Raw genomic sequence first — 57671 nt, forward strand, 5'->3', positions numbered from 1 at the left:
TATGCCGAAATCATCACAATAGGGATGTTATTTCCCACTTCCCTGCGGATACGGCGGGTCACCTCGACACCGTCCATATCCGGCATTTTCCAGTCAATGAGGCAAAGGTCTATATCCCGGCCCTCCCTGTGTGTCTCTTTTACCTGTTTTATAGCCCCGGCACCGGACTGGTACCATTTGGCATCGATCTTTATTTTTTTCAAAAGAACCGCTGTCTGCTCACAAACCTGCTGTTCATCGTCCACAATTATCGCCCGCAGCCCCTGCTGTGCAAAATCAGGCTCTGTCAGACTGCTCTCTTTTCCCTTTTTAAACGGCAGGTCAACAATGCATGTAGTTCCCACGCCAGGTTCGCTCTCTATCTGGATCTGGCCGTCCATCAGGGTGACCAGATTACTGGTAATGGACATCCCCAGCCCTGTCCCCCCATAACGTTTCGCAATAGAGGCATCTGCCTGTTCAAACGGCCGGAATATTTTTGCGACGGCCTCCTTCGTCATACCGATTCCGGTGTCAGAAAGAATAAAACGAAGAATATCTGTCGTGTTCCCATTTCTATGGCGTGAGACATCCAGCCGGATTGCGCCTCCCGGTGAAGTAAATTTCACTGCGTTGGAGCTGAGATTCAAAAGGATCTGGTTAAGCCGCAGTGAATCGCCGATAAAAATAGTATCTTCCCCGAATCCTTCCATTGTTTCCTCAAACTCTATCCCCTTTTCTTTTGCCTGCGCGTATACTGTGGACACAAAACCATTGACCACCTCAAAAATATCAAAAGGTTCCTTCTGCAGCACCATCTTGCTGCTCTCAATCTTTGACATATCGAGTACGTCATTAATCAGCATAAGTAAATGTTTAGAGGAAATATTAATTTTAGAGAGACAATCCTCTACTCTGGCGGGATCTTTGACTGAAGCTGCCGCAATGGTGGTCATACCTATGATTGCATTTAAAGGGGTACGTATTTCATGGCTCATCCGCGACAGAAATTCACTCTTTGCCATGTTGGCACGCTCCGCCGCCAGCATAGCGTCCTGCAGGGCCTGACGGGACCGTACCTCATCTGTCCGGTCAGAGAACACCGTAATTAACTGAGGAGTATTTAAATCTTCGACCCGGTAGACCCGGATCAGCATCCAGCATTTTTTCTGGTCTGGTTTCGTATACTCCACCAGTCTTTCAAACGGGGAGTTAAATTGGGGATCTCTGATTCCCTCCTGAATCGCCAGAGTGTCTTCTTCTGACAGCCCCTTGTAAAGGCTTTCTACATTCGGCATATATATCCCAAGAATCCGCTCCAGATTAAGCCCCCGGTAATTGATAACGCCTGTGTTGGCATCCCTGATAATGAATGCATCATCAATGCTCAGCGATAAATTATCAAAGAGCCTGTTCCGGTAAACCAGTTCTTTCCGCTGGCGGTGCAGAACATATTGGGAAACCAGCAGTACGATAATCATCAGCCCCATCAGCACGATAGACCCGGTCAGATTGGTGATCCGCAGTTTCTCTGAAGTCACTCCATACCCCACCTTTTTTGCCTGGGCAATCCCAATAATGTCTTCTGTATGGCGAAGTGCCTGATCATAGAGAGGCTGCAGATGTTCCTGGGCATAGTTTTCTATATTTTCCTCCGTAAGCTCCTGCTGTTCACAAAAGGCCAGATAAAGCATCTGTTCTGTCCGCAAAAGCGCCAGTGTATTCTTAAGCTCTAATACATCTTCTGAATCGCCCAGATATAATTCCTCAATCCGGGAAACAGGTTCTTCCAATAAAGCTGAAAGTTCCTCTAGCTTGCTGTCAGCAATCGCCACATCCTCACTGTTGTGATGGCGCTCCAGCCGCCCTGTCCGAAGGCTCATTTCTGATACATAAAGCTTTACATCACCGGCGGAAATCACCACTTCAAAGGGATGGTTCGATATAATCTCTGTCTGCGCTGCCAGTTTGGCGGAGTTATTAATAGTCATGGCCAGAAAGCAAAGCATCAGCAGAATCAAAATTCCTGTACTGATCACACTTATCCGCTGGCTCCGCCCTACAGAGTTCTTTTTATCCCCCATAATTTTTTGCATCTGTCTTAACTCCTTGCCTTTCCGGCTGCATACTATTCCTTTCCAAATATCTGCCGCCCGTTCATTTTTTTACCTTTAAGTCCATATCATCCGAATGGGTACCTGCATAGGCATTCTGCACCGCAGAATCTGCAGATTCCATAAGCAGTTCAAATTCTTTCACGGGAAGCGGTTTAGAAAAAAAGTATCCCTGCATACAGTCACAGCCGATCTCCCGCAGGCGCTCCAACTGCTCCGCTGTCTCGACACCCTCTGCCACCACATCGAGTGACATCAGGTCGGCAAGGTTTATAATGAAACGCATAATCTCCTGATTGACCGGAGTTACCGGATCATTCTGGATAAATTTCATATCCAGCTTTAAAACATCGACCGGCATCTTATGGAGCATATGCAAAGATGAATATCCGCTTCCAAAATCATCCATCTCCACGACGAACCCCAATTCCCGCAGATTGCTGACAGTCTCGATAATCTGCCGTGGGTTTTCAGTATAGGCACTCTCGGTGATTTCCAAATGAAGCCTTGCAGCCGGCAGGGCGTATTTTCGCAGAAGCCCCGTTAAAATGTCTGCCAGATCTACATTATAGATATCCGCCCGGGACACGTTTACAGAAACAGGCAGGGGAGGCATCCCCCTATTCTCCCAGTCACGCATAACAGCACATACTTTTTCCCAGACATACTGGTCCAGCCTTGTAATAAATCCGTTACGCTCAAACAGCGGTATAAACACAGCCGGGGACTGCTGCCCCCACTGCGGATGGTTCCAGCGGACCAGAGCTTCGGCTCCATCCATCCGGCTGTACCTGATATTGTATTTCGGCTGAAGATAAATCTCAAACTGCCCCAGATTCAGGGCCGACTCCATGCTATCAACGATTTCCTGCTCCTTTAACAGTTTTCTGCGAAGGACATCATCGTAATATGCAAAATACTTCTTGTACTGTCCCTTGATACTCCGGGCAGCCAGCAGTGCACGGTCACACATATGTTCTACGGGGACCTCCCTGTTCTCCACCCGGTAAATCCCCCATTTCATCACTATATTCTGTGTCTGGGACATGGCATTGAGCCGGGCGCAGGCATCCTGAAACATACTGACTGTATACTGCCACTTATGCTCTATGATGCATGCAAACTGATCTGCATGGAAATGGCTGCAAATCCCCTTTCCACGGGTCATCTCAGTATACATCTGTGCAGCCATGCAAAGAATGCGGTCCCCTGCAGGAATACCAAATACATCATTGACAAGCTTAAAATTAACAATATCCGAGCAGATGATATCATACTCTTTATCCGGGTTCTGACGCAGGAGTTCCTCCACCTTCTGACAGAAAAAGCCTTTACTGTACAGTCCTGTCAGCCGGTCATACTGATACTCATTCACCAGCGCAGCTGTTTCCCGCAGATGAATAATATTTGCAACCCGGTGCAGGATAATCTGCGGCCTATAGGGCTTGGGCACAAAATCGGCGGCACCACAGGACAAAGCCGTTACCTCTTCAGATTCCCTGTCATTTTGTGTCGTAACAATTACCGGGATTGACGAGAATTCCGGTGTGTCCTTGACGGCAGTAAGGAACTCATATCCGTCCATAACAGGCATAATAAGATCCAGCAGGATGAGAGAAAAACTTCCCGCATACTGCTGTAAACATTCAAGTGCTACCTTCCCGTTTTCCGCCTCCACAAGGTCATAGTCAGGCTTCAGTATCTCACACAGGAGACCACGATTGAGTGCGTTATCTTCTACAACAAGAATTTGTTTTTTTACCATTACTGTCACAGAATTCACCTCTTTACACAGAATGCATCTGATCTGGTCCTGTCTTTATTGTTCACATACATATGTCATTGTTCATATACATATATGATTGAGTATAGCAAATACAAAAGGAAATAGCAACTCTCTATGTAAGCTTAATCATATGTAAACTTAAAGAGATTATAGAAACACAGCATAAAAAATGTTATACTAAATTCACTATCTATTGAATGGCCATTGAAAACGGAGGAATAAGTTTGGAAAACAGTGTAGAATTACGCAGGGTGGTTTACAGCGTCCTGCTTACCCAGATACAATTCGGTATTTATCATTACCGGGAGAAGCTTCCTAATATAGAAGAAACAAGTACGCGCCTCTGTGTATCGATTGATACGGCGCGTGCGGCATACCTCAAACTTAAGGAAGAAGGGTATATAACCCTGTCGAAAAATATCGGTGCCACGGTTAAGGTCAACTATGATGCTAACGAAACTGAGCATTTTATCCAGACCTTTTTTTCCGCACGGGAAAAAGCCATGACCGACCTGAAAAACTCCATACTGCCTTTATTAGGTAATGCCCAGTGGACAGGCTTAAAGAATGCATCCCCTGAGACACTGCTGGCAATGGAGCAGCTTTTTCATCATGAAAATCCCGTAGTACCTTATGCGATGTTGAAGCACCTCAATCAAAAATACCGTTCCCTTGGAAACAGCCTGCTCATGCGTCTTGTCTGGCAGATTTTCATGTTTCTGTATGATCCCTTTTTTGGTATAGAAGAAAATCTCCAGTATTTTGATCAGTCGAACGGTTATCTGCCGGAGGTCCTGTCGCTTTGCCGTAATAAAGACTGGTACTCACTGCGTATTGAGGTTAATCAATCTATAGAAAGATTGTCATCTGCCCTTTCACGGTTTTACGAGAACAGGATTACTATGTCCCCACCGGAAACGGAGGTTGCTTTTACATGGAGCTCCTATAAAAAAAGCCAGCAGCTTTGTTATTCCATTGCCATGGAACTGCTCATATCAATCAGCCGGGGAGTCTATCCGGCCGGAAGTCTGCTCCCATCGCAGAAGGAACTTGCAAGGCAAAAGGGTGTTTCATTAAGTACCATGCGCAGGGCACTAGAACTCCTTGGCAGCGTCGGGGCGATAAAATCCACCAAATATGTGGGAACACAGGTCCTTTCCTTTGATCAGGCAACAGAAAACAGTGATTTTACTAAGCCGGTCCTCCAGAGACGTCTAATCGATATGGCTGAAAGCATTCAAATGTTCGCATTGTCCTGTCAAAACGTCTCCCTGCTCACGCTCTCGTCTTCCGGCTCCGATTTAGCAGAAGTACTGTGCCGGCAGTTAAGAGAACACAGACAGTTTCAGCGCGGTGAAACCTTATCCTATTTTATATTAGACTTAATCGGAAAATCGGCACCCTGTCAGGCTATCCGCACCGTTTATTCCGAGCTGCTCCGTCAATTCTTTTGGGCCTATGCACTACGCGGAATGGAAAAGGACCAGAATATTATCAATACCATGTACGCCCCTTATTTTGATTCATTAATCGGGTCGTTAGAAAACCTGGATTATTCTCAATTTTCTGCCAGTCTGGAGGCACTTATTGTTTTTGAACTTCGCAAAACTTTAAGTACTATGTCCCGGCTTGGTATACCGGGAGTTGAAAATATTCTGGTCCCGGATACAAACGTTAACTGAGAAAAAAGACCCTGTGGTTCATTTTTACCGCAAGGTCTTTTTTCATATAATCTATTTTGAGTCATTCTCTTTTCCCTGTATTCGTTTATATTCTGTAATATCGATACAACTGATCAGATACGCGCTGCTGCCGCCCCATTTCATGGTGGAATACTGAACTTTAGTCCAGACGTTATACTGTGGGTTGTAGACTTCCACTGCACCGGTCAGGGGACAGGCTTCACATGGAATACTCCTGCCGAAAAAGGCCTGATGGCAGGTCATGCCTGTTTTGGCATACGGGTCAAGCCGGAGTGTCTTTTGATTCAGATATAGCAGTTCATAGTTGTCCTGCCTGATGGCATAAATATAGGCATTCTGCATATCAAGTATCGTGTTGAGCTGGACCAAAATCTGTTCATTACGGTCTGACTCACGCTTTTTCAGTAAAAATGTAGTCAGAATCTGGGCAATCAGCGAGAGTGTGCCTACTTCCTCCTTATTCCACATCCGCAGTCCCGTGCATTCATCGAACCCAATGAAGCCACGGAATTCTTTCCCGTCATACAGCGCACACTGTAGTGTCGAGCAGATACCCTGACTCTCAAAAAGCCGGGTTTGTTCAGGCGTGAGGGATCGGATATCCCGACAATAAAAAACAGATTGATCCTGAAACAGTTCCTTATACCCCTTCACATTTTCATAGGGATAGTGCTGTAAGAACTCCTTCTGGGGCTTAATTCCTTCATTGCACCATTCGTATGTATTGTCGACATACTCTCCGTCATCGCTGTTTTCGAACACATAGGCCCTGCTCACATCGAACCGTCTGCCTACAATTTCCAGAATCGCATCCACGGCTATATCGATATCATTTGTATCATACAGGATCTGGAATACATAATTAACCAGATCCCCACGTTTACCCCTTGGAGCTTCATCTGAATCAATGGCTGCGCCCAAAGATGAGTATCCGATCCTGTCCACAGCCTCCATACTCTTGGCATCAAACCGGGCATACCGGTTTTTCCCCAGGCTTTTTGCCTGATAAAGTGCCAGATCCGCACAGTGGTAAAGGGTCTGATAATCAGTACCATCTAAAGGATAAATTGACAGTCCTATACTGCAGGTCACCATAATGGGCTGTTTTTCTCCCTGAAAAAGCTGTTGGAACATCTCTAACAGCTTCCTTGCCTTTTCCTCAGCAACCTGAGCGGAAGGAAGGTCTTTCAGGAACATCGCGAACTCGTCCCCGCCGATCCTGCCTATCACATCTGTCTTTCGCGTCAGCTTCTTCATCCCCGCCGCCAGTTCTGTCAGTACGGCATCTCCAAAAAGATGTCCCTGTCCATCGTTCACTGATTTGAAATTATCCACATCAATGATAAACATAGCACCAACCGACTTGGGATTTCCTGCCAGATACCGCTTTGTCTTCTGCTCTGTTTCAGCATGATTATAAAGTCCGGTAAGGGCGTCCAGCTCCGCGCGTCTGCGCAGGTCTTCCACCATCCTTTTTTCTTCATCAATGTCAGAAATGGTCCCTACTGCACGGATGGGGACATTTTCTGTGCTGAACTGGGTAGTAGCCCTTATCCGGCACCAGATGTACCTGTCTTCCAATGCCCGGATGCGGACGTCAATAGATGAGTTGGGTGCACCCTTTCTGACTGTTTCCATAAACGCGGCCATAGGATCAATATCATCGGGATAAAAGTTATGCAGAATTTCTTCCTTCTGCAGACTTCCATCATAGCGCGGGGCATATCCAAACTTTTCCAGCCAATTGGGAGAAATAGATATGGAATCTGAGGTAAAATCCCATTCGAAAATAATATCGGAGGATTGGCTCATAATAATTTCCAGATGTTCCAATGACAGGCGCAGCTTCTCCTGTGCATCCCGTACTTCAGTAAGATCCAGAAAAATACAGAAAAAACGTTCTTCCTGTTCGTCCCCAAAAAGCTGGGCACTATTGGCTGTCCACTTGTAGGTACCGTCCTTGCACAAGACACGATAGCTTAAGGAAAGTTTATTTCCTTTGTTCATTTGCCGGTCGACCTCTATAAGAAAATTCTGCCGGTCTGACGGATGAACCAGGCTGAGGAACTGATTTTGAAACTTTTCATCCAGTTCTTCCCTGCTAAATCCGAACATATTAAGAAAACCATCATTGACCTCAATAATGGTATAAGCGCTGTTATTCCTGCATTGCATGACTCCGCCGGGAATAAGATTTAAGAGGGCCTCACATTCAGGGCTGAGCCCTTTCAGCAGTCTTCTCATGTTTGCCTCCTCACGATCCCAAATCCGCCTGCCGCTCTCATTACGGTTACCGGATTACTATCCGCTATGATAAAATAGCTTTTTCCAAAAACTCTCTAATTGTTCATATACATATTTATTTGCTATTTAGTATATCAAAAGGCTCAATAAATATCAATAGGGCATGAAGAATCCCCTCTGGAATTGATGCTTTCACAGCATTTAAATTTCCAGAGGGGATAATCATCCTCAATCTTTGTGCATCACTGAAAAAAAGCATTTCATCTTCCGTTTTCTCGGCAAGGACAACATCCTTTGGGCTGCATGTCCTGGGATACATCGGTCCAGATAGCAGCAGACTCTGCTTTCTTCAATGATCCTATAAATATGCCTTCCTGTTTTTCATACCGGAACATAATTATAAAACTTCCCCGTTAGACTCAATTACCCTTTTGTACCAGTAAAAACTGTCCTTTTTATAACGATTCCCTGTACCCATCCCGTCGTCATTTAAATCGACATAGATAAAACCATATCTTTTACTCATCTCTCCCGTAGACTGGGAAACCAAATCAATACATCCCCATGTTGTATAGCCTAGTACATCCACCCCATCGTCGACTGCCAGATGAAGCTGTCTGATATGTTCCCGCAGATAACTGATCCTGTAATCATCATGAACCTGAAGGTCTTCTGTCAAAACATCTTTCGCTCCAAGACCATTTTCCACAACAAACAGCGGCTTTCCATATCTGGTATAAAATTCATTGGCTACAATACGTAATCCAACCGGGTCAATAGACCATCCCCACTCACTTGTCTTCAGATAAGGATTCTCGAACATTTTTGTCCCGCTGTTGTCTGAAAGATCTACCTTGTCCAGTTCTACAGGCATTCTGCTCATGTAGTAGCTAAAGGGAATATAGTCCCCGGTTCCTTCTTTTAAAACCTGAAAATCTTCCGGTCTCATATCGAGCTGCAAATTTAATTTTTCAATTCTGTTTAACCAGAAATACGGATACTCGCCTTTCAGCAATACATCCAGATACGCATAGGTATACTCCTGATTAGAACACAGGGTCCTGAACACATCATCTGGGCTGCAGGTGGGCTGGTAGGCAATTGCCGCTTCCATCATGGCACTGATACAGGAATCCGGAATGATTTCATGACACAGTTTCACGCATTTTGCATTTGCGACAAACTGATTGTGTGCAACCTGATACTGCAATTGTTTGATGTTATCATTCTCATGCAGAATAACACCGCCATTTTGATACAGAAATCCTTTCATGAAAATAAAATTGATTTCATTAAAAGTAATCCAGTACTTCACCTTCTTCTGGTATCTGGTAAACATCGTCTCTGCATACCGCACAAAGATATCAATTAAATCTCTGTTTCTCCATCCACCATACTTTTTCAGCAGAGCCACCGGCATCTCGCAATGCGATAATGTGACCAGCGGTTCGATTCCATATTTCCGGCATTCATCAAATACACTGTCATAATGACGGAGTGCCTTCTCATTCGGCAGCTCGTCATCTCCGTTTGGGAAGATTCTGCTCCAGGGAATGGAAAGCCTGAAACATTTGAATCCCATTTCTGCAAATAACTGAATATCTTCTTTATAAGTATGGTAAAAATCAATTGCTGTATGGCACGGATAATAGTAATCCTGATTTAATTCCAGTTTCATCTCATCTTTGCCATACGTTTCTCTGCACAGAAGGTCCGCGGTACTCAGCCCTTTTCCGTCTTCCTGAAAGGCACCTTCACACTGGTTGGCAGAAACCGCGCCGCCCCATAAAAATTGTTCCGGGAAATTTTTCATAATCCTGACTCCTTTTCATTTTTGTTCTTTTAATTAATGCTGAAAATAATATCCCCGCTCCTTACATTGCCTTTTGCCGCCAGTGTAATGCTGTGATAAGACTCTTCATTCGTTATAATGACGGGGGTTACGAGGTCATACCCCTTACTTTCCAAAGCTTCTTTATCGAATTCAATTAATTTGTCCCCCATGTGGACATGATCACCGACATCTACAAATTTCCTGAAACCGTTCCCCTCATTCATCACAGTATTCAGTCCAACATGAATCAGAATATCCGATCCATTCTGTGCCCTGATTCCTACTGCGTGCTTTGACGGAAGCAGCACAGAAACCTCACCGTCACAGGGCGCCGTCACTACATTATTCTGAGGGAGCACCGCACAGCCCTGCCCCACAATTCCCTTTGAAAATATTTCATCCTCTACCTTTTCCAGTTCCATCACTTCCCCTTCTAATGGAGAGCATATATCTAATTCCTGTACCGCTTTTGAACCTGCCTCCATTATGGGAACAATATTCTCTGCCATCGGAACAGCCTCATGACTGGCTCTGTAATCTTCCATCTCGGATTCCGGAATAGCCCAGAAATAGGTTAAGACAGTTGCAATTGCGAAAGCGGCAATAACAGCAATCAAAATCCCATGTAATGGGGTGTAGGACATAAAGGCCAGTGAAAATACATTGTGCAGCACATATGCCTTCTCTGCTGATCCGAATAATCCGGCAATGAATCCGCCGATACCGCCTGCAATCATGATCGTTGGAATCAGACGCTTATGCTTCAAAACAATACCGTACAGTGTAGGTTCCCCCACACCTGCCAGAAGCTGTGAAGACAGGCAGGAAGCCGCAACAGCCTTCATCTTGGAATGTTTCTCCGCTTTTAGGTATGCACCGAATGCAATCCCTGCGCATCCATAATTCGAGGCAATACCACCGGTTCCTTCATATGGGTCAAGTCCTGTCCGGGATAAAGCGTCGAAACAGATAGGCGCCAGCCCCCAATGAATTCCGAAAATAACAAGAATCTGATAAAACATACCCAGAATCCCTCCGGCAATAGCTGTATTTAAGCTAAACAGATATGAAACAACACCCGCAATCCCCTCCGATATAATTGTCCCAAAAGGTCCAAAAACTATAGTACCCAACGGCACGAGTATAATAAATTCCAGAAATGGCACCATAAAGAAGGCGATTCCGTCAGGCACATGCTTTCTTAAAAATTTATCAAGTCCGGCATATATCAAAATGATAATAAATATCGGAAGCAGTGAGGAGCCATAATCAATTGCTTTTAACGGAATGCCAAAAAAAGTGCTGCCCGGTACATCAATCAGGCTCTGGAAGTTTGGTTCAAGCAAAGCTGCACCAATTACCGCACCCACATATGGATTTACGTTCAACTGCTGAGAAAGTGTAAAACCAACTAAAATAGGCAGGAAATAAAAAACAGCATTTGCCGCCGCTGTTAAGACAAGGCAGGTAGAACCAGTCTCGGCAAGGACCCCGAAGTTAACCAGTGCCGAAAGAATGGCCCTGATCAGGGCACTGCCGCAGACAGCCGGCAGTAATGGCGTAATAGAACCAGAAATACAGCGAATCACAAAGTCGGCTGCCCCGCCCTTTTTTATTTTTTTATTTGCTTCCTTACTCTTTTTTATATCTATCTGGTCATTAATTGCCTCAAAATACTTTGAAACCAGCGGGCCAATTACAATCTGGTACTGCCCGCCTTTATTCACTACAGATAAGACGAATCCCAACTTTTCAATCTCTTCTGTGTCTGCCTTACCGTCGTCTGCTAATTGAAAACGTAATCTTGTGGCACAATGTACTAAAGAGAGAATATTTTTTTCACCGCCAAGAAGTCCGATCAGCTTCCTGCTTTCTTCAATAATACTCATAATATTTTCCTTTCTGATTTTACATCGTTTCAGTCCTTTATTGATGCTGAGACTCTATTGAGATGTAATGTCAAATACAAAAGTTCACTTTTATCAATTTCCCATTTATAGGCTTTAACAAGAAACTTCTCTATTTTTTTTGCACAGGCATAATCAAAAGGACATTTCTCCGCAACAATTTCCAGTAATTCAGAATTGCTTTTCATATCAATTCCTTTTAACTGTCTCCTCACAAAATAACGGACATGGATCACAAAACGTGAAAATTCAAAAGAATTTTGGTCCACTTTAAATCCATAATGATATCTCGTTATATCTAAAATGTTCTGGATGATTCCTGTATAGAGGATTGTTTCTGTCATATCATTCAAGCTGTTGGATTCATTTGCCTGCGAATTGATGAAATGTAAAGCTATGAAAGGTGCCTCTTCATTAGGCATCTTAATCTTGCAGTAATCAGCTATATATTGGACCGCTTTTAATGAAAATTCATACTCCTTCGGGTATATGACCCGTATATCCCATTCCAACGGTGTACTGAAAAACGTATTGTTTCTTCCACGCGAAATTGCAAAATCCAAATGGTCCGCAAGCGCCAATAAAATAGAATCATTACATTTATAGCCTAATTCTTTCTCCCCTGCCTCAATAATCTTGCTGGCCAGTACAATATTATCCGGCTGGATGTTTTGAATCACCTTTTCCAGATTAGAATATTTTGTGTCTTCGTCCTTGACAACATAAATATTCTGGATTTTACTTTGGTCTACTTCATCGCCTTCCCGTTTCTTGAATCCAATCCCATTACCTATGGCGACTTGTTCAATACCATTTTCATCCTCTGTTAATATTGCATTATTTCCTAACGGCTTTTTAATCTTCATCAAGATTTCCTCCTACGCTAAATGGACATGCAGATTTCTTTATAACAAAAAAATGGCACAACATTACACCATAGTGCAAGGTTGTACCTAATTTAATAGTAATACGCTTGATATATTCATATTATATTTTCGTTTCATTGTTTTGTCAACAATAAACGAAACATTCATTCTTTTTCAGGAAAAACCACCAAAATCAAACAAGATGCATTTACATTTTTCTTCGTAAATTTGTTAAAATTCCCTAATCACCTGACAATCACTGTCATTTAAATATTCCTGAAGCTGTTCCTTCCAGTACCGGCTGTCCTCCTCAGTAATCTTCCTTAACACTTTACAAGGATTTCCTGCCGCAACAACTCCGTCAGGAATGTCTTTCGTAACTACACTCCCAGAACCAATAACAACATTATTTCCAATTGTAACCCCAGGATTGATGACCGTATTCCCGCCGATCCATACATCATCTCCAATCGTAACAGGTTTCGCACATTCCAGATCCATGCTGCGTACCTCAGCATCAATCGGATGTGTCGCCGTATAGATACTAACATGCGGTGCCAGAAAGACACGGCTGCCTATTGTTACATAATTCTCATCTAAGATAGTAAGTCCTGTATTTGCATAAAAATGATTCCCGATGCTTATTCTATCTCCGTGGTCACAATAAAAAGGCGGTGTGAGTATCACGTCCTCCCCCACGGAACGAAATAAACTTTTAAGCCGCTCCAATGCAGAAGTATCTTTCCAGAACTCCGAATCATTAAATTCTTTTACTGCTTTTCTGATCTTTGGCCACTGGCTTTTCACTTTACATGGGTTATAAATTTTTCCTGCAAGCATTCTCTCTTTTTCATTCATTTTTACTACCCTCTTTTTTCTAAGTTAACTCAATATTATGTGCCCTTCTATGTTTCCTTTATTTCCTCATTTTCCTATATTTTTATATTATAAATGTAAACAAAAGCCACATCTGCGGCAGCATGACACCTCATTATAGGTTACTGTTCACACCCTGCGGGCGTGCACAGCAACGGCATCTGCCCATTAAAAGTCGCCTGCGGCGAGGGGCAGATGCCCCGAAACCATCACTTTATCGGCCCCGATGCCGTGCAGCTAGGTGCACGGCACGGTGTGAACAGTAACCATTATAATTACCTTTCACCCCCACGCCATCCATAGCGTTGTAAAAGTCCTAAAATAACATATAGTAAAAATGCTGAAAATGAAAAAAATTTATCCACCGTGTTTTTTCTATCCCGTGAAACAGCTCGGGCCAGATGTGGATATTATTCTGCTTCCCAACTGTTTTCCTTATTTATATTGAGCATTCCCGCAGACTCTAAGTCATAAGTTTATGAATCACTTTCCGTCTTCGACTGCCTGTCTCAACTCTTCTATTATCTGCAATGTTTCCTCTGGAATCGGTTCTTGTTTTTTCTTCAGGGATGCTGTCTTGTTCTGCATCATAAAGTCTCCTGCCCAAAGCCCGGCTGCATCCAGCATGATACCGTCTTCTTCTGTTTCCAGATTATATACCACCCCATTATAATCTTCCGGATAGATAAACCGGACTTCTGTACAGCCGCCATCTGCCAATGGCAGTATGTCTCCACATTTTAATTCCTGCACGTGTACCGGGCCGTCTTTCCACGTTTCTACAGGATGTCCTTTTGTAAGCCGGAGTTTCTTTCCATCCTCCGTCTCCAACACGAAAAGCTTTTTCTCTTCCCCCTTTACGAGCCTGGTGACACGATGCGGCATTTCATCTTTTCCGGCCACCTCATCTCCCACCGAGATACACTCAACAGGCTTTCTGGTCCCATCAGCCATCTTTATCAGCGTCCCCGCTGCGAAGCAGCCCCAGAGCATATAAATCTGCGGGATATAAACCTCACTTGAATCTACAGAAATATAATACTGGTCTCCGGATTCCGGCAGTGAACTCACGCTCTGAATAGACCCCGTCACATCGGTCTCATAAGTATATGAGCTTTCCTCCGAAATCTTCACTGTAACTTCGCATTTATAAATAAACGGGCAAATCAGCTTCACTGTTGCATAGTGTTCTTCATTATCATAATGTTTAAAGTCAATCGATGTCTTCCAGTCGTCTTTCGTATACTTTGCTTTTCCTTCTCTGGAATCACCGGGCCCAAAATCAAAATAAACGCGGTGTTCTTCTCCCTTGACTGTACTATTTTTAAAGAAACCGGCAATTTCTTTCCTGGAATAATTATACTCCGCTACTCCATAATTATTGTACAGCAGCTTTATATTTGGTATCTCTACACCTTCATCCATTTCATATGCAATCGGCCTGCAGGCCTCGCTAAAATCAATGTAACCTTTCATCGGAAGGTATACTCTCACCTTATTATCTTCGCCGACACTCGCATTTTCATAGCTGATATCGCCTCCGCCACGGGCATAGGTCACCTTGATGATATCATTTCCCCTGCCCTTCGGGAGCTCTACATTCAGTCCATGTATCATATCTTCTTCCCCAAGGACCATATAGGTGAGTGTCTTTGACTGTTTTACTTTATGATATCCGCTTCTGTAGATTTCAGTGACCTCAGACGAGGCCTCGATTTCCTGTGTCTGCCACGTCGAGATATCTTTGATTGCCTTCTTCATTTCTTTTTCCGGGAAACTTGCCAGTGCCTCGTCTGTCACAAGCTTGTCAAAGTGATAGAGTGAAATTCCCTGTGTCACATTCTTTAACTCTCCTGTAAACCGTACTGCCACGACCTCATCGGTCAATCTCTGAAATCCTGCCTTGCAGGAGATCGCCCTGACCGGCCCCCCGGAAGCGGTAAGACTGTTCCCTGCAGGAACGGGCCGGATTGTCATCGGAAGTACGTAGACATTTTCCACGTCCTCCTGTTCTTTTCCCATCGTATTCTGCTGCTTTTTGCGGTCTTCTTCTGCGGCTGCTCTGACAGAATGATAAAGCCTCGGATATTTCTCTTTCATCCGCTCTTCTCCGCCATACTTCTGCATGACATGCTGGTAGTCCTCCTTCTGAGACAGATCAAGAACACGGAACCCCCTCTTCTTTTGTTTTCCTGATGTCCTTTCTCTGCACACTGTCTCCTGACAGTCTGCCGGTATGTCGTCTTTGAACACCTCTATCGTGCCTCTTCCTCCGGGGACTCCGTCTTTCCCCGGCTGGCCGTCCTGTCCGTTTTCTCCTGATTTGCCCGGCAGTCCAGACTCCGCCATCTTCTGATCTGCTCCGATTCCGCCTCTTCCGCCTGCGCCTCCGGCACCTCCATATCCCTTCTTCCCTTCACTTCCTCCCTTTCCCGCTTTTCCGCACTCTGCCAGTGCCTGAATGGTACTTCCATTATCTGTATGATAATAGACCTTAACGGCCCCGGCATCTCCGCCATTGCCTCCGGTTCCTCCATTTCCCCCGTCTTTCCCAGGATATCCGCTTCCGCCGTTTCCACCTCTTCCCCCTATGAATCCGTCGCCTCCGGCTCCGCCATTCCTGCCTGCTTCACCGTCTTCCCCCGACTTTCCCCGGCCGCCGTCACCGCCGGTTCCTCCGATATTGAGTATCTTCACGTTATTCACCAGATTTCCAATATGCAGTGTTACCTCCGGGGCATCACCCCCGTCCCCTCCATCGGATCCTCCAAATCCTCTCTCACCTTCCGGTCCGGTAATAATAATATCACTGCACCACTTATTCTCTTCTTTCCCTGTTCTGGCTGTACGCTCCAGCCGCTCTATCGTGAACTCACATGGCCTGCGAATTTCGATATATCCCCCGTCCTTTAACACAATCGTGCCGTACTCCGTAAGACTCTTCTCCTGTTCCACAATCAGGGGCGCGCCCTGTGATATTACAAGATTCTTTTTATTCATATGATTCCTTTCTGCCCATAGGCCGATTCATGGTTCCCCCATATAACATGAAGGTCCTCCTGCTGTGCATTTCTTGTTTCCTTTAAAGACTAATTTTCCAAATCTGGCTTTCTCCCTCCGTCGGGGAGGTAATCAGATAACAACTGCCGTTTACAATCCCCACATACGGGACATCCCCGCCCAAATCTGCCGGCAATTTCTCCCATCTGTCTGAGCCAACCGCACAGATTCCTGATTTGTTGATGAAATAGAGGTCGTTTTCCCATTGGTCAAGAAAGAACCAGTCACCTACATCCTGCCTGCAGCTCCATATTTCCTGCCAATCCTTTCCATGCCGGGAACAGTATATTTCGACTGTACCATTCTTCCCGCGTACTGCAAGATAAAAGTTTTCCCTGAAGCTTAAAAGCTGTATTGCATCTGTCCACTCTTCTGCCTTAATATAAACAGAACTCCACAAACCATTTTCCTGTCTCTTGGTTGTCAGTATCCGGGAATTTCCCAACAGATTACTATGCAGATAAACATCCCCTGCCGCAGCCGCGCTGCCCCACGTCTGGTTTGGCGGCTGCGTCTCCTTCTCTATACTCCATTTTCCGTCCGAAAGCTGGTTTACTAATACGTCACATGGACTACCTGTCTCTGAGCCTCCTTCCTGCCTTCCCCCCAGAAGGAACAGCTTCCCGTCTGCCAGCATGGCAGTATGCCCCATTAACGGATTGGAAAGAGGGTAATTTTCTGTCTTTTTTTCCTGCCAGGAAAGCCCGTCACTGCTTGTATAGATCTTCATGTCCCCGTAGAGGACCAGTTTCTTTTCCCACTCAAGAAGGCGTCTGTTCAGCTTCTGCTCCTCCTTAACCGGGAACCGGCCGCTTCCCGCCAGCTCCCACCGGGTATACAAAGTAGTCAGGGAACTGCTTACAGCGCTTACATTCTTCCCGTCATACCCGATGGCTGTCAGTCTGTACTGTGTCTCTCTGTCCGGATGAACCACAAGCGATCCTTCGACAGGAAGCGGGCCGTTCCCCCCTGGTTCCACGTAGACCTGATACGCTGATACAGCCTTCCAGGATAACGTGAGTTCCTGCCCTTTAAAGACAAGTTCTCTGTCCGGGGTGAACGTTTCAATCTTAGGCGGAGACAGCAGCATTTCGCACTCCCGGTACTCTGGTTTTCCCTTGTAATTTACAGCTGTCAGCGTAAAGACCTGAGGATTTTTCACAGTGACTACTTCTGTCTGCACAGGTTTCACCTCTCCGATTCCGGTAATATAGCAGTTTCTGGCCCCCTCAATCTCCCAGCTGAGTGTCGCCTGCTGCATCAGTTCTGCCCGTTTCGGCGACAACTCATATTTCAATACTGTAACCGGATATTCTTTATATAATCCCATCGCCGTGACGCCAGTTTTCACATCCTGAAAGTCACTGACCTCTATACGCAGTGTTACACCGCCCCTCTGCAAATCTGTATGAAGTTTATAAAAACGGAATACTGCCGAGTAGTTTTCTGTAAAATCTACATCTCTCGGCCACAATGTACACTGGAATACACCGGCTTCCACCGATATATTCGTCTCAATCCTCCAATCACCGTCACCCGCTGACTGCATCACCCGGATATCCTGAGCCTGCCGTAGTGTGCACAGATCCTCTTCCCCGCTTCCGACCGGAATTGACAGGATAATATGCGGCAGTACTGCATTCTCCTGCACGTGACTGCCAAAAGATTTCTCGTGCTTAATTACACTAAATTCAAACTCGTTTTCCTGGACATTTCCATTCCTGTCTATAAAAATAATATTAGATGGGGTTATTTCAAACCGTAACACATTCTGCATCTCTGCCATTACCGTTTCTCCTTTTTTAATGCCAGATATCCGTCCAGAAGTACATTCGCTTCTGCGAAATAAATATCCGGAGGCTGTGAGATCTCTTCCTGCATCCGAAAGCTCTTATCCGGTGTTTTATTTATCCAGAAAAATTCGCTTCCCTGCTCTTTAAGTACTGGGATTGTAATATCTTCTTCCGGTGTCAGCACCGGATTTATCTCAAATGCCATTTGTACCTTTTCCAGCGCCTGTGCCAGATATTCCGGGGGTATCGCTTCCTGCCGCGCCGGGAGAAGACCCGTCCGCAGTGTCACCGGAGACGCAGCCTCCATAAGCAGTGTCAGGAATGCTTCACGGTTCTCTCCCCCGTCCAGAAGTAAGGGGGTTTTGTAATCTATATATCCTGTTTCTGCTGTCTGCAAAATGGTACCGGCTGCCGGATAACATACCGAATAATCCATCCCCCCCTCGTTTCCTTCCTTATAATATACGAGTGCGCCGTCAAGCACTCTGGCTGTATCTCCCAGACGCACTTCTACTTTTGTTTTCTCGAATCCCGTCGTATCATCCAGCCCAAACTTCCTGTATTCCTGTGAGACAGCCGGAAGACCGCAGAGTTCAAATTCAATTTTCGCCTTTGCCAGTACAAGGGGCCTTCCCCAGAGCACAGACAAGTCCTGATGATAGCTGTCATCCTGAGAAAATATGCGTTCCAATCGCTGGTCAATCAGCCCAAGCAGTTCTTCTAATGCACTATGCTGCCCGGACAATGGCTCCAAAAGTTCCTGAATGAAACATTTCAATTCCCTGCTTAGGAATATTTCTTCGGAAAACCTCTGTATTCCGGTCCAGGGAGCGCTGTTCCATGAAGCAGTCGTACCCTTGCCACGGTATAACAGCTTCAGTGTTCCTTTCCACGAACCATCCATGTCATAAACCATAAGCCCCCGGTTTAACAGATTGGGGATTAATATGCCACATACCGGCCAGGATTCTCTGTCGATGCAGGACTCCATTTCAGGGACCTGTGCACTCATCCATCTGAAATTTAGTCGTCCCGGCTGAACAAATCTCGGACGCAGGACACCAAATCCCGCGGCTTTATTCTCTTCCTCAGGTCTGCACTGTTCCGATACGAGCAGTTGGTCTGCATAGGAGGCAAGTGTCTGCGTCTGTCCAAAGGTATTCACACAGCTCATATCCACCAGACGCAGAAAACCACCTTGTACAGGGAAAAATTCACTGAGTGCCTCCACCTCCTGCTCTGCTTCACTGCCCACGTACTGCTCTACCATCCGCGCATATGGATCCTCCTTCATGCCATCTTTCCTCGGGATCACATAGGTCTGTTTTCTAGACAGCATCTGGTCATGGAAACCGCCAAGTCCCTGGGACAGGACATTAAGCTTCCGGACATACCCCATTGTCCGCTCCAGATACTCTCTCATCTCCGGATCGTCCTGATAGCGTTCGGCATATTTTTTCAACATGCCATAGAGATGATACGGCGGATTTTGCGTCATCACAAGCCTTCCGTTGTACCTGCTGCCTCCCGCCGGCAGTTCTTTTTTATAGCAATAATCAATCTCACCTAACTCCCAGTCTTTGATCGTATCATCCGTCCCACTGCCTGATTTTGTCGGGAAATAGTCTGCCTCCCATTCCAGGAAGAGGCTGGTCCACTGCTGGTGCCACGACGTATTCGCTATCGGGCTGGGCATCTGCCCCTCGGGCTTCAGTTGTTCTGTCCCAGATGCCGGTTCAACGGACGCGCGGATATGCTCTGACAGACAGGCCGTTTCACACAGTGCATCTGAAAATCCCTCAAAGTCCCCTGCATATTCCTGATTCCAAGAAAGGCATGACAGGATTTCCTCTTTTCCGAGTGATACCGTAACTGCCCCCTTCTTTCCATTCAGCCTCTGTATCGTCTGCCCCCTGCACGGCAGCCTTCCATCTTCCCGGTAACGGCCATCCTCACCGAACAGATACCCTCTGCCCGCCCCCTCTCCTGCCAGCAGAATCACCGTTTCATTTGGTCCGCAGAATCGTGTATCCTCCTCCTTTTCCAGCTGGAAGAAACCATCCTCCGCCCGTATGTGCTGTTCTGTCTCCTGTTTCCGGGTCATTACCTGTCTCCTCAGTTCCTCCGCCTCCTGCATCTTTTGGTCAAGTTTCGACTTCAGTAATCCCATTCGTTCCTCAATGTCTGCCAGTCCGGGGCCATCCCATTTCTGGTTTTCCCTGCACTGCTGGTACAGGCTGAATGCATCCTGAAGCCGCTCCTTATAGGAAGTCATTTCACGGTACAAAGCGTCCAGACTATTCTGTGCCGTATTCAGCCGGTTCAGGACACCCATCGTTCCTTCTGGCACGGCCGGTTCCTTATCTTCTTCTGCCTTCTTGTCAGAACGCCGGATATACCAGTGCCATCCTCCATCTCTGCAGAAGAATTCATTCTTATGGATACCGTCCTGACACTTTATAATACCGTCCAGATCCTCCATCTCTCCTAAAAGATCATACTGCAGAGCTGTCAGGAATCGTTCCATTGACTCCCGGCTCCTGCCCTGATTGGGCACAATGCGTTGGGACAGAAGGGTTGAAAAAGCTTCGACGGACGTGGTTCCCATCACCGGCACAACTGCATCTGACAGTTTTCCGGACGGATATTCGGCCTTTGGCCCTTCCCATCCAATCCCGTCAATCATACCGTGACAGAGAATCTGTTTCCTTATGGATACTTCCTCAGGTACAGACCAGCCAAGCACACGAAGTCTTTCCCCAAAGTCCTCTTCTGTCACCCCATACAGCGGGTCCAATGTTTTGTCACTGTACCAGCCAAGCACCGAATAGGTAAGTTCACCTTTGTCAATATCCGACAGATCGTCATAAAATCCAAACACACTTCTGCAGTGGGGATAATAGGCTGCAAACGAGGGCTCCCCCCAGCCAAGGGCGGTGAGAGGCGTAATGGCACTGCCCCCCGCTGAAGGTGCCTGTGCCACAGGATAACAGCGTCCCAGATAACCATAATGTCTCCCTTCTCCTCCCGGCATTGGAAACGTAACCGATTCACTCATCCCTGCTTCCTTTACTGCTGAGATATAGTCACTCTCCACAATCCACGAGACACACCGGGTCTGCTCCCCTGCCACAAGCCTCGTCACCAGCCACCGGTTCGGAACAGCGGGGTAAGAAAGTTTTTCTCCCTCCTGTGTGCCTTTCGTCAATGCATCCGGCAGGATAAAATGCAGATGCACCCCTTTCTTAAGCGGACGCCGCCTTCCAAACGGAGGCGTCTCCAGACTGCTGCCGATGCAGGAAGACTCCAGCACGGAAAAGTCCGGCGTGATATCTGCAATATATTTTTCCGGTGTATTATCTTCATTGGTTACAAATGCCTCCACTGCAACCGGTACCCATAAATTCTCCAAATAATGCTCCTCTCCGCATTCATTTCCTGCTGCAAAGTTCCTGTATTATCCTTCTTCACACTGCCCGGAAATGGCATATATCCGCGGCTGATATCATTTCAAATGCCGCGTGTGCCGCATTCAGTTCTCCATTGCCAAGTCCCAGTGATTTTTCAAGACTGTCTGCCAGAGCCATGATATCTACCCTTCCATTTTTATCCGCCTTCATCTCAACAGTATCTCCTGTTGGCTTCCCGATCTCACCCTTGGTAATGCTGCGCACCTGAATGAGATGATTCTCTTCTCTTGTTCCAAAATGCAGCTCCTCTGCCGGCTCCGTAAAAATCACTTCATCAATTTTTCCCTCATAGATTCCAAGGAGAACGTTATCTCCCAGCCTTTCCATCCTAAGACAGGGCAGCTCATTGCCGCCACAGACACCTGACACCTCAATCCCATTCCAGAACCGTACCAGTTCCGATCTGAGCAGAAATCCTGTATAGACATTCACCTCGTCTTTGCTCTGAAACCCCTGCCGGATCTCTTCTTCTCTCCAGTGTCTGCGATTCATCCGGGACATTCTCGGATACCTCAGACTTGCTTTCATCCCTTTCTGGCGATTTATACCGCATAACTTGTCTATATCCTGTTCCCGCCCGGTATTCCTCCCGACACTCATGGCACCGTCAATCAATGCCTGAATCCATACCAGATCCAGATGGAAAAACCGGATCGACTCCAACGGAAGCATTCTCTCATCCGGAACCAGGTAGGCAAATGGAACGCCATAGAGCAGGTGAAGACCTGCAAGCCACCGTATCACGGCTTCCGGAAGCTCCGCGTCCATGCTCCGGAGCTGTTCCGGTAGTCTGTCCTTCACTGTCTTTTGTTCTTCGCTGCTAATCCAGGACTTCATGCTTTTCCCTCCCCTCTTCCCCCGCAAACGGAGTCAGTTTTCCCTCTGCCAGCTTCGGATAAAACTCCCGGAAAAAGTAATCTATGAATTCTTCCTCTCCTTCCCTAAACTCGCCCAGATGCTGGTGCCTGACCGCGTCATTCTCCATTTTGCAGCATGACTTTAACAAGTTTCTCCTCCACTTAAAGATCTTAACAGACATTGATTTATTCTGCAGCGTCATCAGCCGTCCTGCCTGCCATGCCGCGGCGCAGGACATGTCAAACATCCCGTTCTCCGGATCATAAACTATCTGGCCGTCTGCAGTAAAGGTATCTCTGATTTTTATCCCATCCTCCGCCGTATCATACGGGGTGAACGGTCCCCGGTACAGTGAAACGGTCTCCTCCCCTGTCCTTGTACCGTGAATCAGCGGAACATACCCCCGTGCAAGAAACGGCAAATCGCATCTGCCGGCATCCATTGCACCGGACTTCAATTGTTCAAACGTCGTCCTGAAGCCTGCTTTTCCGGCAGTCTTTGAATAGAGGTTCCAGGAAAACAGGATGGGCAGTCTCACATGGTTTTCCTTTATGGACTCTTTGGCATGTCCGCTTCTTGTCCTCAGATATGGACCGTATCCTGCCAAAGAAACCAGATAGCAGGTGCTCTTTATATCGGACGTCTCACCGGAAGGTACAAAGCGGTTCGCCACCACTACGGAATACAGCCCGTCATGGCTGATTTTTTCATCCTCCTTATCATGCATATCCACATCCTTCACATGACACAGATAATCCAGTTCCTCAAGCCCGGGCATCAGCGTCTCAAACGTAGTTCTCCTGATGCGCAGCATTTTACAGGAATCCTCCTTCTGCTCTGCCGGGGAGAGTATGAATTGTGGATAAAATACATCCGGTTCTCTTTCCGACAGTGCTTCCAGCGTCATCGTCTCTACGTCCTCCATCTCTTCGCCGCCCAGACACAAAAGCGCCAGCCAGACATCAGACGCGCCATTCCCATGCTCCCACGGCAGTGTCTTTTTATTTAGTACAATATGAGGAAGCGTCGTTCCATAATTTCCCGGGTGATCAGCGGGAGGGTAGATAGACGCCACGTCTTCTTCCTCCAGACAGAACCGGGAATAGCCTGCATAAATTCTGACTGGTTCCGCCGCAAAGGTATCCTCCTTCGGCGCACTGACCTTCTGCACTGCCGTCACCTCATACATCCCGCTGAGTACCGGATGGATATGCGGTATCAGTTTTATATTTTCCTGCTTCTCTTTCATAACACTCCTCCCAGATAAATCTCCTCGTCAAACAAGTCGGCTGCCCGCTTCCCCAGCTCTTCCAGCTTCACGGACGGCACTCTTTGCAAAAGTCCTGCCGCAGCCATATCTGCTGCAAAATCAGCCCTTCTTTTCGCCGTCTTTTCTTCCTCCACGGTTTCTGAAAAACATTTGATTGTTTCGGTCTGTTCATATGGCTTTGGCCTCTCCTTCGGCCTGTTCCAGGAAAATTCCCGCCAGATCGCCGCATAAATACTAAGCTGGAGCAGATTAAAATATTCATTCTCAGGAAATGTAATATACCTTAATTCTTCCGGCGACAGTACGATTCCTGTTGCGGCATTTTGAATCAGGGTATCCCCTTCCTTTTTCAGTCCCCACATAGCAGATGGAACATTTTCATAATACACTTTCGATACGAATTTCTCCTCGCTGTGGTCCGAAGGCCCTCCATTCTCTTCCCTCGTTCCGCCCCGGATTTTTACGATATTTACATCGTAATGGGAAATCAACTCCTTCTGTTCACCCATAGGAAGTACTCCAAGCGGGGTGTCGATACTCTCAACCGTGCACCCATTCACCGTCAGTTTTGCAGCCGGAATAGCGGAACTTGCAAAAACAGTCACATTCTCAGGCCGTACGATAGATATGTCCCCCAGGTCCCCCGCATTTACCACCCGCAAAAGTCCCTCTGTCACCTGAACCGTACTCCCGGTCACTGCGTGTTCTCCAGATGTACTCCTGCCCTGCACTTGCTGCCGGCCGGGAAGGAATGATGTGCAGAAAGTATCCCAGTCAATCTCCGGCGCTTTTTGAGAACTTCCCGCGCCAAAATGTATCGTAAAAGATATAATAAACCACGTAATGTGCGCCGTTCCCGAAAACTCCGGCCCCCACAGATGAAGTCCGGCGCCAAGTTCCAGGGAGAAGGTATGGTGAATCAGCAGAAAATCAATCCTGATCGATGCACCCAAACGAATCTGTATGTTAATATCATAGAACAACGGTTTCCATTGAATCAAAAAGTCAGCCTTCGCAATAAACCATGCTTTCACCGGCCCCGCTTCAAAACGGGCCTCTACCTTTCCTCCCGCCATTACAGCCGATGGATTCAGGGCAAAATAAATGTCTCCGCTAAGGGTGATATAATCATCGACCTTCCACCGAAACCCGACTCTCGGTACCTCCGGATAATGCGCCGGTTTCTTATAACTCTCATGATACCCGCCAAGTGTAATGACGAAGTCTCCCCTGTGCTCCCCTCCAAACCAGACATAACACGCGAACCCGCCTGTCAGGATACAGCTTTTAGACAGGATATAAGACTCCGAGGTTAATTGTGCCATCACAGAAAACAGCCCCTCCGACGGCAGGACGGAGGCTTTAAGCGCCAGCTGCGCATGGGCAATCGCCGAGCTTTTGTTTGCATCAAACGGGACATTGAGCTCAGACAGCCCCAGAAGGCTGATTTCCAGTTCCGTACCGAAACGTATCAGAAGCAGTGCAAAGGATTCCACCATTTTAAAGGAAGTAAATTTTATTCCTCCTGCAAGAAAATACCTGCTCTTGGAAGGATATATCTTTTCTGAAAGTTCTGCCGCCATCTCTTCCTGCGTCATGCTTCCAAGCGCACCTGCAACCAGCGGGAACTTTGCAATCTCATCGATGGATGGACAAATCAGATCCTCATTATATCCAAACCCGGCCGCCAGTCCAGTGATGAAGAAAACCGGCGGGCCGCCAAGCGGCGCAGAGATCACCGCATAAACGAACAGTGCTCCATCCTCATAGGAACCCACAGCAAATATGGATATATTTTTTACCTGGATCCTGACCTGCCCTTCATAGCAGTCCCCATCTTTCTTCCCTGATTTCAAAAATGTCCCGGCAATCTCAAGATCTGGCTTTTTCACGTCAATCCCCATTCCCTGAAGTGCAAACCCGATCTGTTCCGGATTGGCAAGCGGGATTGAAAGTCCAAGCCCCATCATACTGACAGTCAATGGATTCATACGGACAGATGCATCCAGATAAAAGGCTGCTGCTCCCTGCACTATCCCGACTCCAATCCGGTGAAAGTGAAAGATACTAAAATCCTTCTCGATAGAAAACCATTTTACCAGTGTTGACTGGCCACTGTCCGTAAGCATAACCTCCGTCTGTGACCAGTCGGAAATCTGCATCAGAAAGCCGACTTTAACAGCCTTTCCGGTCATCGCCACACCCGGCTGTATCTTTTCTCTGCCATATGAGGTCTCCAGATTAGAAAAATAAAACTTTATCTCCTCCAGCGCCAGACCGTCCAGGATATGGAGGCTGTTTCCCACTATCGGAAGATTAGACAGCATAACCGGTTCTTTCAGGGAAACTACTGCCCGGTAATCCTTCTGCCCCGGTGAGTCTTTGATCATTAATGAAATTTCCCCATAATGCCTGCTGACCACGGACGCATTCAGCACAGACTGTAAGAAATCATACTGAAGCTCTACCTTATCCAGGCTCAGCTCGAGGCATTCGATAAATTCCGGAATTCCGGACACACCGACTGCATGCAGCAGCGAAACGACTGACAGGGGACTGACAGCTGCCTGATTCTCCCAGGATGCCTCCAGCGTATTTTTACCGGTGCTTTTATCGTAACTGTAATATACACGAAACTGTTGTTCTGCCAGCATCAGGCTGCCTTCTAGCTCTGCCGCATAGCTTCGTTTTCCATTCTCCAAAGTTGAATCCACTTTTACATCTGCACTGATATTCAGCAGCATTCCTGCAATATCTTCTGGTTTTGTCCCGCCTGCTGCCATTGCCGTCTCCGCATGAAAATCCTTTTTCGTCAGTCCAAAACTGACATATGTATCCTTAATCACACACTCAGGCAGAGGAAGCTCTATAGTCTGATTAAACAGAAGCTCGGCCAGCCCGCTAATGAGACTATTCAGGTTTAATTCTTCTCCTGCATCCAGCGCCGCCTTCAAGTACCATCCGTCTGCATCCCTATATCCGCCGACAACGACATCTGTCCCGCAGATTCCGATCGTTCCTGACACTGACGCAGCCGTCTGCATATCCTCACCCGCCAAATAGCAGGAACAGCTTACTTCTACTTTTCGAAGCACAATGGAGTCGATGCCAAAAAACTTCCAGTCTGTCCGGACATAGGCTTTAACCGCAAAACCAGAGAGGGAATCAAGGCTTGCGGGCGCAGACCCGGTCAGTGTATGCAGCATGATATCTCCGAATACCTCCGGGAATACCTCTGACGCATCCAGTCCTGCAAGCAGGCAGAAATCCGCAACCGACGGAAGATGGCAGTCCCCGGTGCGAGTATCAGCCCCCAGAATAAACATATCGTTCCTGTAGATCAGGAGCAGAGGAACGGTTGTATTGCCAATCACCAGACTTCCGGTAAGCGAAAATTCATGGTAACTGTCCCACACTTTCAGTCCCGCACCCAGATTCTTCATTCCAAAATATTTTGTCAGCATCAGGCCGGCATCGGTGGAAAAAGACAGCTCCATTTCGTATTTTGCCACAGGGGATTCACTGGCCGTCCCAAATGTAAGCTGCGTAATGGAAACATCCGGGAACACCTCCGCCGGGATCGGAAGTGCCAGCGCGCGAAAGAAAAACCCAAGCAGTTCCCGGATCGGTACGGATTCACCCTTGCCAAGATGTGCCGCCACATTCCAGCGTTCTTTCTCCCACTGAAACTGTCCCTGTGAAGGCAGTTCCCAGTTTCCAAGCTTCAGGGTTCCTGTCAATTCGCCTGACTGGTCACCGCACCCTTCTGTAAAACGAATCTTTTCGGCTACAGACAAGAGTGTACAAATGTCCCCGCCGGAGCCAAAAGGGACCGGCCATTCGGGAGATGCAGCAATTGTCATCTCTGCTGCAACCCTGTCCTTTTTGCCGTCAGCCCAGGAAAGCAGCAGCACTACTGACACTTCCCCTTCTCGGGATAGTATTGTACTGCCTGATAAACAAATTTGTTCTTTTTCCTGTGTGGGTTTTGTGAATTCAGTAATGTGCAGGAGTAGATTCGTTGTCTGATATAAGGCAGATAAGATAGCAGACAGCTGTGCTGTCTGAAACGTCGTTTCATTGCTCAGTTCAATGATATCCTGAGTAATCGCCTGTTCCATACGGTCAGCCAGATCATATAGATTCACGGTACACCGCCTTTCTTCCTGAGACGATACAACCCCAAATAATGGTTGTATTATTGATTTTTTTGTGATATAAATATTTTATAACAATTATTCTATTTATTCAACATTTTTCACTCAAATTATATAAATTTTTGTTATTTTTAGTTTTATTCCGTATTTATAGACATTTTTCGACATTATTCGACATGTTAATTGATTCAATTTCCATATAAGATGTCAGGGGCAGAAGCAGCTTCGCCCCTGTTACCTGCTGAAAGGCAGAAAGGAGGCACTATGTTAGTTACTGCAATGGGTTACGCATCCAGGGCGCTGGAGGAAGAGGCACCGCCATTTCGTATGGGCTGGCGGTTTCAATTGGTGAGTGAGGACAGGCTGGCGCCATTTCTCAACAATGATTTATCATTGTCCGCCTGTGAAAATGATGAAAATATGCTTAAGGCTGTCCGTGCTCTTCGGACATATGGTCCCCGAAGCCCGGAATTCAAGGAACTCCGCAATCCATATTTGAAGGGGTCTTCCTTTACCTTTCTGGATATTTTCTTTAACGGGCCTGAAGCATACGGTATTGACGAGGGATTCTGGTATAAGATTACCTATGATAATACGGCCGTAAGTTTCGGAAATTGTTACGTCCCTTCGCTTGACGAGAGTGATTTAGATATTGTGTGGATGAAATTGAACCAGCTTACCCCGCTTGATACAGAAGAAACAGAGATTCTCCACGAATTGTATCTGCTTGAGCCTACAGTTACAGAGCTTTCATCAAAGAATGCACTCGCCCCGGCAACTCAGTTTAGTGCGGTCCTCTTTTGCTATGTCGGTGCTGCTCTTTGTGCCGGGCTTTCAGATACGAACGGGGATATCGTGGCCTTTTTTGATCTGGGCTGCAAAGACGGCAGCAATGCAATTCCCGCCCACTTAAGAAATGCCGCACAGAAAAGCCGCAGGGATATAGTAAATACATTCAGGCAGCATCCTGACATCGTTGTGATCCTCTCACATTTTCACGATGACCACTGCAACATATATCCTTACCTGGCAGCAATACCAAACGTAGTCGCTCAAAGCCAGTGGTATGTACCACAGGATGCGTCTCCTCTTGCAAATACAATCAATTCAATTTTTCATCTTAACGTTTATAATAATGTCTGGCCAAATCCAGGCACTGCGTTTACTCCACCTGGTTTTCCGCCAACCCTGAGTATCGGTAAAATAGATGCTGTCAACGGCGCTCCCGGACAGCCGAAGGCAAACCGCTACTGCCACCACCACGGGCTTTATGCCCTGGTCACTTTACAATCTGCAGCTGTTCCCGGACAGACCGTCAACGTACTGCTGCCCGGTGACAGCACTTACAGCGGAATCGATGCCAATGTCAGAACAGCTCCACAGCTTGCAGTTCTGCAGGCATGCCACCACTGCGGTGAATATGCCCATGCCCCCGTTCATCGAAATCCGGCTGATATTCCCACCCCGTCATACCCGAGTAACGCTGTGGTCTGCTCTGCCAACGGAATCACCTATCATCATCCAAATCCCGCACGCCTTGCTGAACATACCGCAGGGGGCTGGGGACAGGTCAAGCGCCTTGACCGGATACCTCCTCCGAATACTGTTCTCAAGATCTCTATATAAAACAGCTCTGCCGGACAAGACCATGTGATTCCCGTACTGGTTGCTGCAGATTTTTGAAACATACAGGAAATTTTTGTTGACTCCTGCCAAAACAATGCTATGATTACATCATGTGATATTATAAAAAGCAGGGGGCGACGTGATGGATTATAATAAGATAGTACAGGGTATTCTTGATATTGGAGAAGCGATGCTTGTGTGCGGAGCAGAGAATTTCAGACTGGAAGACAGTCTTTACAGGATGTGCAGGAGTTATGGATTTAAGCAGTATGATGTGTTTGCCATCCCCAGCAACATCCAGATAACGGTAGAAACGCCGGAAGGTGAAATCATTACCCAGATCCGGCACATTGAATCGACCGACATTGATTTCGACAGGCTGGACTATCTGAATAATCTGTCCAGATTTGTCTGTCAGAATAAACCGGATGAAAAGCAGATGCGCGAAAAGTATGAAGAGGTCATGAACAGGCCGCCGCAGAAGCCATATACAAAATATTTTGCTGCTGTAATGGGTGGTACCGGGTTTGCGGTCTTTTTTGGGTGTAATTTTCAGGATGCAATTGTTGCAGTAATTGTATCGCTTATGATCGTTATCGTGGGAGGGTGGCTTAGCAAAAGGGAAGAAAACCTGATGGTATATAACCTGATCCTGTCTTTTTTCTCGGAGGTTATCATTCTTCTGTCGGTCCACCTCGGACTAGGGAGCCATCCTGAGAGAATTATGATCGGTATCGTTATGCTGCTGATCAGCGGGCTTAGTACTACGAACGGGATTCGGGATGTGCTCCAGAGGGATTTCATCTCCGGCTCGATCAATATCATGAATTCGATACTCGGTGCTGCCGGTATCGCATGTGGTACTGCGCTTGCCCTTCTTCTTTTCAAAGAGGTATCACCGGAAGGCTATATATTGAACAATAACCTTACCATCCAGTTGATATCCTGTACGGTTGCCTGTATCGGATTTGCCTTCTGGTTTAAAATCCGCGGAAGGCAGGTTGTCTACTCAGGTGTAGGTGCATTCATCACATGGGGGATTTATGTGGCAGTCTATTATTTCTGGCCAAGCAACTTTTTAGCAACACTGGTGGCATCCGTCTTCGTTGCACTTTATGCGTTTATCATGTCCCGAATTAACCGGGCGCCGTCCACAATCTTTCTGACCGCCTCCGTATTCCCGCTGATCCCGGGACCCAATCTCTATTATATGATGTACGGATGTGTGAGCAGGGACTATAATATGGCAATTGACGAAACGATTATTCTGCTTGTCACTTGTCTGGCCATCGCTTTCGGATTTAACATCGTAGATATCCTATCGAGGTCAGTGATGAAACTCTTAAAAAGAGACTACCATATCGGGAAGAATTCGTAGTCAGAATAGAAATGATTACATAAGAACTTATTTTTATCAGAAAAGCTATCGTATCCGTACTGAATACGATAGCTTTTCTTTTTTATTCATCCTTCATAAATGTAATAGACACATCCTTCGGCAGCGCCAGTCTGCATTCCACTTCAATGCATTTGATAACCCCTGCGATAGCAGGGCAGGATGCATGTCCCGGCATGTGCTCTTCTGCATATTCATACAACGGTCCGGTTCCCGGTTTCCCCAGACAGACATCATATGCATCCCATGTGTCACCCAATACCTCTGTCATCTTCGCAATAGATTCGCAGGCAGATGAGATTTTCACCTGTACTTCCATCCCGTCCTCTGACACGGCCTCTACTCTTGTTTCTAAATTACACGGTCCCGGCTGAATCTTTACTTTTGTCATTCGTATACCTCCATTTCGATTAAAATGTACAAGCTATGTTACTGTCCACAGACTTCTGTAAATAGTATCCTAATTATATTCCCTCTCTGCCAGCCGCGTCAATCTAATCTGCATTGACAGAAAGCTTTTCCGCCGGTATAATATTTTTATTACATATGTAAGATTTGGAGGGTGCTTATGAAATCTTTACCTCAGATTACCGAAGCAGAATACGAAGTAATGAAAGTTGTTTGGGCCCGTGCGCCGATCAGTACGAATGATGTGACAGAACATCTGACAAAGATAACCGACTGGAAGCCGAAGACGATCCAGACACTGCTGAAACGTCTCGTAAACAAGGGCGCCCTGACTTATGAGAAGCAGGGCCGGGTGTTCGTCTACACCCCTTTAGTTGGAGAACATGAGTATATCAGCCAGGAAAGCAGTACCTTCCTGAACCGTTTTTTTCACGGCGATATCACTGCTATGGTATCCTCTTATCTGGAAAATGAACACCTGACAGAAAGTGAAATCGACTCGCTTCGTTCTCTCCTCTTTGAGGAAAAGGAATAAGGAGGAAAATAATTTGGCCGCATTCAGCATCCGGTTTTTGATCAGCAATCTCTATATTGCCTTGTTTATTGCCATCTTGTATATGGTGAAACATCTCATGAAGAAGCAGTTATCCGGACGTACGCAGTACCGGCTCTGGTTCTTCATGCTGTTTCTTCTGCCTTTTCCTTTCCTGCCTTTTCAACCTGCCGGTTTTTTCAGGATTTCCTCATGGATTTCCTCGCTGCAGAGGACCTCTTTGCATAATGCAGCTTCCGGGCAGCCCGCGGTTACAGGCCTGAACGTTGCTGCTACGGAACTGACAAGAGATCTCAGTGTATCCGTCACTGGTAATCCTGACCATCTTGGAACGGCAATACTCGGTCTCTGGCTTTTCGGAATAGGTGTCATGATTCTATATTTTTCTTATATGAAGATACATATGCACCGGATAGAACGCACTGCACTTCCTCTTCAGAATAAAGAGGCCAAAAGACTTTATGAGGACTGTAGGAAGGAACTGTTTATCCGCAGAGAAATACCGGTATACACTACTGCCTATATCAGCTCACCATTTACGGCCGGGATCCTGACCCCCCGCATTTACCTGCCCCTCCATCTGGTTTCAGACTTTTGCGGCAGTGATATGAGGTACATGTTCCTGCACGAGCTCCAGCACTATAAGCACAAGGACTCTCTCCTGAATTTCTTTATGAATCTGTCACTCACCGTATACTGGTTCAATCCGCTTGTATGGTATGCCTTAAAGCGTATGCGCGATGAACGGGAAGTGGCGTGTGACTCTTCCGTTTTGCAGATGCTTGGGGAAGATGAGTATAAGAATTATGGAATGGTCCTATTGAATTTTGCACGGAAGATGTCTGAAAGAACCATTCCTTTTGTTTCAGAAATGGGTGGAAACAAGAGTCATATAAAGGAGCGTATCTTAAATATTGCCTCTTACCACCGGTGCAGCACTAAGGAAAAGGTAAAAGGCATCTGCATCTGTATACTGGCAGCTGCCCTTTTGTTTATCTTTATCCCGCTGCTCCCTGCCCATGCCGAAAGCAGCGATTACGCCCCGGTCCCGGCAGGAACAGAAGACACCTCCTATGCAGACCTGCGTTCCCACTTTGGAACATATGATGGAAGCTTCGTGCTTTTTGATGCCTCTTCTGAGCATTGGACAATTTATAATAAGGACCTTGCACAGACTCGTTTTTCACCGGACTCTTCCTATAAAATATATGATGCACTGCAGGGTCTGGAGGCCGGGATCATCACACCCGGAAATTCGCAGATGGCATGGGATGGAAGCACGTACCCATTCGATTCCTGGATGGCAGACCAGAATCTGGATACTGCCATGCATAACTCAGTCAACTGGTATTTCCAGTCCATTGACAGCAGACTGGACAGAGCTTCCGTAAAAGAGTACCTCCACAGAATCGGTTATGGTAATGAACAGGTGTCTGGGGACCTTACCACCTACTGGCTGGAATCTGATCTAAAAATTTCGCCTTCTGAACAGGTGGCTCTTTTGAGAGACTTCTATTATAACAAATTCGGGTTCGCCCCGGAAAACATTGAGGCAGTGAAGAAAGCAATTCTCACTGCCTCCGGCCCTGAGGGCTCCCTGTATGGAAAGACAGGCACCGGGCAGATCGACGGGCAGGAAATCCGGGGCTGGTTCATTGGATTCATTGAGCGGTCCGAGAATCCGGTCTTCTTCGCCTGCTATATACAGGATGAGGAAGAAGCTACGGGAAGCAGGGCCTCCGATATCACATATTCTATACTGGAAGACATGAATATCTGGACCCCGGAGCCATAAAACTAATCATTGTTTCTGCTTCTTGTCAGGCTTCTTCCAAAACCCTTTCCACATCAGCCAATGCCGGCATTCCCGACTGGGCCCCGTATTTCTGTACGGAAAGCCCTGCTGCCGCATTGGCAAATCTCAGCGCCTCTTTCTCACTCATATTTTTAGATAGCCCCACGCAGAAGGCGCCATTTAAAGTATCCCCTGCCCCCGTTGTGTCCTTCACATCCACCTTCATGGCCGGAATGGTAATGATCCCCTCTTCTTTAAGGTTTACGCTGACCCCTTTTTCTCCCCGGGTCACGACCAGTTTTTCGGGGTAATGCATAAGAAGGTCATCCATGCTTTCTGCTTTTTCTCCCCAGATTACTCCTGCTTCATGCTCATTTGGTGTCATATAGGTGATCATATCCAGAAGCTCTCTGTCCAGTGTTCTTGCCGGCGCAGGGTTCCAGATGATCTTCTTATTGCATTTATGACACATACGGATCACATACTCTACCGTTTCTTCCGGTATCTCATTTTGTAGGACAATGATATCGGCTTTTAGTATACTTTCCCTGTTGGCCTCTGCATAAGCTATACTGACACAGTCATTAGCCCCTGCTATGATCACAATCGTGTTATCGCCCTCACCGACAGTTATGACAGCCTGTCCCGTTGGCACACCCTCCACAGTCTGTATTTTTTCTGTATTTACTCCACACGCTGACATATGGTCAATCAATTCTTTTCCAACCGCATCATTTCCTGTGCAGCCGTACATCGTAACACTGGCTCCAAGTTTTGCCATTGCAACTGCCTGGTTTGCCCCCTTGCCACCCGGCTGGTACTCTATCCCGCCGCCCGCGATTGTTTCTCCTTTCCGTGGAATCCTGTCCGCATGAACAATCATATCCATGTTCATACTTCCTACTACAGCTATTTCCATATTCTTCTCCTATCTTAATGCATTTGTAAGTTCTTCCCGGAACAAGATGCTGCCCGGCAGGTTCATCCGCTCTGCCACCTGTGCAATCTGTGGCTTTTTGATTCTGGACTCCTCCACAATCGCAGAATTCCAGAAAATCTCCTTGGCAGTTCCGTCCGCTATAATATTCTTGTGTGCCATTGCTACAATCCTCGGGAAATTTTTTGCGACAAAATCCATATCATGTGTAATGGCAATGACACCGGTCCCATCCCTTTTCAGTTCTTTGATAATATTCTCAAGAATCTCATTCCCCCGCTTATCCTGGCCAGCCGTCGGTTCATCCAGAATCAGGTATTTTGGCTGTGTCGCGATAATCGCTGCAATTGCTACAAACTTCCGGATTGCATAAGGAATATCCAGAGGGTTCATTTTCAGATAATGACTGATTCCTGTCATTTCAATCGCCCTGCTGCTTCTCTTTTTCACCTCTTCTTCTGAAAGCTTCATATAACGCGGCATATATTCTATCTCTGCAAGCGCCGTACTATTGAAGATCTGGTCATCTGGATTCTGGAAGACATATCCCACCGTTTTAGAAATCCACGCACAGCTTTTTTCCTTTGTATTCACGCCGTCAACCAGCACATCCCCCTTCGATGGCTTATTCAGACCGTTCATCAGCTTCACGGCTGTCGTTTTCCCCGCACCATTCTGCCCGACAATCGACAGAAGTTCTCCGTCCTTTATAACAAGATTCAGACCCTCATTTGCCACATATCCGTTCGGATAGGCAAAGGAAACATCCTTAAGTTCAATTGCCATCAGTCATACGCCCCCTTCCCCTGACAAGCCTGACCGCCTGTTCTACTGTAATCGGAATCTCCGGAAGCGGCATCCCTGCCCTGCCCATCTCATGCCCCCACACTGCTACCTGGGGAATCAAAGCACCATAATCCAGTAATTCCATTCTGGAGAGGATATCCTTCGTCTCACCTGAGCACACAATCTGTCCCTTCTCCATCACGATAATCTCGTCACAATACTCTGCAATCAGATCGATTTTATGTTCAACCAGAATGATTGTTTTTCCGGCCTGTTTCAGCTTTCTGATAATCTCAAACACGTTTTCCGTCCCCTGCGGGTCCAACTGGCTGGTTGGCTCATCAATGACAAGCATATCGTTATCCATCACTATGATGGATGCGAATGCAACTCTCTGCCGCTGGCCCCCGGAAAGCTCATTCGGGTTTTTTGTCATCAGATCCTCTATCCCCAGCAGTTCCAGCACATCCTCCACCTTCCGGATGATCTCATTTTTTTCAACTCCAAGATTCTCCAGTCCCATCGCCACTTCTTCGAAAACAGTACTTTTGATCCCGCTCATCTGATTAAACGGATTCTGAAAAACATAGCCAATCTTCACTGCCAGTTCTTCTACATTATGCTCCTTGATGTCTGTCCCGAAAACCTTCGCGCTGCCTTCCAGCTCACCATTATAAAAGTGGGGAATCAGCCCTCTGATCAGATTACACAATGTTGTTTTTCCTCCGCCGTTTTCACCGATCAGGCCATAAAATTTCCCTTCTTCAAACTGGAAATTGATTTCTTTCAGGGCATATTCATCCGTCAGAGGATACTTATAATTTACGTTCTTAAATTCTGCAACAACCATCTTCAATCCTCCTTATCCGAATACCTGATAAATCTTAAATACAACCAGAAGTACAAAACAAATATCTGTCAGAATCACGACAACCTTTTCTGGGAGCGGCACCGGCCGCAGTTCTCTTAAAAAGGTGTGTCCGCATTTCACGGAAAAAGCTCTCGCATCCATCGCAATTGATTTTTCTTCCGTACTTGAAATAGCTCCAAGGACAAGCGGTCCCAGAATCGGGAAAAATGCTTTAATTCTGTTAAGGACATTCCCTTCTGTCTCAATGCCGCGGGCTTTCTGGGATTCCATGATCAGGTCCGTGTTCTTTTTCAAGTCAATAATTGTCTGGAATGAGGCCAGCACAATATACGATATTTCATGCGAAACGCCCTTTTTTTCCAACGCATACATCAGGTCCCGCATCTCTGTCGTTACAAAGAACAAAACGATTGCACCGGAAAATCCAAGCAGGTAGGAAGCTGTGTTCAAACCGTTGATGAGCGCTTCCTTTGTAACAGGAAGCACCCCGAACAGTTCAAATAATACCGTCGTTCCGGACACGGAAAACTGACGGATGACCAGTGTGAAAAATCCAAAGATCAGTACAATCACACTGAATGGTTTCATAAACTGTTTTCCCCGTCCAACTGCAAACGCAAGTATACAGAATAGGATACACAGGCTGAATCCATATTTCCAGTTATTCAGCAGCATACTGGAAAATCCGAGTGCCAACAATATATTCAGTTTTGACAAAGGATTAAAATTGATAAACCAATTGTCAAACTTCTGATATTCCCGAAATGAATCAATAAAACTTTTCTCCACGCTTTTCACTCCTTATTTTTTGATATAAACATTTCCAAGACGCAGTTTCACAAGGAACCGGTTTGGCATACTCTTCAGGATAAAGAAGGTTGCCAGAATTGCCAGGAATTTATCCGCAACATCCATACAGATCGCTGCGACCATTTCTGCCAGGAATTTCGGCAGCCCGACTACAGAATGCAGCGGAATTGCAAAAAGCGCTGTTGTATCCGTTGCAAAGTTGAAACCAAACAGAATCCATGTAATGCAGGAGTTCATGACTCCCCCGATCAGTGCAAATAAGAATGCGGCCAGGATGGACTTCCATAAGGTACAGAATACTTTCCGCTTAGACAGGTATGCTGCCAGTACACCATAGATTGCACTGATGACCCCGTACCAGATATAAGTAGGATATGTAATCGAATTGATGGTATTAGAAATAACACCGACTACTGCGCCGGGCAGTCCCCCACAGAGGGCACCCACCACGATGGTTCCTATCGCGTCCAGATACACCGGCAGTTTCAGGAGCATCGCGATTTGTGCTCCGATAAAGTTAAGTGCCACGCCGATAGGGATCAGAAATACTGATAATTTGTCCATTTTTTTCATATTGATTTTCTCCTTTTCCTTTTATCTTGTCAGCTTCTCAACCAGGTCCTCCAGAAGATTATCCCGGTTGATATAATATACATACTTATAAAAGTGGCCGTCTTTCCTGACTGAATACCGGTTGTCATATTCCGGAACCGGGGCATATTCGATCCGGTCATTCATCAGGTCTTTCCCAATCAGCCAGCCGACTGCCGTCACATCCCATATCGGCCTGCTCCAGGTTTTCCCTGCACCGCATGAGACAGCCTCTTGTTCCGTAAAATCTGCCAGATAATCACAAAGTGGATTTTTCCCCCGCAAATGAGTTTCCAGTTCCGGCCCGCTGACGGTAAATGCAGAAACCACACCCATACACGGAAGCTGTACGAGAGGGACCCCGCATCCGAATACAATCCTTGCACCTGCAATGTCCTGATACAAATTATATTCCCTGTTATTGGGCCAGTCATGGGCATTTCCGCCCAGCCAGACAAGAACGATCCGATTGATAATCTCCGGGTTCATCAGAATTGCAGATGCAACATTTGTTATGGCTGCAATCGCTACCACATACAAGGGATGCTCTTCGGAATAGTTCATGGCACGCCTGGCGAGATCTCTGGCTGCGTCTGAAACCACGGGTGTATGTTCATCCTGCAGGTAGTCTTCTGAACCTTTATAAACACTCCCGTACATATCCTCCCGTCCCATCAGTTCCAGCACATGTCTGATTTCCTCATAGCTCTTTTCCATGCCATCCTTCGGCCCGTCTGACTTACAGTTTGTAAATGGTGCTGCGTAGATAGCTTTTACCCGGACCGATTCTTCAGATTTCAGCATATATGCCAGTGCATACTGGTCATCTATTTCATTGTAAGTATCCGTATCAAGCACAGCATCCACGATCTCACCGGGTTTTTCCAGCCGTTTCAGAATCCGGATATTGCGCTCACTCTGAAACACTCCGCCCTCAGATAGTCCTGCAAACTCCTCCCATTCCTTCTTCAATTCTTCATTTACCATTTAACCTGCCTCCCTTTCATCCTTTTTCAAATATTTTGTATAAATCTCTTCTTCATAGATGTCCACCGCTTTTCTGTCCGGCAGTGCAGGCTGGACTCCATATCTGGTCACACTCAGGCCGGATGCATAGATCGCGAATCCTATAGACTGTATGATGTTCTTGCCCTCGCTGAGATAAACCGCCAAAGCACTTATGAAGGAATCTGCACCCCCTGTCGTATCTACCGGTTCGAACCCTGTCCCTTCAAAATACATGGACGTCCCTGCATTCCTGAAATAACAGCCCCTTGCCCCAAGCGTAACGATTACATTGCCGATTCCCTTTTCAAGCAGCATCTCGGCCTTTTCCTCCAGACTGTTTCCGTTTGGCATAAATATATTTAATTCATGCTCATTCGGTACAAAATAATCAACATACAGGAGAAGTTCCTCTTTAATCTTTTCAACTGCTGATGGTTTCAGTATCACCTCTGTTTTATTTCTCTTGCAGAATTTCATGGTATATTCTGCGATGTCTCCCGGAATTTCCAGAGACAGCAGACAGTATTTTGCACTCTCAAACAGATATTTGAAACGGTTGATGTGGGAAATGCTTAAATTCCGGTTCGCCCCCGGATATACCACAATCGTACTTTCCCCGGACCGCTCTACATTAATGTATGCTTTACCGCTTGGCATTGCGTTATCGAAAAGTACGCCGTCCATGTGCACATGATTCTCCGTCAGGCTCGTATAAAGCTGTTTGCCGTCCATATCATTTCCGAGACATCCGATCATGTAGACCTGACCTCCCAGCTTGCCGACGCCGACAGCCTGGTTCCCGCCTTTCCCGCCTGGATATACATAGACCCTCTCGGCAATCTGTGTTTCCCCATTGACAGGAATTCTGGATACCTCAATCGTCACATCCATATTCATACTGCCTACCACAATGATTTTTTCCCCCTGCTTTGTCTGGGCCGGTTCTGCAATACTTCCCCGCTCTGTAACCGATGGCGGATATCTCCTCATAACCTCAATTTGTTTCTCATTCTGAATCATTTCAGTCAGGTATTCCACCGCATCTCTAGCCATGTTTTCAGCAGGAAGCTTCACTGTGGTTATTCCATTTCCCAGCATCTCCATCAGCCTGTCGTCACCGATTGCAATTACAGAAAGCTCGTCCGGAATCACCGTACGGCTTCTCTCCAGCACCTTGCAGACACAATAGGCAATCTCCTGTGACCCGCAGACAACCGCTGTCACGTTCTCGCTCATGCACTGGCTGACCCCATATTTTTCAATCTCTTTAACTGTTTCTCCTTCATATATCCATACCGGCTGTACCGGGAAATTGTTATCCTGCATTGCCTGTTTATATCCATTCAGAATACTTCTTTCGTTTTTGTAAATAATACATGCGATTTTTTGATGCCCTGCCCTGATAAGACGTTCAGCCGCAAGCTTTCCCGCTTCCGAAAGCCGGTAATAGAAAGTTGCCTTCTGCCGTTCATCAAACTCCTTTGTACAGGACAGGTAGACCGATGCATTTTCAAATTTTGTGCCCGTGATCAGCTGCTCTGAATCAAGCAGAATGCCTGCAATCTTTCTGCGCGCCATCTCATCGACACCCTGTTTCATTTCCTTTATCCCGTCCACATAGCTGACAGCCAGATTAAACCCTGCCTCCCGGGCCGCTTTCTCAGCGCTCATCACAAGTGCTTCCCGCTCTCTGTTATCCTTTCTTACCAGAAAACCAAGTAAATGATTCTTCAGACCTTCTTTTTCCCGGTATTTCAAATACGGAACATAATTCTCTTCCTCTATTACCTTCAGGACCTTCCTCTTAGTCTCCTCACTGATATCCTTATCTTTGCCATTCATTACTTTTGAAACTGTCGATGCAGATACGCCGGCAAGTTTCGCAATATCATTTATATTCATCTTTACCTCCTTTCGTTTATTTTGTTATTCAACAAGTTTAGTAAATTATTTTTGTTGTTTGAATCTTATCATTTTATGAATTTTAAATCAATATTTCTATTGAACGAAAGTATTTTCCGACACATTCAACAAAACCACTGGTTTCCGAAACATTTTTCGCTCCGTAGTTTCTGGTAAAATTGCCGATGAAAAAATTCAAATATTTTTACAGGAAAAAGAACGCACAAAAAAGGATGAAAGCTTATATTCTCATTTCAGCTTTCATCCTATTTAGTGGCCTCTTCCGCCTCTTTATTTTTTCTTTATCGTGAAATCCCCGCTCACTGAATCAAGGTTAAAAGATGCCCCGCCATCTTTATATGTTCCCCGTTCATCCGCATGTGTCACTCCAAAGTCACAGTTAAATGACCCGCTTACGGTATCCAGATGGTAAGTAAACCCGTCATTCTCAGGTATCGCCAGTATAAAATCCCCGCTTACACTGTCCGTTTTGATTTTATCCGGACATGTACTTGATTCTATCTCTACATCACCAGATACTGTATCGGATTCTACCTTCCGGCAGCTGCCCTTTACATTTACACTTCCGCTCGTGGTATTTGTGTTCAGCTTATCCTCCACTGTCACGTCAAGTCCTGTCAGGCAGCCGCTGGTGCTGTCCATCTCCAGTTTTGCTGTTTTGCACTTTTCCAGTTCGAAATCGCCGGAAGTTGAATTCAGATTAAACCTGTCTGCCGTAATCCCTTTGATGCGTGTGTTTGAGGAAATGGTATCTATTCCCACATACCCCAGCCTTTTCCCTGTTTCCTCTGGGATCTTTACTGTCAGTTCTTTACTCAGGCTCTTTCCCATTGACAGCATTTTTTTCTGTGCCTTCTGGTATTGTATCTTCAGCCTTCCATTTTTGTTGTAATAGTGAAGCTGCTCATTTTCCTTCAAATCTCTTGAAGCCTTCTCATAAAACTGAACCGTATCACCATCATATACTTCAACCCTGACACTTCCACTCATCCAGTTAATATCCAGATCGTTTATCTCGCTTCCGTCTATTTTTCCGGCCCCTGCCTGATATTTTCCGGAATCCGGATAATAATACCCGCTGCTGAATCCGATGTTGAACCAATGGAAATTACCTGTCAAACCGAGTACCAGTATGATGACCAGCGCTGCTGCCGCAACAGACCAGGCTATAATCCGAATGATTGCTGATTGTCTTCTATCCATGTCCCCACCCTACCTTTTTAATTCAAATACAGCCTTCAGAATTCCTTCAACTGCAACACCAATCAGGAAAATCACCCATGTGATGTGCCATGCCATCGTCCAGAAACTAATCAGTATATAAATCACAACGATCAGTGCCCACAATGCACTGCTGATCGCCCTGAATGCCCTTCTGGCGGAATCGGTCTGCTGCTGCCACTCTCTGAATTCATCTACAATAGAGTCATCGGCGCGGTGATAATATGGCTTTGTCAAGTTATTATAAATAAGGATTGCTGTTGCCACACCAATCATGCTAAACATCAGTGCCGGGGCAATGCTGTCCTCATAAGCGCTTCCTGACATCAATATCGGAGGTAACAGACACATAATGTACAATGCAACTGCCACGGAAATCCGAAGTGCTGACTTCCTCCTCCATTTGTCCATCTTTTCGTCATATACAGGCTGCATATCCGTATTCTCATTCTGGAGCCCCGCAAGCAGTTCATCCATATCTCCGATAGTTGCAACTGCAATGTTATAGGCAGCCTCCTCCGTCTTTCCTTCTTTTAGCAGATCATGGTATTTGTCGACCAGATTCTGCAGAATCTCTTCCTTTAACTCCACTGTCTTTCTCGTTGGCTTCACATCCCTGAACAGGTGGTCCATATATGCCCTCAGTTTATCTTCCATCTTGCCTCTCCTCTCCACTTTTGATCAGAATATCTATCAGCTCTTTGGCTTCGTCCCATTCTTTCTTCATCTGATCATATGCCTGACGCCCTTCCGGGGTGATTGTATAATAGCGTCTCCTTGCCCCTGTATTCTCGTTTCCCCAATAGGAACAGATATACCCTGCCCCCTCCAGCCTCCGAAAGGCGGTATACAGTGTTGCTTCCTTTAATTCATAATTATTATTTGTCTTCACCTGAATATCCTTGTTAATCTTATAGCCATAGCTGTCCTCCCTTGTCAGGTGTGCCAGGATGATAGTATCTGTATGCCCGCGGATTAAATCTGAAGCGATTGACATATACATACCTCCTTTCTTATACTTACATTTAAACATATGATACCTCGCCTGTCAAGGTATATATTTGAATAAACCAATCCATATGAACAAAGCGGTAATAAAAATACTGCCCATGAATTCTCAGCTTCATGGGCAGTATCTTTATTTCTTAATTTCTTTCTCGGCAGATAATGCCTGCCTTGTCTCATGGATATTCCTGATATATTGCTCCTGGTTCTTTAGTGCAATTGCAGTTACAACTACATCTATGATGGCAAGCATGGCAACGCGGGAACTTGAAGGTTCCTGCTTGTAAGAGGTTTCTCTCGCCCTCACCTCAAAGACCAGATCCGCCATTTTCCCCAAAAGGGATTCTTTGAACGAGGTAATCAATACTGTCTTGGTTTTATTTTTCTTCGCAATATTTATTACTTCCGCAAAATGCTTTGTAGTCCCTGAATTTGAAAAGATGATAATTAGGTCTTTCTTTCCAAGCAGCGCCGCACGCATTAGCTGAATATGGGAATCTATACACACCCAGGTATTGATGCCCGTCCTTAAAAACTTATTTTCTCCATCGATGGCAACTGTACCTGATCCACCCAGTCCGTAGAACTCTACTTTTCCGCCCCTGCACAAAAGCTGGAGCAGTTCTTCCATATTCTTATAGTTTATATAAGTAAATGTCTGCTGCAATGCAAGAATATGGGAGTTAACAACCTTCTGCGAGATTTCCTGCAGTGAATCGGACTCCAAAATCTCTTCATGTATAATCTTTAATGTTTCATTTGTATAATTGCTTCCCTGTGCCAGAGCAATTTTGAAGTCCTGATAGCCGTCGAAATCAAGCTTTCGGCAAAAACGTACAACTGTCGGTTCTGAAACATTGACCTGCTTTGCAAGGCTCGCAATTGACAGACGCATCGTCTCATCTGAATTTTCCAGAACGTATCCTGCCACTTTCTGTTCTGCCTTGCTTAACATATCAAACAACTCCTGAATACGCAGTAATACTTCATTTTTTGAATGTAAGATCATAAGTGAATCCTCCCCAAAGTCATCCTGTTTTCCGGGATTACACAATTATCTTACCACAGGAAACTGTCAAGTACAATTAATTTCAGACATTCAGCATGTGTTCGGGATTCTTCTCAATCAAAACTTCAACCAGATGTTCTGATACGATTCTGGTAACATTCTTCATTGTTTCTATGGTAGAAGCCCCTATATGAGGAGTCATTGTTATGTCTAGTTCCCGAAGCGGAGATTCTAAATCCAGAGGCTCCTCTGCAAAAGCATCCAGTGCCGCCCCGCGAATCCTTTTTTCCCTAAGCGCCTCAATCAGCGCATCTGTCTCTATAAGGCCCCCTCTGGCGGTATTGACTATAATGACCTCTTTTTTCATCTGTCTTAAACTTGTTTCATTGATTATGCCCTGTGTACTTTCCAACAAGGGCAGGTTAAGGCTGACAAAATCACTTTCCCTGTAAATCTGATTAACGTCATCTACCAATTCCACCTGAAACGCCTTACACCACTTCAGATCAGGAGCTGCATCATAGGCCAGCACACGCATCCGGAATCCTTGCAACAGCTCTACAAACCGCCTTCCAATAGCTCCCAGTCCAAGCACTCCGATCGTTTTCCCGGAAATCTCCACCCCTACCTCTCTTTCCCATCTCCCCTGATCAATCAGGCGGGAATGTTTTACAACTTTCCTTGCCTCGCACAGCAAAATCCCCAGATTCAGTTCTGCAACTGCCTGCGCATTGGCTCCCGGGCAGTTTCCCACATAGATATGCCGCTTTGATGCCTCCGCAACATCGATATGATCCACCCCGGTACCGTTCATATGTATGACTTTCAGCTTCTTTCCTGCCTCCAGAACCGTTTTATCAATCCTGTCTATTCCGCAGACCAGTGCATCATAATCTGGAACTGCCTCTGCTATTTGTTCACTTGACATATTGCTCACAGATGCTCTTTCAATTTCAATTCCTTTCTCCTTAAGTTCCTCAATAATTTCAGGATTATATCTTGCAAATGATTTTGAAGTTACTAACACTTTATACATATTTACCTCCTGGCTCTGCCAGGCATTAAACTTTCTATAATTCAATGTTATACATTGCATTTCTGAGTCTTATGTATTTCACATATTTTTTCTGATATGAAATATGTTTGTCAATATCCGGCTGATATACAAAGTCCACAGCCAGTTCTTTTTCAAATGACAGTTCCTTTAGTACACCAATCCCATAGAGGGCAAAGATAGCCGCACCCATAATAGAACCTTCCGCCATATTGAGCGTAATAATCTTTTTCCCCAGTATATCTGCAAGCATCTGGCACATCGTTTTTGTTCTGGAAAGACCACCGGTAAGAATCAAGTCCGGGCATATTTTCACCTGTTCATGAATAATATTTACAAGCGAAAACAGATCAAACCCAATACTTTCCAGATATGACTTTACAATATCTACAAGAGTGTGCTCATGAGTCAGCCCGTAAATCGTAGCCTTCACCTTATCATCCCAGTAGGGACTTCTGCACTTAATCAGATAGGGCAGGAATAAAAGATCATCGCAGGCCGGGGGAAGTTTATACAGCTTTTTGTCTACCACATCAAAAATCTCATCAAAGCTCTTTGCATACGCAAATTCTGCAATATTCCGGATCATCCACTGATATCCATTTCCCACATTACTTAAGATCCCACCATATACCCACATATGATCTGTCACGGCATAAGTCCACATCCGTTGCTCACTGTCCACCACCGGGACAGATGTCAGAACCCTTGCAGCTCCGGAGGTACCCAAGTCAATATTGATGACTCCTTCTTTTGAAGCTCCGCTCCCCAGATTTGCAAGTGGCCCGTCTCCTCCGCCCGGTACAACTTTTATTCCTGATGGAAGCCCCAGCTCTTCTCTCAATTCCTGATTTCTGAACTCAAATACTGCTGCACCTGAAACAGGGCAGGATAACTGCTCCTCTGAAATTCCGATCATACTCAGGGCACGGCTGTCCCATTCCAACTGATGAATATTGAACAGCCCGCTTCCTGATGCCATCGAGTAATCTACAACATACTCACCAATTATTTTTTCCATAATGTACTCTTTAATCGAAATGTATTTATAAGCCTTCGCTGCAATCTCCTGTTCATTCTCCCTGAGCCACATAATCTTGGATAAAGGATACATAGAGTTCAAAGGACAGCCGGTTGCCTCATAGAGATAACTTTTTCCATAGATCATAGAAAGTCTTTCTGCCTGTTCGTCACTTCTGGAATCCGACCAGAGAATCATATGATACAGTGGATGTCCGTTTATATCGACTGGAAAAATATTATACATCTGACTGCTGAATGACATCGCTTTAATACTCTGTCTGTCAACTCCGGCATTCTCAACGCAGGCCCTGACTGTATCTTTGAAATACTTCTCAATTTCACCCGGAGACTGTTCCTGCATATACTTACTCACGAGAATGACATCGTATCTGGTCTGCTCTCTATGCAGGATATTTCCTTCTTCGTCGATAATCATGGCTCTCACACTTGATGTTCCGATATCCAACGCAAGGACATTTGTACTCATATATTTTTTACCTCTCTTCCTGACCGGATTCTTTTATGGTTACCTAACTCTGGCGTGCTGCTCTGATATTGGCCGAAAACCGCCTCGCAAGATCAGTAATTGCCCCATAATCACCTGTCTTTGCTCCTGCAGTCAGGCTTCCGCCTGCGCCAACAGCAACACAGCCTGCCTTAATCCATGTTTCTACGTTATCAACATCCACACCGCCCGACGGCATCATTTCAGCCTGTGGCATGGGACCTTTGACGGCTTTCACAAAATCAACTTTTAAGACATTGCCCGGAAAGATTTTTACGATGTCCACACCATATTTTAACGCTTCAGAAATCTCTTTCAGGGTCATACACCCCGGCATATAGGGAATTTTATATAAATTGCAGAGCATCGCAGTTTCTCTGTCAAAACTGGAGCTTACGATATATTGGGCTCCGCTTAATATTGCAATTCTTGCCGTAGGTGCATCTAAAACGGTTCCTGCACCGATTAGAATTTCTTCCGGTTTATATGTTTTTGCCAGTTCTTCAATGATGCGATGTGCTCCCGGCACTGTAAATGTAATCTCTACTGAGGCGCAGCCTCCCGCGATGCAGGCTTCTGTAATCTTCTTTGCCTCATCCGCGTGTTCCGCACGCACGACCGCAACTAATCCATTTTCTTTTATTTTTTTTAATATTTCTTCTTTTTTCATTTTCATTCTCCTATATCTTTCATAAATTTACAATAGTTTTCTTGAAAGGGCACATATTTTAAAGTAAAAAGAATACCTTACCTCATCCAGACTGCTTTTACTGATAAAGCAGATTTGGCAGGAATGTTATAATCTGTGGGACGAATACTGCAATCAAAATAACCGCAAATGTGACAATTGTATAGGGGATGAGTTCTTTACTCACCTCGCTAAATGTCTTCTTGGTCATTCCGCACGCCGTGAAAATCAGTGTCCCGACTGGTGGTGTAATAAGCCCTGTTGTCAGAATTGCAAGGAAAATCACTCCAAAATACACCGGATCAATTCCATACTGAGTCACCGGAGCAATAAAAATCGGTGCAAGTATCAAGATTGCAGGTGTCAGGTCCATGATCATCCCGACAATAACCAACAGTATAAATACGATCAACATGAACACCATTTGAGAATCCGCAAATTTTAATAAATAGTCAGCAACCTGCTGTGGTACACGGTTATATGTCAGTACCCAGGCAACTGCTGACGCACTTCCTACGATTGCCATAACAGTTCCTGTAGACTTCATGGATCTTTCAAAGATTTGTGTGATGCCTTCAAGCTTCAGTTCTTTATATACAAACTTTGAAATAATAAACGCATAAACTACAGTAAAGGCTGCTGCTTCCGTTGCAGTAAAGATTCCTGCTACGATTGTCACCATGATAAATATCGGAAGCATAATTGCCCAGATGACGCCTTTTGATTCATTTTCTTCCACATCAATAACATTTCCCATATTTTTTACTGCACTTTTGGGAACATAGTATCCGCGCTTTTTCCCAATAATATAACTCAGGACCACATGGCCGGCAGTAATCAGAAGACCCAGTATCATCCCCCCTACGAAAAGGCTCGGTATTGCGGCTCCGGTAATAGAGCCATAAAGGATAACCGGTATGCTGGGCGGAATGATGGGCCCTACAACACCGCCTGCTGCCACCACTGCCCCACTGTATGCAGATCCATATTTTTGTTTCTGCATGGCCGGAATCATAATTGCACCGATAGCCGCTGCCGTAGCGATGGCAGAACCGTTAATCGCTGCAAATATCATGGCGCTGACACCTGCAACCATTGCAAGCCCTCCGGGAATATTTCCCAGCTTTTTTGAAACTGCAGCAATAATTCGTTTTGTCATCCCGCCTGAGTTCATAATCTCGCCTGCCAGAATAAAAAAGAAAATAGCCGTCAGAGAATAGTTATCCATTGATTTAATAAACTGATGTGCAAATACCAGTACCTGTACATCACTGAAATACAGCAGTATAATTGCAGATAGAGACAGTGACAATACGATTGGTACACCAATCACAAAAAATACTGCAAAAATGCCCAAATATAATAACAGTGTACTCATATCTTTTTACTCCTCCTGCCTGTCCTTTTCCTGTTTACGCAATGTCTTAACGATTCCCCAAATTCCAATAAATATCCAGACTACACCTGCAATTACTCCCGGTATATAAAACATGGCTCCCGGCAGTTTTGTGGCAGGCAGCGGAATCTTTCCGATTACAGAGATAATTCCGGCACCATATACCATCAAATTCCAGCCTATGATAATCAGTACAGCATACGCAGCCACTGCACAGACTTTTCTGGTCGTTTTGTTCCTGTTAGAAACAACATCAAACCCGATATGACCGCCCGTTATAAACAGATCAGTGATTCCAATAAACATTGCCCATGCAAAAAGAAGGCGTATGACTTCTTCTGCCCAGAGAAATGTATCCCCTAGTATGTACCGTCCCAATGCATTTATGAACATAATCAGTGTCATGGAGAGACCCAAAATCATTAACATTATATTTTCAACCTTTTTTACCTGATTTTTCACTTTTTAACCCTGCTTCCCTTTCCCGGATCTGCCGCTGTGGCTCACGCTCCTGAAGCGGCTGCTCCCCGTTTTATTTTTGTGCTTCTTCAATTACTCTGTCCATAAATTCCTTTCCAATTACCGATTCAAATTTCACATATGTGCTTTGGGCGGCCTCCTGAAAGGCCATCTTTTCTTCATCTGTAAGTATATAAATATCAGATTTCTGAGCGATCTCATCAATATATTCCTGCTCCTGTGTGCGCCCCGCTTCTCTCTCATAAATCCGGACATCATATGCGGCTTTCGTTACAATTTCCTGCAGTTCCTCCGGCAGATCCTCAAGAAGCGCCTTACTGTACAAGACCGGGACAGGCGAATATACATGATCTGATATCGTTGTATATGGCTGGACCTCATAGAACTTATTCGTTGCAATAATTGAAAGTGGATTTTCCTGTCCATCAATAATATTCGACTGAAGTGAAGTGTATATTTCACCAAATCCAAGTGGGGTTGGTGCGGCTCCAAGCTTCTGGAAGAAATCAATATGCACATCATTCTGCATGGTCCTCAGTTTGATTCCTTTCAAATCCTCAGGTTTTACAATTTTTCGTTTATTGTTCGTCAATTCGCGGAACCCATTTTCCCACCAGGAAAGTCCTACTATACCGATATCCTCCATGCTAGAGAGCATCTCGGTTCCGATTTCACCATCCAACACCCTGTCCGCCTGATCAGTATTCAGGAAAAGGAACGGCAGGTCAAATGCAAGATATGAAGATTCAAAAAGTCCAAGCGGGCCAGTCGTTGTCGGACACATATCCAGTGCTCCGATCTGTAACAGCTCTATCATTTCTTTTTCCGAGCCAAGCTGTGAGGAAGGAAAAAGCTGTACATCTACATCATATCCCATCTTCCCTGCTTCCTTTTCCACCCTTTTTTCAAATTCCTTTGATGCCAGATCAATTGGATGGCCGGGGTTAGTTCCATATCCTACTTTGATTGAATAGGATTTTCCCTTTACTGACACTCCACATCCTGAGAGCATACTAATCGCCAGAGAAGCTGATAACAAACACACAATCCATCTTTTCATTCTTATCTCTCCCATTTTTTGATAAATTCCGCAGAACTATATGCGTTTTCAAATGCTTCTTTCTCCTTTTCGTTCAAGTCTCTGACCGGGAGACGGAAACCACCGAATTTAAGTCCTCTCTTCTCAATTGCATATTTATAACCAGATGCATATGGCCCGATTTTAAAGATACTTCTCATCTGGTTAATTTCTTTTTGGATTTCACATGCGTGATCCTTGTCTCCCGCATTGTATGCGTTCCACAGAGCAACGAAAATTTCGGGATGAGAATTAGCAATCGCTGTCACGATTCCTTTTGCACCTGCACACAGGGAAAGGTAAAATAGTCCATCTGATCCGCTGATGGCGATTGCCTCTTCTGGAAGCTCATTTATGTAATCCTGAAACAAGACCATATCCTTACTGCTGTCTTTTACACCAACAATGTTCTCACAAGTCTGTACCAGTCTCTTGTATAACTTCACTGACAACTTATTATTTGCCCTGTCCGGATTGTTATAAATGAAGATTGGCATCTGAGGAACTGCACTGGCAATGGCTGAAAAATTTTGATACAGGTTTTCTTCATCATAAGGATAGAACCACGGAGTGATAAGTGCCATTGCATGAACACCTTTCTCATAACAGTATCTGGCAAATGCTATGCTCTCAGCTGTATTTACACAGGTACCCTGTACGATGATATCTACACGGTCCTTTACCTGATCCACCAGAACATCAATGATATGCTTTTTCTCCTCCAGAGGAATGTTGATTCCCTCCCCCATCGTTCCTATCGGAAACAATCCGTGGATACCACGTTCGATCATAAATTCAATATGTTCCCGGTAAGCAGTCTCATCTAACACGCCTTCCTCAGTAAACGGTGTTAAATTTGCAACAATGATTCCTTCAAATTTTCTGACTAATGTAATCATATTTCTCTACCTCACTTTTTAAAATGTAATTTAACTACATTTGAATATTATCATGTTAGTAGTAATTTTACAATATATTTTTTATTAATTTATGTATTAATACTACTTTTCGTCAAAATTCACAATTTAGTAACGGTAGATTTGTTAAGAAATCATAGTTGATTTTCTAAATCTATACTATAAAATAATCACGACACACAATCATATCCTTCCTCCACGTAACATTCTATTTCTAGGCTAATATACTAAAAAGAAAAAGAAAGAAGTATTTCTATGAAATTTTGTTGTCCAAATCCGCCCGAACCTCCCTGTGGGGAAGATGATGGACGCCGCTTTTTCGCCCAGTTTGCGGTCCAGTCCAGCCCGCCTTCGGGTTCTGAACTCCCTATGCTGGTTTATTTTCAGGAAGGGGATCAGATTCGTCTGGAACAGGACAGCCAGATCATCCTCCCTCCCGGCTATCTCTACCTGATAAACTACCTATTCCTGGCCATACCGGAAGCCGATGGATATATGCAGATCATTCCTAAGATTAATAACTCCCTCCGCCTGCTTTACGCCTCCTATGCGCCGGCCGGAAGCGTGGGCCGAAATGCTACGGCTTCGGGAAGCTTTACTACCAATGAGGCTCTTACACAGGAAGCAATGCTCTCTTTCCATCTGACGTATCCGCCTACAGTCAGAAATATCGATATTACGGGAGCTATATCCGTTACTCCGGTCATTAAAATGTAAAGTCACTGTACCACTCCTTTTTATTGATAATCTGACTAGCTCATTATAAAAGCAGCCGGATTTACACTAAATTCGTAAATCCGGCTGCTCTCATAACCGTCTGAAAAGCGAATATTCAATTGTTACCGGCCCGGGTTCATGCAAAGTGATTTTATATCTGTATACTCCATTCCAAGGCTCAGCGCCACATTTTGATATGTCACCTTCCCCTGATAAGTATTCACAGCAGAATAAATCACTTCATTCTCCCTGCATGCCTCTTCCAGCCCATTCTTAGCAATCTCCAGCCCATAACGCAGGGTGGCGTTGGTCAGTGCGATGGTTGAAGTTCTCGGCACCGCTCCCGGCATGTTTCCGACACAATAGTGAACAACACCGTCCACTGTATAAATCGGGTCATTGTGGTAAGTCATCTTTGTCGTCTCGCAGCATCCGCCCTGGTCTACTGCCACATCTACAATCACGGCACCTTTTTTCATCTGCTGAAGGTATTTCTTCTTAATGACCTTTGGGGCAGCTTTTCCGGGGATCAGTACACATCCGATTACGAGGTCCGCATTTCTCAATGCTTTTTCTATATTTCTATCATTGGAAACCAGTGTCTGGATTCTGGCACCGAAAATATCATCCAAATATTGCAGTCTCTGGGTATTCACGTCCATGATGGTAACATTTGCCCCCATACCGGCTGCAATCTTACACGCGTTTGTTCCAACGGATCCTCCGCCTATAATGACAATATCTGCCTTTTGAGTCCCTGGGACCCCTGCCAGAAGCACCCCCTCCCCTCCATACATTTTTTCCAGATACTTAGCCCCTTCCTGTACGCTCAGTCGTCCTGCAATCTGGCTCATAGGCGCTAAGAGCGGCAGGCTTTTGTCCCTTTCCATGAGTGTTTCATAAGCCACCCCTTTTACTCCTGATTCCAGCAGTGCTTCCGTCAATGGTTTATCCGCCGCAAGATGGAGGTATGTGTAGAGGATCAATCCTTCATGGAACAGTGGATATTCTTCCGGAAGTGGCTCTTTTACCTTCACCATCATTTCAGAAATATCCCAGACCTCTTTTGCCGTACCCACAATTCTTGCCCCAGCCTCTTCATATTCCGAATCTGGAAAACCCGATCCCACGCCCAGTCCGGATTCTACATATACCTCGTGTCCGGCATTGACGTAACTTCCTGCATTATCCGGTGTCATTCCTACACGGTATTCCTGTTTCTTGATTTCCTTCACACAACCGATTCTCATAGCACTTTCCGCCTTTCTCATAGAGATTCCGTTACTGATTTTTCTGTTTCTATTTTTATTATACAAAATCTTTTTGGGGAAAGCTATGCTTATCTGGATATATGGTGTTATAATATTATGATGTTGGGGTCAAAAGGTATTCTGACCCCTGATGCCTACGGATTTCTCCGCACTTCGTGCTCCCGAAATCCTAAAAACATTCGAAATCCGCCCTAATCGGGCTACTTTCTCATGTTTTACGGGTCCCAAAGTCATCCAATTGCATGCGAGCATGCATTGTATGACTTTTTGACCCTGGCATCATATTATTCGTCAATATTTATTATTTAGGGGGATTTACTACAGTGAGAAAAAATGTTGATTTACTGAACGGGCCGATCGCCGGCTCACTTGCCCGGCTCGCGCTCCCGATTATGGGGACTTCGCTGATCCAGATGGCTTATAACCTGACGGACATGCTCTGGATCGGGCGCCTGGGAAGCAATGCCGTTGCCGCAGTGGGGGCTGCCGGCATGTATATATGGCTTTCGGCCGGTTTTACTATGCTTGCCCGCATGGGGGGCAGGTCCTGACCGCCCAGTCGCTGGGTGCGGGTAAGAATGAAGAGGCTGTACGCTATGCATCTGCCGCGCTTTGGATGGGCCTTATTCTGGGGCTTCTGTACGGTGCCGTTTCTATTGTTTTTCATGTGCCGCTTGTCGCCTTCTTCCGGCTGAACAGCCCGGAGGTCATCCGCAATGCACAATGGTATCTGATCATTACATGTGGAGCCATTGTTTTTAACTTTATCAACCAGATCCTGACCGGACTGCTGACTGCGATGGGCAACAGTATCACCACATTTTGGTCTACAACGACAGGGCTCCTCATTAATCTGGTTCTGGATCCAATCCTGATCTTTGGCCCTGGCCCGCTTCCTGTACTGGGTGTAAAGGGAGCCGCCATTGCAACGGTATTCGCACAGGTTATTGTATTTGTGATCTATATCATGCGGATTCGAAAAGACCCTGTCATTTTTTCAAAGGTTAAGATTTTCCACCGGCCTGATTTCCGTTATATCAAAGAGATTCTGCTGATCGGTCTGCCTGCTGCCGTACAGAATATTTTCTTCACAGCCATCTCGATGATCATAGCAAGACTGATCGCGGGATGGGGCGATGCAGCCGTGGCAGTACAGAAGGTCGGCAGCCAGATCGAATCTATCTCATGGATGACCGCGGAAGGGTTCGGAAGTTCGGTCAATGCATTCACGGCCCAGAATTACGGGGCCGGAAAAAATGAAAGAGTCCGGAAAGGCTATTTTACGGCACTAAGGATTATGGGAATCTGGGGTGTATTCACCACACTTGCACTGCTGCTCTTCCCTGAATTTTTGTTCCGCCTCTTCATATCAGAGCCGGATGTCATACCGATGGGCGTCGATTACCTCCGTATCCTTGCACTGTCCCAGCTTTTCATGTGTACAGAGGCTGCCTCTGCAGGAACCTTTCAGGGACTCGGCAAATCCATGCCGCCTTCCCTCACCGGGATCACGTTCAATCTGCTGCGTATCCCCCTGGCAGTCTTGCTCTCTGCAACTGTGTTGAAACTGAACGGAATCTGGTGGAGTATTACCATATCCAGTATTATAAAAGGTATCATACTTCCTGTCTGGCTGATGTTGTTCATGCACCGGCTCTGGAAGAATAAGAAATCCTGACATACAAAAATACCGCAAAATGAAAATGAACTTCATTCTGCGGTATTTTTTTAATCGGTCTCTCTGAGTCCCAGTATCCCTTCTACAAGAGTTCTCACATCGTCAAGAATATAATCAAACGCGCCCGCCTGGCACATGTTAATCAGCACCATGCCGATCGGAACGGCAAGGATCATTCCCAGTACACTGCTTACTTTATAGCCGATATAAAGCAGAAGCAGCGTTACAAGAGGGTTCATCCCCATGCTGTCCCCGACCAGTTTCGGCTGCAGAAGCTGGCGCACGAGCTGGGTCACTGCATAGATGACAAGGAGCATTACCGTTGTCTTATAATCCCCTGTCAGGACCTTATAAAGCGCCCAGGGAATCATGGCCGTCCCTGTCCCGAAAAACGGGAGAAAGTCAAGAAATGCAATCAAAAATGCCACCAGCACGGAATAATGGACACCGAGAACCGCAAAACCTGCAAAAAGTATCAGGAACACAACTCCCATGATTTTGAACTGCGCCTTGAAGTATCCCCCCACCGCAAATTTCAGATTGTCCATGACCAGACTCATCCTCTTTTCAACAGACGGAGGCGATACCTTCTTCAGCCAGCTTATGACTTCCTCTCTCTGTACAGTAAAGAAATATGCCGACATAATGGCCACAATAAAAGAAATCAGCCAGGAAGGAAGGCTCTTGGCAAAATTACCCGCCGCAGTCACTGTCGGCTGGCTGATTTTTGATACCAGGTTTCCCATATATTCATCCAGATTCAGCACAACTGTGTTCCAGCCGTTCTGAATACCTTCCGGAAGTCTGGAAAATGCACCGGACAGTGTATCCCCTATCTGCCGCAGTCCCTGTTCCAATTGTGCGTACAGTTCCGGAAAATTCTTGACCAGGTCCCCGATCTCTGCTGTTATACGGCTGATGGCAAAATACAGAACCAGCACGATGAGTGCCAGCACAACGATAACGATCAGAGCTGACCCCAGTTTTTTTACAATCTTTAACCGCTTCTCCAGCCAGTTGACCAGCGGTGTGGCGATCGCAGAAATGATCCAGCCTATTACAAACGGCATCAGGAAACCAATCGCCTTGATTCCGATTATTACAAACGCTGCTGTTGCTATCAGGCTGAAGATAAGGCTTACAGCTACCTGCCAGTAAGGCCTTTTTTTCTCCATACTTATTCCACCTCTTGTCTGTCCAAATACTCCGTTTCAACGAATTCCCAGATTTCATCTCTGCCCTGTTTGGTAACGGAGGAAAAAGGAATAATTTTTGTTCCCGGAACCAGATCCAGCCCTGCTCTTACCATTTTGACATGTTTCTGTATCTGGCTTCTCTTTAGTTTGTCCAGCTTCGTGGCAATTATAACCGGAGCAAATCCCTGCTCCACAATCCAGCGGTACATCATTTTATCATTCGAAGATGGCTCATGGCGGATATCGATCAGCAGAAATACCGCACGCAGCTGGCTGGAACCATGAAGATATCTTTCAATCAGCTTTCCCCACTGAGCCTTTTCCTTCTCTGATACTTTCGCATACCCGTATCCCGGAAGATCTACAAGATACATCTCCTCATTGATGTTATAAAAATTGATTGTCTGCGTTTTCCCCGGTGTCTGGGAAATCCTTGCGTAGGATTTCCTGTTCATCAGGGCATTGATCAGGGAGGACTTCCCGACATTGGATTTACCTGCAAATGCAATCTCAGGCTTGTCATTGTCCGGCAGTACGCTTGTGATCCCGCAGACCGTCTCCAAATTGATACTTCTGATTATCATATATCTCTCCTGTCTTCCTGTCCGTCTTCTGCCAACAGGGCGGTCTTTAATACTTCATTCATATGTTCTGCCGGAAGAATTTCCAGTCCCTTCGTAATTTCTGAGGACAATTCCTCCACGTCTGCCACATTCTCCTTCGGGATCAGGACCGTCTTGATTCCGGCATTCTTTGCAGCGAGCAGCTTCTCCTTCAGCCCTCCGATCGGAAGGACTCTTCCGCGCAGTGTCACTTCACCTGTCATGGCCAGATCCGCCCTTACTTTATGGCCGGTAATCGCGGAAATCATAGCCGTTGCCATCGTAATACCCGCTGAAGGGCCGTCTTTCGGAACTGCTCCCTCCGGGATATGTACGTGGATATCATGCTTTTCAAAGAAGTCATCTGCAATCTGGTACTCTCTGCTGACTGAGCGGATATAGCTGATGCCAGTCTGCGCGGATTCCTTCATCACATCGCCGAGCTGTCCGGTCAGCATGATGTCTCCGCTTCCCGGCATGACATTGACCTCGATCTGTAGGGTATCCCCGCCTACGCTGGTCCATGCAAGCCCCCTTACAATACCGACTTCGTCTGTTGCATTGACCATCTGGTACGTATATTTTTCTTTTCCGAGATACTTGTGGATATTCTTCTCTGTCACCGCAATACCTTTTTTCTGTGTTGTCAGGATCTCTTTTGCCGCTTTTCGGCAGACATTTCCAATCTCCCGTTCCAGCTGTCTGACGCCGGCTTCCTTTGTGTAGTTACGTGCCATTTTCCAGATTGCATGCTTGCTGAACGTCAGCTGTTCCGGCTTCAGGCCGTGTTTATCAAGCTGCTTTGGAATCAGGTGTTCTACTGCAATGTGCAGCTTTTCATTCTCTGTATAGCTGCTGACCTCGATGACCTCCATCCGGTCCAGAAGCGGTCTCGGGATTGTCTGAAGCGTATTCGCGGTTGTGATAAACAAAACCTCCGACAAATCCAGCGGTACTTCCAGATAATGGTCACGGAACTTGCTGTTCTGCTCGCTGTCAAGCACCTCCAAAAGTGCGGAAAATGTATCCCCCTTATAGTCTGTACTTACCTTGTCGATCTCATCCAAAAGCATGATTGGGTTCTTAGCGCCGGCAGTCTTCATCGCACTGGCTATTCTCCCCGGCATTGCCCCTACGTAGGTCTTCCTGTGCCCGCGGATCTCTGCCTCGTCACGCACGCCTCCAAGAGAGATTCTTACATATGGCTTCT

Annotated in this window: 42 protein-coding genes and 2 pseudogenes (2 of these 44 only partly in view); 7 read left to right on the forward strand and 37 right to left on the reverse strand. The window is 45.8% G+C overall.

Translation table 11 applies throughout. The features are described from left to right. Both DWX43_RS04695 and DWX43_RS04700 read right to left on the reverse strand, forming a co-directional pair. Positions 1–2075, reverse strand: the 5' portion of a protein-coding gene (locus DWX43_RS04695) for a response regulator (protein WP_118619133.1). 556 nt of this gene lie to the left of the window's left edge; only the first 2075 of its 2631 coding nucleotides appear in the window; the start codon lies at positions 2073–2075; its stop codon lies beyond the left edge, outside the window. 61 nt (positions 2076–2136) lie between these two features. Then, the gene (locus DWX43_RS04700) at positions 2137–3858 is read right to left on the reverse strand and encodes an EAL domain-containing response regulator (protein ID WP_118619373.1); all 1722 of its coding nucleotides are present in this window, start codon (positions 3856–3858) and stop codon (positions 2137–2139) included. A 245-nt stretch (positions 3859–4103) separates the two neighbouring features. Between DWX43_RS04700 and DWX43_RS04705 the strand changes: the two genes are divergently transcribed. Next, a complete protein-coding gene (locus DWX43_RS04705) occupies positions 4104–5561 on the forward strand; it encodes a GntR family transcriptional regulator (RefSeq protein WP_118619135.1) in 1458 nt (485 codons plus the stop codon). A 51-nt stretch (positions 5562–5612) separates the two neighbouring features. On the opposite strand, the gene DWX43_RS04710 is transcribed toward DWX43_RS04705, so the two are convergent. The 11 genes from DWX43_RS04710 to DWX43_RS04760 form a co-directional block, all read right to left on the reverse strand. After that, the gene (locus DWX43_RS04710; RefSeq protein WP_118619137.1) at positions 5613–7826 is read right to left on the reverse strand and encodes a GGDEF domain-containing protein; all 2214 of its coding nucleotides are present in this window, start codon (positions 7824–7826) and stop codon (positions 5613–5615) included. Positions 7827–8223: 397 nt separating this feature from the next. Next, the gene (locus tag DWX43_RS04715; protein WP_118619139.1) at positions 8224–9639 is read right to left on the reverse strand and encodes a glycoside hydrolase family 1 protein; all 1416 of its coding nucleotides are present in this window, start codon (positions 9637–9639) and stop codon (positions 8224–8226) included. A gap of 29 nt (positions 9640–9668) precedes the next feature. Beyond that, a complete protein-coding gene (locus DWX43_RS04720; protein ID WP_118619141.1) occupies positions 9669–11549 on the reverse strand; it encodes a glucose PTS transporter subunit IIA in 1881 nt (626 codons plus the stop codon). Between the two features lie 29 nt (positions 11550–11578). Beyond that, entirely contained in the window at positions 11579–12433 is an 855-nt protein-coding gene (locus tag DWX43_RS04725; protein WP_207666081.1) for a PRD domain-containing protein, read from the reverse strand. Positions 12434–12664: 231 nt separating this feature from the next. Then, positions 12665–13291, reverse strand: a complete 627-nt coding sequence (locus tag DWX43_RS04730; protein WP_207666082.1) for a sugar O-acetyltransferase — start codon at positions 13289–13291, stop codon at positions 12665–12667. Between the two features lie 501 nt (positions 13292–13792). After that, complete coding sequence (locus DWX43_RS04735) at positions 13793–16309, reverse strand: Hint domain-containing homing endonuclease (protein ID WP_118619145.1); 2517 nt, start codon at positions 16307–16309, stop codon at positions 13793–13795. 82 nt (positions 16310–16391) lie between these two features. Beyond that, positions 16392–18155, reverse strand: a complete 1764-nt coding sequence (locus DWX43_RS04740) for a hypothetical protein (RefSeq protein WP_118619147.1) — start codon at positions 18153–18155, stop codon at positions 16392–16394. Next, positions 18155–21574 (reverse strand): hypothetical protein, encoded by a 3420-nt coding sequence (locus DWX43_RS04745; RefSeq protein WP_118619149.1) that lies wholly within the window; start codon positions 21572–21574, stop codon positions 18155–18157. Before DWX43_RS04745 ends, DWX43_RS04740 begins: the two co-directional genes overlap by 1 nt. Before the next feature lie 55 nt (positions 21575–21629). Next, positions 21630–22469: a hypothetical protein gene (locus DWX43_RS04750; protein ID WP_118619151.1), complete on the reverse strand. Its 840-nt coding sequence runs from the start codon at positions 22467–22469 to the stop codon at positions 21630–21632. After that, positions 22453–23739, reverse strand: coding sequence for a hypothetical protein (locus DWX43_RS04755; protein ID WP_118619153.1), 1287 nt, complete (start codon positions 23737–23739; stop codon positions 22453–22455). Before DWX43_RS04755 ends, DWX43_RS04750 begins: the two co-directional genes overlap by 17 nt. Beyond that, a complete protein-coding gene (locus DWX43_RS04760; protein WP_118619155.1) occupies positions 23736–27908 on the reverse strand; it encodes a DUF6603 domain-containing protein in 4173 nt (1390 codons plus the stop codon). Before DWX43_RS04760 ends, DWX43_RS04755 begins: the two co-directional genes overlap by 4 nt. A gap of 273 nt (positions 27909–28181) precedes the next feature. Between DWX43_RS04760 and DWX43_RS27275 the strand changes: the two genes are divergently transcribed. After that, entirely contained in the window at positions 28182–29543 is a 1362-nt protein-coding gene (locus tag DWX43_RS27275; protein WP_243099256.1) for a hypothetical protein, read from the forward strand. Between the two features lie 142 nt (positions 29544–29685). After that, positions 29686–30921, forward strand: coding sequence for a threonine/serine exporter family protein (locus tag DWX43_RS04770; RefSeq protein ID WP_118619157.1), 1236 nt, complete (start codon positions 29686–29688; stop codon positions 30919–30921). An 82-nt stretch (positions 30922–31003) separates the two neighbouring features. Here DWX43_RS04770 and DWX43_RS04775 read toward each other — a convergent pair whose 3' ends face one another. Continuing rightward, on the reverse strand, positions 31004–31330 hold the full coding sequence (locus DWX43_RS04775; protein ID WP_118619159.1) for a hypothetical protein: 327 nt from the start codon (positions 31328–31330) through the stop codon (positions 31004–31006). Between the two features lie 177 nt (positions 31331–31507). Here DWX43_RS04775 and DWX43_RS04780 point away from each other — a divergent pair, with 177 nt between their 5' ends. Both DWX43_RS04780 and DWX43_RS04785 read left to right on the forward strand, forming a co-directional pair. Further along, positions 31508–31882, forward strand: coding sequence for a BlaI/MecI/CopY family transcriptional regulator (locus DWX43_RS04780; protein WP_109729483.1), 375 nt, complete (start codon positions 31508–31510; stop codon positions 31880–31882). A 13-nt stretch (positions 31883–31895) separates the two neighbouring features. Then, the gene (locus tag DWX43_RS04785; protein ID WP_118619161.1) at positions 31896–33695 is read left to right on the forward strand and encodes a BlaR1 family beta-lactam sensor/signal transducer; all 1800 of its coding nucleotides are present in this window, start codon (positions 31896–31898) and stop codon (positions 33693–33695) included. A gap of 25 nt (positions 33696–33720) precedes the next feature. On the opposite strand, the gene rbsK is transcribed toward DWX43_RS04785, so the two are convergent. The 19 genes and pseudogenes from rbsK to DWX43_RS04875 all read right to left on the reverse strand — a co-directional run bounded on the left by rbsK (position 33721) and on the right by DWX43_RS04875 (position 50979). Further along, the gene (gene rbsK, locus DWX43_RS04790) at positions 33721–34614 is read right to left on the reverse strand and encodes a ribokinase (protein ID WP_118619163.1); all 894 of its coding nucleotides are present in this window, start codon (positions 34612–34614) and stop codon (positions 33721–33723) included. A 9-nt stretch (positions 34615–34623) separates the two neighbouring features. Further along, the gene (locus DWX43_RS04795) at positions 34624–35418 is read right to left on the reverse strand and encodes an ABC transporter ATP-binding protein (protein WP_182440621.1); all 795 of its coding nucleotides are present in this window, start codon (positions 35416–35418) and stop codon (positions 34624–34626) included. Beyond that, positions 35408–36268, reverse strand: a complete 861-nt coding sequence (locus tag DWX43_RS04800; protein ID WP_118619167.1) for an ABC transporter ATP-binding protein — start codon at positions 36266–36268, stop codon at positions 35408–35410. The genes DWX43_RS04795 and DWX43_RS04800 overlap by 11 nt, the downstream gene beginning before the upstream one ends. A 12-nt stretch (positions 36269–36280) precedes the next feature. Continuing rightward, a complete protein-coding gene (locus tag DWX43_RS04805; protein WP_109729488.1) occupies positions 36281–37078 on the reverse strand; it encodes an energy-coupling factor transporter transmembrane component T in 798 nt (265 codons plus the stop codon). Between the two features lie 12 nt (positions 37079–37090). Next, positions 37091–37672 carry a hypothetical protein gene (locus DWX43_RS04810; protein ID WP_109729489.1) on the reverse strand — a complete coding sequence of 194 codons (582 nt, stop codon included), beginning with the start codon at positions 37670–37672 and terminating at the stop codon, positions 37091–37093. Between the two features lie 21 nt (positions 37673–37693). Beyond that, positions 37694–38677, reverse strand: coding sequence for a nucleoside hydrolase (locus DWX43_RS04815; protein ID WP_118619169.1), 984 nt, complete (start codon positions 38675–38677; stop codon positions 37694–37696). Further along, positions 38678–40369 (reverse strand): PfkB family carbohydrate kinase, encoded by a 1692-nt coding sequence (locus DWX43_RS04820; RefSeq protein ID WP_279220783.1) that lies wholly within the window; start codon positions 40367–40369, stop codon positions 38678–38680. It lies immediately after the preceding gene. Positions 40370–40471: 102 nt separating this feature from the next. Then, positions 40472–40606, reverse strand: a pseudogene (locus DWX43_RS27530) (LacI family DNA-binding transcriptional regulator); the annotation flags it as partial. Positions 40607–40891: 285 nt separating this feature from the next. Beyond that, positions 40892–41824 (reverse strand): DUF4097 family beta strand repeat-containing protein, encoded by a 933-nt coding sequence (locus DWX43_RS04825; RefSeq protein ID WP_118619173.1) that lies wholly within the window; start codon positions 41822–41824, stop codon positions 40892–40894. 9 nt (positions 41825–41833) lie between these two features. Continuing rightward, positions 41834–42499: a permease prefix domain 1-containing protein gene (locus DWX43_RS04830; protein WP_109729493.1), complete on the reverse strand. Its 666-nt coding sequence runs from the start codon at positions 42497–42499 to the stop codon at positions 41834–41836. Further along, the gene (locus DWX43_RS04835; RefSeq protein WP_109729494.1) at positions 42489–42839 is read right to left on the reverse strand and encodes a PadR family transcriptional regulator; all 351 of its coding nucleotides are present in this window, start codon (positions 42837–42839) and stop codon (positions 42489–42491) included. The genes DWX43_RS04830 and DWX43_RS04835 overlap by 11 nt, the downstream gene beginning before the upstream one ends. A 141-nt stretch (positions 42840–42980) precedes the next feature. Then, positions 42981–43856: a MurR/RpiR family transcriptional regulator gene (locus DWX43_RS04840; protein ID WP_109729495.1), complete on the reverse strand. Its 876-nt coding sequence runs from the start codon at positions 43854–43856 to the stop codon at positions 42981–42983. An 82-nt stretch (positions 43857–43938) separates the two neighbouring features. After that, positions 43939–44892, reverse strand: coding sequence for a phosphoglycerate dehydrogenase (locus DWX43_RS04845; protein WP_182440622.1), 954 nt, complete (start codon positions 44890–44892; stop codon positions 43939–43941). 34 nt (positions 44893–44926) lie between these two features. After that, entirely contained in the window at positions 44927–46420 is a 1494-nt protein-coding gene (locus tag DWX43_RS04850; protein ID WP_118619177.1) for a gluconokinase, read from the reverse strand. Between the two features lie 43 nt (positions 46421–46463). Next, positions 46464–47108 carry a bifunctional 2-keto-4-hydroxyglutarate aldolase/2-keto-3-deoxy-6-phosphogluconate aldolase gene (locus DWX43_RS04855; protein WP_109729498.1) on the reverse strand — a complete coding sequence of 215 codons (645 nt, stop codon included), beginning with the start codon at positions 47106–47108 and terminating at the stop codon, positions 46464–46466. Between the two features lie 97 nt (positions 47109–47205). Further along, the gene (locus tag DWX43_RS04860) at positions 47206–48504 is read right to left on the reverse strand and encodes a TRAP transporter large permease (protein ID WP_109729499.1); all 1299 of its coding nucleotides are present in this window, start codon (positions 48502–48504) and stop codon (positions 47206–47208) included. A gap of 6 nt (positions 48505–48510) precedes the next feature. Further along, a complete protein-coding gene (locus DWX43_RS04865) occupies positions 48511–48951 on the reverse strand; it encodes a TRAP transporter small permease subunit (protein WP_146203247.1) in 441 nt (146 codons plus the stop codon). A 103-nt stretch (positions 48952–49054) separates the two neighbouring features. Then, positions 49055–50062 (reverse strand): DctP family TRAP transporter solute-binding subunit, encoded by a 1008-nt coding sequence (locus DWX43_RS04870; RefSeq protein ID WP_182440623.1) that lies wholly within the window; start codon positions 50060–50062, stop codon positions 49055–49057. Positions 50063–50064: 2 nt separating this feature from the next. Continuing rightward, entirely contained in the window at positions 50065–50979 is a 915-nt protein-coding gene (locus DWX43_RS04875; protein WP_109729502.1) for a dihydrodipicolinate synthase family protein, read from the reverse strand. Between the two features lie 273 nt (positions 50980–51252). Here DWX43_RS04875 and DWX43_RS04880 point away from each other — a divergent pair, with 273 nt between their 5' ends. After that, positions 51253–51714: a hypothetical protein gene (locus DWX43_RS04880; RefSeq protein ID WP_243099257.1), complete on the forward strand. Its 462-nt coding sequence runs from the start codon at positions 51253–51255 to the stop codon at positions 51712–51714. A 122-nt stretch (positions 51715–51836) separates the two neighbouring features. Here DWX43_RS04880 and ald read toward each other — a convergent pair whose 3' ends face one another. Continuing rightward, entirely contained in the window at positions 51837–52964 is a 1128-nt protein-coding gene (gene ald, locus DWX43_RS04885) for an alanine dehydrogenase (protein ID WP_118619181.1), read from the reverse strand. A gap of 455 nt (positions 52965–53419) precedes the next feature. Here ald and DWX43_RS04890 point away from each other — a divergent pair. Further along, positions 53420–54663: pseudogene (locus tag DWX43_RS04890) on the forward strand (MATE family efflux transporter). Between the two features lie 50 nt (positions 54664–54713). Here the strand turns inward: DWX43_RS04890 and ytvI are convergent. The 3 genes in view from ytvI to lon are tightly spaced (at most 2 nt apart) and all read right to left on the reverse strand, a layout consistent with a single transcriptional unit that may run on beyond the window. Further along, the gene (gene ytvI / locus DWX43_RS04895) at positions 54714–55838 is read right to left on the reverse strand and encodes a sporulation integral membrane protein YtvI (RefSeq protein WP_109729504.1); all 1125 of its coding nucleotides are present in this window, start codon (positions 55836–55838) and stop codon (positions 54714–54716) included. A 2-nt stretch (positions 55839–55840) separates the two neighbouring features. Further along, a complete protein-coding gene (gene yihA / locus DWX43_RS04900; protein WP_118619183.1) occupies positions 55841–56443 on the reverse strand; it encodes a ribosome biogenesis GTP-binding protein YihA/YsxC in 603 nt (200 codons plus the stop codon). Next, positions 56440–57671, reverse strand: the 3' portion of a protein-coding gene (lon, locus tag DWX43_RS04905) for an endopeptidase La (protein ID WP_109729506.1). It continues 1117 nt past the right edge of the window; only the last 1232 of its 2349 coding nucleotides appear in the window; its start codon lies beyond the right edge, outside the window; it ends in the stop codon at positions 56440–56442. The genes yihA and lon overlap by 4 nt, the downstream gene beginning before the upstream one ends.

It is taken from the genome of Clostridium sp. AF19-22AC (genome assembly GCF_003479085.1).
Taxonomy (GTDB): Bacteria; Bacillota; Clostridia; order Lachnospirales; family Lachnospiraceae; genus Faecalicatena_A; species Faecalicatena_A orotica.

Bases quoted from the DNA above. Each gene is read 5' to 3' on its own strand.
- DWX43_RS04770 (WP_118619157.1), top strand. From the start codon at position 29,686: ATGGATTATAATAAGATAGTACAGGGTATTCTTGATATTGGAGAAGCG.
- DWX43_RS04870 (WP_182440623.1), bottom strand. From the start codon at position 50,062: ATGAAAAGATGGATTGTGTGTTTGTTATCAGCTTCTCTGGCGATTAGT.
- DWX43_RS04780 (WP_109729483.1), top strand. From the start codon at position 31,508: ATGAAATCTTTACCTCAGATTACCGAAGCAGAATACGAAGTAATGAAA.
- DWX43_RS04820 (WP_279220783.1), bottom strand. From the start codon at position 40,369: ATGAGCGCTGAGAAAGCGGCCCGGGAGGCAGGGTTTAATCTGGCTGTC.
- DWX43_RS04740 (WP_118619147.1), bottom strand. From the start codon at position 18,155: ATGGCAGAGATGCAGAATGTGTTACGGTTTGAAATAACCCCATCTAAT.
- ytvI (WP_109729504.1), bottom strand. From the start codon at position 55,838: ATGGAGAAAAAAAGGCCTTACTGGCAGGTAGCTGTAAGCCTTATCTTC.
- DWX43_RS04855 (WP_109729498.1), bottom strand. From the start codon at position 47,108: ATGAAAAAAGAAGAAATATTAAAAAAAATAAAAGAAAATGGATTAGTT.
- DWX43_RS04825 (WP_118619173.1), bottom strand. From the start codon at position 41,824: ATGGATAGAAGACAATCAGCAATCATTCGGATTATAGCCTGGTCTGTT.
- DWX43_RS04815 (WP_118619169.1), bottom strand. From the start codon at position 38,677: ATGGTAAATGAAGAATTGAAGAAGGAATGGGAGGAGTTTGCAGGACTA.
- DWX43_RS04750 (WP_118619151.1), bottom strand. From the start codon at position 22,469: ATGAAGTCCTGGATTAGCAGCGAAGAACAAAAGACAGTGAAGGACAGA.
- DWX43_RS27275 (WP_243099256.1), top strand. From the start codon at position 28,182: ATGTTAGTTACTGCAATGGGTTACGCATCCAGGGCGCTGGAGGAAGAG.
- DWX43_RS04880 (WP_243099257.1), top strand. From the start codon at position 51,253: ATGAAATTTTGTTGTCCAAATCCGCCCGAACCTCCCTGTGGGGAAGAT.
- DWX43_RS04850 (WP_118619177.1), bottom strand. From the start codon at position 46,420: ATGAGTACAAATGTCCTTGCGTTGGATATCGGAACATCAAGTGTGAGA.
- DWX43_RS04800 (WP_118619167.1), bottom strand. From the start codon at position 36,268: ATGGTTGTTGCAGAATTTAAGAACGTAAATTATAAGTATCCTCTGACG.
- DWX43_RS04720 (WP_118619141.1), bottom strand. From the start codon at position 11,549: ATGAGTATTATTGAAGAAAGCAGGAAGCTGATCGGACTTCTTGGCGGT.
- rbsK (WP_118619163.1), bottom strand. From the start codon at position 34,614: ATGGAAATAGCTGTAGTAGGAAGTATGAACATGGATATGATTGTTCAT.
- DWX43_RS04735 (WP_118619145.1), bottom strand. From the start codon at position 16,309: ATGAATAAAAAGAATCTTGTAATATCACAGGGCGCGCCCCTGATTGTG.
- DWX43_RS04835 (WP_109729494.1), bottom strand. From the start codon at position 42,839: ATGTCAATCGCTTCAGATTTAATCCGCGGGCATACAGATACTATCATC.
- DWX43_RS04795 (WP_182440621.1), bottom strand. From the start codon at position 35,418: ATGGCAATTGAACTTAAGGATGTTTCCTTTGCCTATCCGAACGGATAT.
- DWX43_RS04715 (WP_118619139.1), bottom strand. From the start codon at position 9,639: ATGAAAAATTTCCCGGAACAATTTTTATGGGGCGGCGCGGTTTCTGCC.
- ald (WP_118619181.1), bottom strand. From the start codon at position 52,964: ATGAGAATCGGTTGTGTGAAGGAAATCAAGAAACAGGAATACCGTGTA.
- DWX43_RS04755 (WP_118619153.1), bottom strand. From the start codon at position 23,739: ATGAAAGAGAAGCAGGAAAATATAAAACTGATACCGCATATCCATCCG.
- DWX43_RS04810 (WP_109729489.1), bottom strand. From the start codon at position 37,672: ATGAAAAAAATGGACAAATTATCAGTATTTCTGATCCCTATCGGCGTG.
- yihA (WP_118619183.1), bottom strand. From the start codon at position 56,443: ATGATAATCAGAAGTATCAATTTGGAGACGGTCTGCGGGATCACAAGC.
- DWX43_RS04840 (WP_109729495.1), bottom strand. From the start codon at position 43,856: ATGATCTTACATTCAAAAAATGAAGTATTACTGCGTATTCAGGAGTTG.
- DWX43_RS04875 (WP_109729502.1), bottom strand. From the start codon at position 50,979: ATGATTACATTAGTCAGAAAATTTGAAGGAATCATTGTTGCAAATTTA.
- DWX43_RS04700 (WP_118619373.1), bottom strand. From the start codon at position 3,858: ATGGTAAAAAAACAAATTCTTGTTGTAGAAGATAACGCACTCAATCGT.
- DWX43_RS04710 (WP_118619137.1), bottom strand. From the start codon at position 7,826: ATGAGAAGACTGCTGAAAGGGCTCAGCCCTGAATGTGAGGCCCTCTTA.
- DWX43_RS04830 (WP_109729493.1), bottom strand. From the start codon at position 42,499: ATGGAAGATAAACTGAGGGCATATATGGACCACCTGTTCAGGGATGTG.
- DWX43_RS04725 (WP_207666081.1), bottom strand. From the start codon at position 12,433: ATGAAGATTAAAAAGCCGTTAGGAAATAATGCAATATTAACAGAGGAT.
- DWX43_RS04845 (WP_182440622.1), bottom strand. From the start codon at position 44,892: ATGTATAAAGTGTTAGTAACTTCAAAATCATTTGCAAGATATAATCCT.
- DWX43_RS04730 (WP_207666082.1), bottom strand. From the start codon at position 13,291: ATGAATGAAAAAGAGAGAATGCTTGCAGGAAAAATTTATAACCCATGT.
- DWX43_RS04860 (WP_109729499.1), bottom strand. From the start codon at position 48,504: ATGAGTACACTGTTATTATATTTGGGCATTTTTGCAGTATTTTTTGTG.
- DWX43_RS04775 (WP_118619159.1), bottom strand. From the start codon at position 31,330: ATGACAAAAGTAAAGATTCAGCCGGGACCGTGTAATTTAGAAACAAGA.
- DWX43_RS04865 (WP_146203247.1), bottom strand. From the start codon at position 48,951: ATGTTAATGATTTTGGGTCTCTCCATGACACTGATTATGTTCATAAAT.